Source organism: Bacillus smithii, assembly GCF_001050115.1.
Taxonomy (GTDB): Bacteria; Bacillota; Bacilli; order Bacillales; family DSM-4216; genus Bacillus_O; species Bacillus_O smithii.
Genome location: NZ_CP012024.1, coordinates 3233014 through 3290684, shown reverse-complemented (window position 1 = coordinate 3290684; position 57671 = coordinate 3233014). Strand labels below are relative to the sequence as shown.

The window sequence follows — 57671 nt, the reverse complement described above, 5'->3', positions numbered from 1 at the left end:
CCTTTCAGACAAGTTAGTTTAGTATACAATAACATCATCTTCATGAATAAGATTTTTCTGATGTACTGAATGTTAATCGACTACCAAGGTTGTCGATGTTTCTAAACCAAGATGATGTGACCCGACACCAATTGCACGGCGAGGAGATAATGGATTTGGAAAATGAAGTTCCAAACGAGTCTTCCGTGATTAGGTCATCTTTCGGGCAGACACCCCTATTCTTCACCATTTTCATTCGTGCTGGTATTAGAACTTGTTCACTTCGTTGGTATAGTTGAAACAATTCGGTGGTGAACTTCCATCTCTTATTCGTGAAACGCGCCAACTGACATGGATACGGACTGTTTCGATAGACTTTATGTTTATCCGTTTGTTCATAACGGAGGGCACCAGGCTGTTCTTTTGTTTGCGCCTAGAGGATTAATTAGGGATTTATTCCAGCAGATTCCCCCATCCTTCGTCGATAATCCGTGCAAAAGTCTATCTTTTACGGGAATATGATATTGAGCCATTGTTGCATACCACCTTATATTTGGCGGTTATTGTTTATTCTATCAAAGGGAAGCAACATGGCTCTTTTCTTATTTCTCTTTTTACACAATTATACGACTAAACTGGATCTTGTTCTGATTGTTGGGGTGTAATTGTTAGTGGAAATTTACAAAAGGTATCTTAAACAAGTCAATAGCCATCTACTCACACGTGAAAAGAGTTGGGGGCTGACCGTTACAATACTTTCCGAACATCAAACAATTCACTGACAATAAATCCGGACTGAGGAAAATGCAATCCAAGCTGCCATGCTCCGACTCCTCTTAATCGATACCTAGGGACTAATAAAAGCTTCGCTACGCGTGCTCGGGCATCTTCATACCAGACAATATGCCTTCTCCCATTTTCATCGCGGAACGTAAAATGGGGCTGTTGGTATTCATTTGAATACTGGATGGGCACTTGGTGAGAAGAGGCTAGTTGTATGGCCATGTCAACCGAAACAGCACGGGCGCTTTGGACGCTTCCGTTTGACATAGTCCATTCATATCCGTAACGCGGAAAACCTAGAATGATTTTGTTTGAAGGCATTTGGTTGATGGCATATTCTATGGTTCTTCGCACTTCTTGAATAGGGGCAACAGGTCCTGGAGGAGAATCAGGAGTATGCCAATCGTAAGCCATGATAAACGTGAAATCAACAACTGATCCAATCCCTCCGTAGTCGTATCCTCTCAACCAAGGAATTTGATCGTCCGTTTTTGCTGGAAGGGCGACAGAAAGATAATAACGGCCGCGATCTTTCAAACGTTGATTTAAAATCCGAAGAAATCCTGTAAATAAGTCTCTTTCTGTTTCAGCCACTCTTTCAAAGTCGATGGTCACCCCTGAATAATTTTTTTGTGTTACAAGCGTGACAATTTCATTCACAACCCTGTTTCGGATCTGCGGGTTTGACAATACTTGGCGGATCAATGCTGAGCTGAATCCTTCTGAAGTTAAATTCGTAATGGTGGCAAGCGGGGCTACCCGAAACGAGCGAGATGTTTGAATGGTATAACGATCATTTAAGGTGCTTAAAGCGACTACGGGCAAAATGTGATATTCAAACATGGCAAAATACGTACTGATGGGAGAAAAAGACCTGATCAGCTGTTCATCTTCCGTAGGTGTACCAGGATAAATAAAACTTAAATCTTCAGTTGAATATTTGGGGTGCGATGGTAAATAGAGGCGCATTCCCGGATAAATGACATCGGAAGTTAATCGATTGGCAGCTCGGATCGTTTGAACAGATAAAAATGCTTTTTGAGCGATGGTATAGAGAGAATCTCCCGGTTGAACAATGTAGGTGGAACTTGGAACAACTATATCTTGGCCGGGGACTAAACCTCCCGGATATACCCCGTTTATTTCTTGCAGCCTTTGAAAAGAAACCCCGTAATTTTGAGAAATCGAATAAAGTGAATCTCCGGGCTTCACGACATGGATAAAAAACATGGCCTCTTCTCCTTTCATTGTATAAATATGTTCAGAAAGAAAAAACATGTAATGATTTTGGCAAAAGCAATGATTCTTCTTGTATTGTCAAATGAATGCGAATTCAAGGAGAGCGGTATGACAAACATGATTTTTTAGAGACTTTTTAATCTCATGTCTTCGTGTTTACGTTCATGGAAGGCTAACATGTTGAAGAGTTTTACGTACAATCTTTCTTTAGTTTGCTGAAGCAATTTAGGCGAATCCAAACCAATGACTTTATAGGAGAGATCTTTTGTTTATGGAAATTTAGTCATATTTTTACTGTTTTTATATATTTTTTACATAATAGATATTTGAATTTTACAAATCGTCTTTAATCTATTAATAGATTTTCTTTCGTGAAAAAGATCGAAAGTTTTACTTGATTTTATTTCATGCAACAGTTGGATTTAAAAGGTTCACTACTGATATTCAGCGCCGGGAAGGAAACGAATGATATGCGGCAAGCATGCGGCCTTGCCATAAAGCAAACCGATATCATGCTTGTCCGACAGTGGCTATTATCGGTTTTCAACAAGATTTCACTGCTGTAGAAATATGTCTTTTGCTGCAATTTTTAACAAGGTAGTTGCTTGACCTTTAAAGATATGGAACATGACGTTGACAACAGCTACGAACGCTCCAGCCATTGCGAAAGAAGAGAGGACAAAAAATCGTTTCATTCCCAGTGCGTTCATCCATTCAAAATGAAAGGCTGGCACATAAAGTTCCAGCCTCTTCTAATGTTTTGGCAAGATCGCTTTCGTTTTAGATGCCGCTTTTTCTTTCTACTGTGGTGATGAAATAGGGGGTTATAAAGGGCTGCTTTCATTATAATGTGGAAGCGAGTATGTTGGATTTTCCGTTTTTCTACTATTATATATGTCATGATTTGAATTTCCTGTTGTGATAAGATTTTTGGATGAGAATAGGTATTTTAGCCCCGTCCGATTATCGAAGCAAAAAAGGAAGGTTAGTTATTTTGTCCTAATGGTCATATCGATGAAATGCCTAGTGTCATTGGTGCTGCTTCATAGCACAAACGTTAGCTTATTCAAAAATGATGTTGAAAAAAATCAAAACAAAAAATCTTGGCAGCAGATGTCGAAACGTCTGTTTACAGCCGACATTTAGATCACTAAGTGGATTCGTGGCTATTTTTTTCTAATCCGCATTTTTGTAGGGGAATCGATTAGGTGATTTTTAGAGTTGAATGACAAGAAAAATTCGTCTTGAATAACTATCCTCCCGTTAGTGGCGTTCACGCAGCAAACTAAAGCCAGAGACAAAGGTTCTGTTCTAAGACCGAAACAAATTTTTTTTGTATTTATGAGGGATGGCGAAAGGGATAATCTCGCACAGGTATCAGGTTTTGATCATTTATTCTTGATTTCTTGCTAAAGATGGACGAACAGCACGGTAGACACGGTATCCTAAAATGTTTTGATACAAACGGGAAAGATTCATATGTTCATGAAGCAATTCTTCCACTTGGGGATCCACAGGGTCTGAGATTTGATACTCCGGGTAGTCATCTTTTTCTGGAGAGTTTTTTTGAAGTTCCGATTGAACGGTGTTGGAAAAGATAACGGCAGCTTCGGCAAATCCGGAACGATGCAAGTGTTGGATCCATTCGGTCTCTAAAAATACGTTGGAAATTCCGTAAACTCTTTTCATGTCCTTCAATTCCAACGGCTGGAAAGGTTTTTCTGCTGTCATTTCAATCATCAATAAAACTCCGCCTGGTTTTAACACTCTACAGTATTCTTTTAGAGAATCTGCAATGTTTGTAAAAGCCGTAACGGATTCGGAAAGCACAAAATCAAAGGAGGCATCTGAAAAAGGAAGGCTTTCTACGTTCCCTTGAATCGCATGAACGGGAAGTCGTTCATCGGAAAACCTTTGTTTGGCTTTTTGAATCATTGTCGGATGATTGTCTAAAGCCGTGACCGAACATCGAAAAGATTTCGAAAGAAAGGCGGCCGTTTGGCCCGTCCCGCAGCCAGCGTCCAAAATTTTTGACCTCCGGCTGATGTTCTCCTTCTTCAGAATCTTTCTCGTTAACGCCAGCCCCCCCGGATGAGCACCGCCAATTCCATAAGCGGCAAGAGCGTCTTGATATGTTGGTTTCACTATTTTCACCCCGTTAGCGCAAAATATATCATCATGCTATGAAGAACAGCCGCTTAGAGTGATACGTTTTGCGGATGATCATTTAAAAGGGCCGTAACATTGGTTTGCAGTTTTCAGCCATAACGTCCGCTGTATGGCTGAATTTCGAAAAGGAAAAATTATCTAAAGGTTTTTGTTTGCATAATGACTGTAAACGTTGTATAAATGAGATTAAAAGAAGTAATTACATACAATGCTTCCTATTTGTAAAATTGCAAGTACAGTTTGTAAATTTTGTCTAAAAATATATTTTCAATTACTTAAACAATGTATTATAATGGTCATTAGAGTTTTAATCCGAAGGAGTGAAACAAAGTTGAATATGGAAAAGATAGGAAAAAGAGGGTTGTTTAATATGAAACTCTCGTTTTTCTTTTTAGCTGTGATTTTGTTCTGGATTAAGACGTATATTGCTTACAAAGTAGAATTCAACCTTGGCATTAACAATAAAATACAAGAATTTTTGCTTTTTATAAACCCCATTAGCTCCGCTATCTTGTTTCTTGCCTTTGGATTGTTTTTTAAAGGGAAAGGAAGAAATATTGCGATTATAGTTATCAATTTTCTTCTTTCCTTTTTACTGTATGCAAACATTGTCTATTACCGGTTTTTCAATGACTTTATTACAGTGCCGGTTTTGACGCAGGCAAAAACGAATAGCATCGGAAATTTGGGAGACAGCGCATTTGCGTTGATGAAGCCGTATGATGTTCTTTATTTCTTGGACATTATCATTTTGATTTTACTGGTTGTCTTCAAAGTGGTAAAACCACAAGGGAAAATTGGATGGCGCCCGGTTGTTGGTGTTTTTATGTCCGGTTTTATCATCTTTATGGTCAACTTGGGACTGGCGGAATCAGATCGTCCTGAGCTTCTGCAGCGTACGTTTGACCGCAACTATATTGTGAAATACTTAGGTATGTACAACTACGCTGTGTATGACATGATTCAAAACGTCCGTTCTTCTGCACAAAGAGCACTGGCGGACAGCTCGGATATTGCGGATATTGAGAATTACGTAAAATCCAATTATGCAGAGCCGAACCCGCAATATTTCGGTAAAGCAAAAGGAAAGAATGTCATTTTCGTTTCTCTGGAATCGTTCCAGAACTTTATGATTGACTATAAATTAAATGGACGAGAAGTAACACCGTTTTTAAATTCGTTGGCTCACGACAACAATACATTTTATTTTGATAATTTCTTCCATCAAACTGGACAAGGGAAAACGTCTGATGCAGAATTTATGATGGAAAACTCGCTGTTCCCGTTACCTCAAGGGTCAGTTTTCACGAATAAAGCTTTGAATACGTACCAAGCCACTCCGGCCATTTTAAAAACGCATGGGTACACTTCCGCGGCATTCCATGGCAATACAAAGACGTTCTGGAACCGCGATGAAATGTATAAATCGTTAGGGTACGATTATTTCTTTGACTCTGCCTATTATGATATGAATGATAAAGACGTGCTGAACTATGGTTTGAAAGATAAGCCGTTCTTTAGAGAGTCCATGCCTCTGTTAAAGAGCTTGAAACAACCGTTTTATGCGAAATTCATCACGCTTTCGAACCATTTTCCGTTCCCGTTGGATGAGGGGGATACGGATTTTCCAGCAGGAGATTTTGGAGACTCGATTGTCAACCATTATTTCCAAACAGCTCATTACATGGATGAAGCGTTAAAGCAATTCTTTGACGATCTGAAGAAATCGGGTCTTTACGATAATTCCATCATTGTGTTGTATGGTGACCATTACGGAATTTCCGAAAACCATAACGATGCAATGGCTAAAGTAATGGGTAAAGAAATTACTCCTTTCGAAAATGCCCAATTGCAACGTGTGCCATTGTTCATTCACGTGCCGGGTGTTAAAGGTGGAGTAATGCATGAATATGCCGGTGATGTTGACGTTCGTCCAACGATTCTTCATTTGTTGGGAATTGATACGAAAGATTACATCGAGTTTGGAACGGACTTGCTTTCTAAACAACATCGCCAAATCGTTCCGTTCCGAAACGGCGACTTTGTAACACCTCAATATACGTATGTAAGCGGAAAATGCTACAGCAATGCTACTGGAAAACAAGTGCCAAACAAAAATGCATGTTCGCGTCCAAACAAACAAGTAAAAGCTATGCTGGATTTTTCCGACCGAGTAGTATACGGAGACTTGCTGCGTTTCCACCATCCAAAAGGATTTAAACCCGTAAATCGTGCAGATTATGATTACTCTGTCAAAAAAACAGAACAAAATATAAAAGAAAATAAATAAATAAAGGATTAAAACTTTCATCAGATGAGAAATCACCTTGCTGATGATGTGTTGAATATGTCTCCCTCCCTTGCAACAATTCAAGTTGTTAAGGGAGGGAGATTTTGTTTTTCTGTATCCGTGATCATAATCATCTATAGGAATCGGCTTTTGTTTCATTTATTTTGTGAAGCAGAATGAAACAAAAGCCATTTTTTTGACTCTGTACTGAATGAAGTAAAGGTCCTTTAAGTTTTATGTGATTGAAATATCCAACTCGATTTTTAATATCTTTGACTTGCGAAAAGGAGGAGGGGAAGAGATGATGTAAATTATTTTGTGTAAGCAAATTTTTCTACTAGAAAAAAAGAAAAAGGCAGGGTATTCTCAGATTTGCGACCAAACAAAACTGAAAGGAGATACCCTACCTTATGAGTAATAGTATACTCAACTCAGATTTCGCAAATCAACTGGAAAATATGATAAAAGATTTTGTTCAAGAAAAGCTTGAATTCATCATGAGAGAAGAAATCAAAAATTTCCTCCAAGTGGAACAGGAACACGTTCAAAACTCAAGAAATGGTTATTATCACCGTACTCTTGATACAAAGTACGGGAAAATAGAAGCTCTTACGGTTCCAAGAGATCGCAACGGGGATTTCCAGACTCAACTGTTTGAGCCTTATCAACGTCAAGACGGCTGGCTGGAACAGGCGATTATTAAAATGTATCAAAGTGGGATGAGCACTCGAGAAATTGGGAAGTTTATCGAAAGAATTCTTGGTTCAACCTACTCTCCTACCACGATTAGTCATATTACAGATGCCGCGTTGGAGGATATTCAAAAATGGCAACAACGTCCATTAAACAAACGGTATTCTGTGTTGTATCTTGATGGGTTTTATATAAAAGTTCGTCGTGATACGTATGCCAAAGAAGTCATTTACGTTGTTCTTGGTGTCAATGAAGAAGGTTATCGTGAAATTCTTGGCTTTTACGTTGGAGGTCAAGAAAGCGCGCATGGCTGGCAAGAGATTCTCCAAGACCTTTATACACGCGGTGCTCATGAAGTCTTACTTGGTGTTTTTGATGGACTCCCAGGTCTTGAAGAAGCCTTTAAAGCCGTCTATCCGAAAGCCGATGTTCAACGATGTGTGGTCCACAAAGTAAGAAATACGTTAAACAAGGTAAGGAAAAAAGACCAATTTGAAGTGGCTGAAGACCTAAAGCTGATCTATCGTTCGATGACAAGAGACGCAGCCATTCAAGCCTTTCATGAGTTTAAAGACAAGTGGTCTAAAAAGTATCCTAGAGAAGTCCAATCTTGGGAACAGGATTTAGATGTCCTCCTAACATTCATGAAATATCCGACCAGTATTCGTAGTGTCATCTACACGACCAATGCGATTGAACGAACGATTAAAGATATACGTAAACGACTCAAAACGATGAACAGCTTAACCAGTATTGAAGCAGCAGAAAAAATCACGTTCTTAACGGTACAGGACTTGAATGAAAAATGGTCCACTAGAAAACTTAAAGGGTTTTCTACGGCATACAAGGCACTTCAAGATATGTTTGAAGAAAGATACTGAAAGACCAAATTTTGTTCATGAAGAACAGAGTCTAGGGAGACTAAGTTGTCTTATATGAGACTGAATATTCAGTCTCATATAAGACAACTAAACACCTCCTCCAAGATTAAAAAAACGTATCTGAGAATACTCTCTTACACAAAATTCTTGACGGTACCGGGGAAGAGTGTGGGTTATTTATGATGGAACGATTAGAGGCATATGAATCTAGGGATCATCAGTTGGTAGGCGGAAGAATATCATGTTTGCGGGCGGAGAAAACGGGGTAACAAAAGCGTATTTGGCAATTAAAAAATGTAGTAAAATGGCAAATAAGTGTATTCATCAAACTAAATACTACTTCAATGATTGACATGGAGCCTCTGCGGTCATGATTTTTGGCAAATGACAGCCTCAAGAAGCTTTGCAGGCACTCGAGAGCCTTATGCCCTCCGCTCCATGTAAGCAGCGGTTATGCAGTATTTTGTGCATGCTCTTAATTGCCAAACGATGCACTTTTTTGGTTATCGACACAACAAAAGCGTTCCCATGCATCCCTAAATAATAAGATCTTTTATAAAAACGATGGATGACTAACGGTTTTGACGGCCTTTATAAGATAGATTCTACCAATCTGTAAAAGGAGGGCTTTTGTTTTTAGATATTCGGTGGGAAGGTTTGCGGACGATCCTAAGCGCCAATCGTCGCCACCCACAGTGGTTTATTGCTTCGCACGCTATCGCTAGTTCAACTGATAAAGTGAAAATGAAAAACTCCCGTCTGGAAACGGGAGTTTAAGATTAAGAATTGATATATTGGTGATCAAACAGCATGGTTCCGTTTTTTAAATAATTGGCATGCCAAGAAAATGCCTTTTCTAAAACATGAGGTGTTTGACCACCTACTTTTAGGGCTTCTTCATAGTATGCAAGCAGTTGTTTTTTATACATTGGATGAGCGCAGTTTTCAATGATCAAGCGTGGACGTTCTTGAGGAGCGAGTCCTCTTAAGTCAGCGTATCCTTGTTCGGTTACGATGATGTCCACATCATGTTCGGTATGATCTACATGGGAGACAAAAGGCACGATACTAGAGATTTTGCCGTCTTTGGCGATGGACTTAGTCACAAAAATAGAAAGACGGGCATTTCTTGCAAAATCACCGGAGCCTCCAATACCGTTCATCATTTTTGTTCCTGTCACGTGTGTCGAGTTGACATTGCCATAAATATCAACTTCCAACGCAGTATTAATAGAAATTAATCCGAGGCGGCGGATAACTTCTGGATGGTTGGAAATTTCTTGTGGCCGCAAAATGAGCTTGTCTTTATAGCGGTCCAAATTTGAAAAAACGGCTTTCATTTTTTCTTCGGACAACGTGATGGAGCAGCCTGAAGCAAAGCGTACTTTACCGCTGTCAATTAGATCAAATACGGCGTCTTGAAGAACTTCAGAATATACTTCCAAATCTTCAAATTCGGAAACTAGCAAGCCGTGCAGCACCGCATTGGCTACGGATCCGATCCCTGATTGAATAGGAGCTAAAGTGTTATCCAGCCGGCCGGCTTTAATTTGTTTTCTGAGGAAATCGATTAAATGATTGGCCATAACAGCCGTCTCTTCATCCGGCGGCACGATGGTTGAAGGAGAATCAGAAGCGTCTGTAATCACAATGCCTTTTACTTTTTCCGGATCAAGAGGAATGCCGATTTGACCAATTCTTGAATCCACTTTTGTCAACGGAATAGGTTCGCGTTTTCCTTGTGGAGCCAGATTATAAACATCATGAAGCCCTTCTAATTCTGCAGGTTGGGCCAAATTAATTTCCACAATAACGGCATCTGCTTTTTCAATAAAAATAGAATTATTTCCAACTGATGTAGTTGGAATGAGAATTCCGTCTTCGGTAATCGCTGTAGCTTCAATAATAGCAAAATCAATTTTGCCTAACACATCATTGCGGACATATTCGGCTACGTGAGAAAGGTGTTGATCTACAAACAGCATTTCTCCTTGATTTATTTTTTTACGCATTACTGGATCTGCTTGGAAAGGAAGGCGTTTATGGATAATGCCTGCTTCGGCCATTAGTTTATCGATATCAAATCCGAGAGAAGCTCCTGTGAAAACGTTTACTTTGAATTTTTCGGTTTTAGCACGATCCACTAAAGCTAGTGGAACAGCTTTTGCATCCCCAGCGCGCGTAAAACCGCTCAACCCCAATGTCATCCCATCTTGAATCCATGAAGCAGCCTCGTGAGCTGGAACAATTCGATCAGCTAATCTAGGATCACGTAAGCGTTCTGCAATACGTTTCTCCACCAAAAATCCCCCCTTTGATTGTTTAAAACATTCTACCAATTTAAGGGGGAAATCTCATTATTTTTTGTATGAAAAGCCTTAATTTTGTTGTAAAGCAGAAAAAAATTTCTCAAAAAAGAATTTTAGATACTTTAATGCTAGATGCATTTTTAAAAAAAGGCTTCCCTTTTGACATCGCAAGAGGGTCATATAAAAGAAAATGGAAAAAATTTTCATTGTTCTTTTAAAAGTTAAGGGATCTGCGAAAAATGCTAGCGTACGTTTGGCTGACAGGAATCTTTACGTTATTTTTCATAATCAGCAAAAAAGTGGAATGGGAATCAGGATGAATTTCTTTAATAAAATGAACATTAATAATATAAGAACGGTGAACTCTAATAAACAAGTTATTTGGCAATAGATATTCGAGTTCCGTTAAATTCAGTTTATGAGTTCCTTCCAATGTTTCCGACTGGACTTTCGTTTTGCGATTTTGCGCTTCTAAATAGACAATTTGCTCATAAGGAATAGGATACCATCTCTCATTAAACTTAATGGTTAAGAAATTCGCAGAAATGGGTGAAGGTTTAGCCGGCAGAATGGTTGTAATCGCTCCAGCAGGACGATCTTTTTCAAAAATAGGGATGCTCATGCCGAAATAAGGAACGCCGAACACTTCTTCATCAATATAGAGAGAAACTTTTTGGCCTGTTGACAGTGCTTTGTAGGCAGCGGTCCCTTGTTTTACGGGGTCCCCGGGCTTTATTTTTAAATCAACTGTTTTACTTGGTTTATAATAAATATATTGTTTGTGGTCGGAAATCGCGATTGAAGTGTTTTTAGGCAAGTATTCAGAAAGAATTCCCATTACAGAAGCGACGGTAAATTTGTCCACTAGGTGTCAACTCCTCCAACTTTGTACTTCTGTATGAACGATGTCGAAATATTAGGTTTTTTCGAAAATCGTAAAACCTTTACCATTTATTATACCAACTTGATTCCGTGCTTAAAAGAACGTTTACATTAAAATTGATCTATTTTTGATATATATGATGGTCTTCCACCGGTTGAAGGTTCAAAAAATTGAAGATGCTCGAAATTTGTCGGATAATAAAGAGTGAAGAAATCAACGAAGAAGCGGTTTCCCAGGGGAACAGGAGATATGAAAACAGCGATATGTATTAGACGGCGTATGGAAGAATGGAATCTCTCGTTGCTTTTATGAGTGGCTGACGCGCCGGCGGAGTAAGCAACTAGACGGAAAGGTGATTAAGATGTCAAAAGCAAAAACGAACGCCATAAGGATGCTGGATACTAAAAAGATTCCCTATAAGGTTTATACGTATGAACCACATGGCGGAAAAATAGACGGTGTTTCGGTAGCGGAAAACCTCGGCAAAGATCCTCATTGTGTGTTTAAAACACTGGTGGTTCAAAGCGGAACAAAGCAGCTGTATGTGTTTGTCATTCCGGTAGCGTCTGAACTGGACTTGAAAAAGGCTGCTAAAGTAGCAGGAGAAAAAAAGGTAGAGATGCTCCCTGTCAACGAGCTGCAAAAGTGGACGGGTTATGTTCGCGGTGGCTGTTCGCCCATCGGCATGAAAAAGCATTACCCCGTTTTTATCGATAAGCAGGCGTTAAACTGTCATGAAATTATAGTAAGCGGAGGAAAAATTGGAGTTCAAATAGAATTGTCACCCGCAGACTTGCAAAAAGTCGTCAACGCCAAAATAGAAGATCTAGTTAAAGGGGCCTGACCCCCTTCACACTTTAATGTGTGAAAGGGGTCAGGCCCCATAAAAATGTTCCGATAAAATGGTCGACTTCGGTGCTTTCATGCAGGCCGCTATGTGTCACTTGTACATTCTGGACGATTTTGTCTTGATAATTGTGGCGAGGGACCATTCTTCGGATAGACAAGGCGCTTGAAATGTTGACTACTTGGTCGCCTTTTCCGGCAATAGCGAGTACTTTGACGTCTGGTGGGAAGTGGTTCGATTTTCTCCATAGGTCTTGTAGAGCTTTAGATCCAGGTTTTAAATCGAGAGCGGCTGGTCCGCTATTCACTTTAAAGTAAGAGGATTGGTCAATCCCCAAAAAAGGGCTGCCAATGGTGACCAATTTTTCTACTTTAGGATAGCGAAGCTGGTTGCCGTGATCCAGGAGAAACTTGGTTGAAATAATTCCCCCCATGGAATGGCCGACAATATTCACATTTTCAATCCCGTATCGTTCTTTTAACAAAAGCATCACTTCAGAAAGCCAATGGGAAGTGTCCTGAAAACTGGCTCGGTTGTTTTCAAAAACGACTTGAATGAACATTCTATGGCTGTCATTTGGGATATGCCCGTTCACGAAAAGATGTCCGTTTTTTGCCACTTTGCAAATCAGCACACGATGACCCCAATGATAGTTATATTCAAAGCGGTTCAGCATTCCGTTAAAAGAGTTGTAAGTTCCTTTATAGCCATGAACAAAAATGGTCGGTGGATCGATATAGGTTTGATTTTGCGAATTGACCGGTTCGGACCGATTCAATAATTGAAAACTGATATAAGCTAATAACAGTAAAAGTGACAATAAAAAAGGTATATTTTTACCGCTTTTACTCATTTTTGACCCTCCAATGCGTGTGCATTGTATCATATCTATATAAAATTGAAAATAAGATGTACATTCGAACATTTCATTTTTGGTATAAAACACCGTCAGGCATTGATCTTTTCAAAATTTATTTTGCCCAGCAGCATTCGATTGGGTCATGTGTTTTTGGTGGCAATAATAGACAGAAGATGGTGAATGAGGGAGTTTTTTTGGAAATGGCGCAAAGAATTCTGTTTTTTGGGTGGATTTTTAAAAGGTGTCTGGGGAGGAGAAAGGCTTTATTGTTTTGATGGCAAAATAAATATAGAAGTGATTTATCGATTAAAAAGGAGATTTGCGTTTTTTGCAAACTTTTCATGTAAGAAACGATGGTCAGACAAACAAACAGATGCGTGATCGTAATGGCTATTCAAATCAAAAGGAAGGATGTTGAAAATTCTTTCGGCCATGGAATGCTTTTTTTTGCTGATAACATGCAATCTTGTTCGTTAACGAAAAATCGCTTCTACTTAATGCATTCCATACAGAGGGAACATCAATTGAACATAAGCTGCTAAATGATGAAGACGCATTTCGGCAAAAAATGTGACAGCCCGATGAAATCTGACTAAATAGAAGGTGAAAATTTGAAATTAATGGATCGATGGATGTCAAGAATACGAGTGGAACAGTGAATGCTGGCTAAACGCTAATAAAGTCGAAAGAAAATTTTGTTGAATTTTTTGAAAAACCCTTTATTTCTATTAAAAATCATATTAAAATATCGATGTTAATGAGGATCAGGCCAGAAAAAACGATCATTACCCAGAAATTTTGAATTATTTCTTAAATGGTGAATACTTGATCAAAACGGGAATGTTGCCATATTTTTAAGGATCGGGTCCCCTTTTTTGTTTTGAGGAACTTTTCATGATTCAAAAGAAATCAAAAAGGGAAAAGAGGTTGGGAAAGGTGAATCCATCGCTTGTTTTGCTGAGGGATGAACAGTTGATGGAAGTATATGAACGAGCTAAAACGGAAAATCTCTCTAAAGATTTTATTCAATTGCTGGAAATGGAAATCGAACGAAGAAAAATTAAAAGTAAAACTGATAAACAATATGAAAAATTAAGGCAGATTATTCATTAATGATTTCACAAAAACGTATGTATAGGGACATACGTTTTTTTTATGTGCGCCTGGCATGTACATGAACTATAGGGTGTAAGTCCCGAACCCCGAAGACAGAAGTAGAGGTTAGCCAAGAGCAAGGGTGTCCGTGGTGACGCGGAATCTGAAGGAAGCTGGAGGCAAAACACCGGTCCGAGGAACACGAACCTCATATAAGGCTAGGTATGATTGAGTGAGTTTGCATAACAAAACAAAGCTCTTTCTGTCGAAGGTCATATCGAGTAAATGAGGCGGATAGATGGTGTGAAAGTGCATGTACTTACCCGGGGAGGTCTGGCGGATATGTGAAGTACTCTTCATAACCTACTTAGTGATAAGTAGCTGAACCGTCAGAAGTCAGCAGAGGTCATAGTATTAGTTGGTCTAGAACAACTAAGAAGGACCGAACAATTAAGAGAGAATAGCCCTTGGTATTCAGTGAGTCATGATGAACACAGAAAACGTAGTACCTCACTTGAGGGAGGAAGCGGTGAATCCCGTGGGAGACCTCTTGGAGGGTGGAGTGACCACTGGCATAAAGAGAACAGCTATTCACGGAAGTTATAAAGACTTGCGTCAATTATCTTAATTGAACCGCCGTATACGGAACCGTACGTACGGTGGTGTGAGAGGACGGGAGTTAATCGCTCCCTCCTACTCGATGGACTGAAGTTTCGACAGCCTTTAAACGGGTGCGGAAAACTGATCTTGTCTTTAAAAAATGGTAAGATAGAAATGAATTGCTGAAAGTGTAATGAGGAAATAGATAAGGGTGAAATGCATGATTAAATGTATTGCTACAGACATGGATGGAACACTGTTAAATAGCCGGCAGATGATTAGCGAGGGTAACCGTACAGCCATCAAAAAAGCCCAAGAAAAGGGAATAGAAGTCGTGATTGCCACAGGGCGTTCGTACGATGAAGCCCAAACAGTATTAGCGGAAGCTGGCTTACAGTGCCCAATTATTTGTGTGAATGGAGCGGAAGTGAGAACAAAAGAAGGCGAAATCATTCATACAAATGAATTATCGGCCAAACAATCCCTCGATATTTATGAAATTCTTTATCATTCGGATACTTATTACGAAGTGTTTACTAACAAAGGGATATATACGGATCATTATGAAAAAGGCGTTCAGACGTTAATGAACATCTTTCAAACGGCAAATCCAGATATGCCGGAGGATCAAATTTATGAAATGGCCAAAAACCGATACTCCAAAGGACATATTCAGATTGTAGAAAACTATGAACACGTTATCGAAAGCAATGATCAGCTTGTTTATAAATTCCTTGTTGTTTCAAAAAATCCTAGTGAATTGATGAGGGTCAAAGAGAAATTAGAAGCGCTTCCGGAAATTTCGGTAAGTTCATCTGGAAGCGAGAATTTGGAAGTGACGCATAATAAAGCTCAAAAAGGAATCGCATTGACGTGGTTTACTGAAAGAATGGGCATATCTATGCAAGAAACAATGGCGATCGGCGATAACTTGAACGATCTCTCTATGTTTGAGAGAGTGGGGCGCTCTGTTGCGATGGGAAATGGCCATCCGGATATCAAAAAAATTTGCAGCCATGAGACAGCGGTGAATGACGAAGATGGGGTTGGAAAAGCAATACTGGAAGTTCTTTAAAAGTTCCCAAGACCGAATGATACGAATAAATTCAATAGAGACAATAAGCTATCCAAAAACAGCTTATCGAACTTACCGTCAGTAGGGAATGTAAATTCTTAGCTGGTGGTAAGTTTTCTTTTATCATCAGTGGCATTGGCTAAGATGATGTTATGTTTATTTTCGCGCTTGATTCAAAGGTGAGCTATCATAAAAATCATCATTTTAAGAAAATTTGTTCATCTATTTGACCGAAAATGTGTTAGAATTATTTTTAAAATTCAAATATTAAGAAGGGGCGTTATGATGAGCAAAGCTTTGACAAAAATCAGTGTGGAAGACATCGTAGTAGCCAATCAAATGCTGAAGGATGTAGTGGAAAAAACACCTCTACAAAAAAATGAACGATTATCCGAACGTTATCAATGCAATATTTATATAAAAAGGGAAGATTTGCAAATCGTCCGTTCTTTCAAAATACGCGGTGCCTACCACTTCATCCAGAGCTTGACAGAAGAAGAAAGGAAAAAAGGAGTCGTATGCGCCAGTGCCGGCAATCACGCTCAAGGAGTGGCTTATTCGTGCAAAAATTTGGGAATCTACGGAAAAATTTTTATGCCGACGACGACTCCACGGCAAAAGATTTCCCAAGTTCAATTATTTGGCGGCTCTTATGTAGAAGTGATTTTAACAGGAGATACATTTGATGATTCATATATGAAAGCAAGAGAATGTTGTGCTAAAGAAGATATGATATTTGTGCATCCGTTTGATGATTCTCGCATTATTGCGGGACAAGGAACGGTTGGGGTAGAGATTATGAATGACAGTGCTGAACCGGTGGATTTTGTTTTCGCTGCAATAGGTGGGGGAGGATTAGTTTCCGGCGTCGGCTCTTATATAAAGAGCATCAGCCCGGAAACAAAAATTATTGGCGTTGAACCGGAGGGGGCGCCAAGTATGAAAAAATCATTGGAAAACGGAAAAGTGATGAACTTAGAAAATATTGATCCGTTTATTGACGGTGCCGCGGTCAAGCAAGTAGGAGATTTAACAATGGAAATTTGCAAAGAAGTTGTGGACGACATCGTGGTGGTGCCGGAAGGAAAAGTTTGTACGACGATTTTGAATTTATACAATGAAAATGCGATTGTGGCCGAACCTGCAGGGGCTCTTCCTATCGCCGCTTTGGATTTTTACAAAGATCAAATAAAAGGAAAAAATGTTGTCTGCGTTTTAAGCGGAGGAAACAATGATATCTCGCGAATGCAGGAAATCAAAGAGCGGTCTCTTATTTATGAAGGATTAAAGCATTATTTTATCGTCAATTTCCCGCAGCGCGCTGGTGCATTAAGGGAATTTATGTCTGATGTGCTAGGCGAGCATGATGATATTACAAGATTCGAATACACGAAAAAGAATAGCCGTGATGAAGGACCGGTGCTTGTAGGCATTGAATTGAAAAAACGGGAAGACTATTACCCGCTGATTGAGCGTATGAATCGCAAAGGCTTCCCGTATATGGAAATTAACAATGACCCGCTTTTATTTAATTTTTTAATTTAACTTCCCTCCGAAAGAAGTCTCCTACTTCTAAACGTGAAAGTGCGGAGGCACCAGTGAAAGTGGGAGATGAATTTCGGTTAGGCGTAGCCTAAAGCTGTCTCTTTTTTGTGCTATGATATAATCAGTGTTATATAAATGGAAGGCATTCGGATGTGCTTTGAACAAATATGCACATGGTCAATATCGTGATTCCATTCGACCAAGGAAATATTGTAATTTTCACCAAGTCGAATAAACATATCTTTTGCATAGTCAGATATGGTATCATCAATCACTTGTCTGCGATATTTTACGAGTGAACTATCAAAGTTCATCAATGCCTATAAAAGTGCAAGTTCTAAGACTTATCAAAAAGCATTTTCCACAAGTGAAAAGAAAACTTTGGAAAGAGTATTTTTGGTCAAGAAGCTTTTGCTTACTTACAACAGGTGGTGCGCCCATTGAAGTGATAAAGCAGTATATAGAAAATCAAGGGAGGAAGTGAGGTGATTTGATATGGCAAACAAAGCATATAAATTTCGTCTGTACCCAACACAAGAACAAGAGCAACTTCTTACAAAAACCTTCGGCTGCGTTCGTTTCGTCTACAACAAAATGTTGGCTGAACGAATGGAAACATATGAACCATTCAAGGACGACAAAGAAGCCTTGAAAAAGCAAAAAAAATTCCCGACTCCTGCAAAGTACAAAAAGGAATTTCCATGGCTCAAAGAAGTAGACAGCCTTGCGTTGGCAAACGCTCAACTGAATTTGCAGAAGGCATACCAAAACTTCTTCTCTGGTCGTGCTGAATTTCCAAAGTTCAAAAGCCGAAAGGCGAGACAGTCCTACACAACCAACGTGGTCAACGGAAACATTATGCTTTTGGATGGTTATATCAAATTACCGAAACTGAAACTTGTAAAAATCAAACAACATCGAGAAATTCCGTCACATCATATCATCAAGTCTTGTACGGTTTCTCGAACAAAAACAGGAAAATACTATGTTTCTATTCTCACTGAATACGAACATCAACCTGTACAAAAAGAAGTACAAGCTGTTGTTGGCTTAGATTTTTCCATGAACGGTTTATTTGTCGATAGTGAAGAAGGTAAGACAGCCAATTACCCTCGTTTCTATCGCCAAGCCTTGGGAAAATTAGCGAAAGAACAGCGTGTTCTATCACGCAGAAAGAAAGGTTCTAATCGTTGGCACAAGCAACGACTAAAAGTGGCGAAGCTACATGAAAGAATTGCGAACCAACGAAAAGACTTTCTACATAAGGAATCGTACAAATTAGCGAAACTATATGATTGCGTGGTTATCGAAGACCTCAACATGAAGGGAATGTCCCAAGCACTAAATTTCGGCAAAAGCGTTGCTGATCATGCATGGGGCATGTTCACGAAATTTCTCCAATACAAGTTAGAGGAGCAGGGGAAAAAGCTTCTCAAAATAGATAAGTGGTTTCCATCATCCAAAACTTGTTCATGTTGCGGTCAAGTAAAGGAGTCTCTATCTCTTTCTGAGCGCATATTCCATTGTGATTGTGGTTTTGTAGCAGATAGAGATTGGAATGCTTCTATCAATATCAAGCGTGAAGGATTGCGACTGTTGGCATTAACATCATCATAAATAGAGCATGGAACAGGCTCGATAGCTAAGTAAATTTCGTACCGTTAGGTGCGATTACCTTAGAAGCCTCCACCTCTAAGCGAAGCGTAGGTAGCGGGTAGTTCACTATCTTCATCCAGCTCATGGCGCCTCATTAAGGGATGATGATCAAAGTCAAAGAGAAGACGCTCCAAAGAGTTTACATAGGATCGGTTCTTTCCTGTTTTGATGCAGGCGATGAGTGGATAAGAAAAATAATAAAAGCCAGTACCAACGTGAAAGAAGTGGGCTGGCTTTTTTGTGTAGAATTGGTTTGATAGGTATTGGTTGCGATCGAACTCTTTCTTGCGATCATTGCCTTTTTAAAATAAAACAATCGCTTAGAGATGAAAGGCAAAGTGCTGCTCTTTGACGAGCGTTTATGACAAAGATAGGATCAATCTACTTCGTCACGATCCCATTGATAGCTCCATAAACGTTCTGTTGTTAACCGTTCGCTGATCGGATTGTTTTGAGCTATGCTTTCCTCCAATCCCTTCAGCATCCAAGCGGTTTGGGAGATATGCGCTTTTAAAGCAGCGATCTTGATATCCTGTACTTCACGAATATCGTTTACAATATCGGGTTCACCTAGATTTCTTTCGCAGTCTTTGGAAAAGGCTGTGCAGTATAGCTTCGGCCGTTTTTCCACTGGAATTCGGCGCACCGCTCTTACAACCGCACGTCCGGTAGCTTCATGGTCCGGGTGGACGGAGTAGCCGGGATAAAAAGTAATGATCAACGATGGATTCAGTTCTTCGATTAAATCAGTCACCAGTTTGACCATTTTTTCGTCATCTTCAAATTCCACCGTTTTATCGCGAAGCCCCATCATTCGCAAATCTTGAATGCCGATCACTTCAGCTGCTTTCTCGAGTTCCTTTTTACGGACTTTGGGCAATGTTTCTCGAGTAGCAAACGGCGGATTGCCTAAATTTCTTCCCATTTCGCCCAATGTCAGACACGCATAGGTGATAGGAACGTTGTTTTTCGCATAAATGGCAAGTGTTCCTGAAACCCCCAGTGCTTCATCATCCGGATGTGGATAAATAACCAGCACATGACGCTCTTTTTCGATTTTGTTCATGTTCTAAAATCGCTCCTTTCCTTAGTCGAACGGTGTGTGGCTGATTTCCAAAGCAGCCGCTAATTTTCCGTCATGGCCATGCCCCGAAAGAAGCAGTCGTCCTTGGTCATCCAGTTCAAAATGGGTGAGGCCTTCTACGTAAATCCATCCGAGATCCAACTTCAAACCGATCCGATATGGACCTGTTCCTGCGATTTTGCCATGTTCATAGTTTACTTTGGCATTCCGGATAAAACAACCGGCCGAAAAAAAGCCTTCGTTAAAATGAGAAGCATAAGCGCCGTTCGTCGTTTCCACATGGATATACACATCTTTGCCGGCGAATTGATTGATATATTCTTGGACCTTGTCAGCGAGAATCGGCTCCATTTTCTTCACCTCTATACAAAAATATATAGATTCATTGTACTAGAAAACAGATAGAATTGCGAAAAGAGTTGGGCAATGAAAGACTCTCTGCAAAATGTTCGTAACGGTCGATTGTCCCCTTCTAAATTTCTTTTCTTTCACACTAATTGTTTGAACTTCTTTTCAAACGGTGCTTACTATAGAAGCGTTGCTGACGAGTGAACAGAGTCCGAAATTCGGCGGCTGACCGCAAAGGCTTCCGCTTACACAAGTTCTGATCGTTTCCATATGCCGCTGTGGGAGAAAATACTTTTGGACGTTTTGACGCTGTCGGAAAAATAAAGCGTTTTCTGTCAAAAGGTTTGTTCGTTGTTTAACGATATAGTAAAATCAAGGAAAAAGAACAACTGAAAGATGTTCATGTAACTTTTGAACGGATGCAACGCTACATTACACTATTGGGAAGAATGTTTATTTGTCAAAGAGGCAAAAACCATCGGAATAAATTTTAATCTGTGATTTTCATTTTGTGAATCTTCAATGTAAGCAGCGCAATAGAGGGGAACGAGACAAGTGGAAACAACGGTGTTTTTGTTGGCTGGCGGTCAATCGACCAGAATGGGGATGAATAAAGCACTTTTGGAAGTCGATGGGAAAACCATGCTGGAGCGATTAAAGGATGAGTTTCAACCGTTGACTTCTAAAATGGTGTTGCTGACGGGCAGTCATTCTTATTCTATGGATCTTCCCCAGCTGCCAGACGATGCGTCTTTTCGAGGATGCGGGCCGCTTGCAGGAATTTATACGGGTCTTCTTCATTCGGATACGGAGATGAACTTGTTTGTGGCTTGTGATATGCCGTTCGCTTCCAGACGTATCGGGAAATGGATGATAGACGAATTGGCAAAGACCGATCAAGATGCCATTATCCCTATGACGGATGGGATTCTTCATCCTTTATTCGCTGTTTATAAGACATCAGCGAAAGAAGCGGCCAAAATTCAGCTTAAGCGCAAGCAATATCGTTTGAAAGAATTCCTCCGCTTGTTGGATATGAAGATCGTGGCGGAACACGATGTTCCTGATGCTTTAAAAGCAGAATATGCGAATGCTTTTTGGAATATGAATGATCCCGAATCGTTCAAAGTGGTGAAAACGATAATAAAAGGAATGAAAAGAAACGATGTTTAAGATTACAAAACAGCCAATCAAAATGGAAGAGGTAGTCCAGCAGGTGGTCCGGCCTGAAGCAGGTGCGGTTGTGACGTTTTTAGGTACGGTAAGAGAATTGACAAACGGGAAAAAGACCCTTTATTTGCAATATGAAGCCTATGAATCCATGGCAGAAAAGAAATTGAGACAAATTGGAGAGGAAATTGAAAAAAGATGGCCGGGGGCTAAAACGGCGATCGTGCATCGAATCGGCCGGCTGGACATTTCTGATATTGCGGTAGCGATTGCTGTTTCCACTCCGCATCGGAAGGACGCCTATGAGGCAAACCGCTATGCTATTGAAAGAATAAAAGAAATGGTGCCGATTTGGAAAAAAGAGCATTGGGAAGACGGAGAAGAGTGGATTGGAAATCAGCAAGGCACGATTGCTTATTCCGATGGGAAACCACCGCAGGAATCATAATGTCCCTGGTGAAATGGATGAAGTAAACGTGCAAGCAATGCAGGCATGAAGGAAGAAATGGAGGATGTAGGATGATTCGTATTTTATTTTTTGCTCATCTTCGTGAAGAAACGGGGCAATCCGAAGCAGAAATAGAAGGAGCCGGAAAAACGATCAAACAAATAAAAAAAGAAGTGGTGGAACAGTTTCACGCCAGCCGGCTCGATTCTGCTATGACAGCTGTCAATGAAGAATTCGTTCCGGAAGACTACAGAGTAAAAGAGGGAGATGTCGTTGCCTTTATTCCACCTGTTAGCGGGGGATAACAAGCGCCACAGGATGCTATTTTAACGGAAAGAAGGTGCAGCAATGGAACGGTATTCCCGGCAAATACTGTTTGAACCAATTGGGAGAGAAGGACAGAAGAAGCTTTCCCAAAAGCATGTTTTGATCGTGGGGACCGGAGCTTTAGGTTCTGCAACAGCCGAAATATTGGCTAGAGCGGGAGTAGGCCGGATGACCGTCATTGATCGCGATTACGTGGAAGAAAGCAACTTGCAACGGCAGCATTTATATAGTGAGGAAGATGCTCGCATGCGCTGGCCAAAAGCGGCCGCGGCAGAAAAAAGGCTTGGAGAGATCAATGGTCTCATTGATGTAAATTCCATTGTCGGCGAGGCAGATGCTGCATTGCTGGAAGAGTTGGCGCAGGAAGTCGATCTCATATTGGACGGTACGGATAACTTTGAAACTCGTTTTTTAATCAATGACATTTCCCAAAAATATCGAATTCCTTGGATTTTTGGAGCTTGTGTGGGAAGTTTTGGAATGACTTATACGATTGTTCCCGGAAAAACTCCCTGTCTTCAATGCTTATTAAAGCAAATGCCGATGCAAGGATTGACTTGCGACACGGTGGGAGTGATCGGACCGGCTGTTCAAATGGTGGCTGCTTATCAGTCGGCGGAAGCGTTGAAGATTTTAACCGACCATCAAGAAGATTTGCGTCCGTCTTTTGTAAGCTTTGATCTTTGGAAAAACGATCATTTGGAAATCAAAGCGGGGGCATTAAAGGATGAAAGCTGCTTATCTTGCGGGGCACAGCCTGCTTATCCTTTCTTGTCTCGGGAAGCACGCACAAAAACAACCGTTCTTTGCGGAAGGGACACAGTGCAGGTAAGGCCGGGGAAAAAACGAGACATGGAGCTATCTGCACTCGCTCTTCAATGGAGAAGAGCAGGCTGGAATGTAGAGGGGAATCCTTATTTATTATCCATTGAAAAAGAGGATCTTCGCATCGTTTTATTTCAAGATGGCAGAGCTTTGATTCACGGCACGAAAGATGAAGCCACGGCAAAAAAAATCTATCAAACTCTTTTAGGATAGCTGTTAATGTCCATAAACAAGCGGCGGCCCGTTTCAACATCCGGCCGCTCTTTTACTTTTGTATTTTTTCTTAAACGAATGTTTGAAAAATTTTCTTTGAAAAATTTTTTGAAATCTTTGTTTTTCTGATGATGCGCTTTCTGTTGTGTATACAGCAACTTCGAAAATTTTTTGATGGCGAAGATAACGGAATCCTTCTTTGCTCGTTGGAAGTAGCGCATTTCGACAAAAATTGATAAGGTATAGTTGAATCAAGAATAAACATTTCATGGAAAAGGCAAAGGTGGGAACGAATGAAAAAGAAAATTCTATCCAATGACTGGGCTCCGTTATTGGAGGAAGAATTTGAAAAAGAATATTATCTACGCTTGCGTGAATTTTTAAAAAAAGAATATCAAACAAAAATTGTTTATCCGGACATGTATGATATTTTCAATGCCCTTCATTTTACTCCCTACAAGAACGTAAAAGTAGTGCTTTTAGGGCAAGATCCTTATCATGGACCTAATCAGGCCCACGGTTTAAGTTTTTCAGTCAAACCGAATGTTCCAATCCCTCCTTCTTTAAAAAATATTTTTCAAGAATTGCATGATGATCTAGGCTGCTATATTCCTGATAACGGCTGTTTGATCCCTTGGGCGCGCCAAGGCGTTTTGCTGTTAAATACAGTTTTAACGGTTCGTCAAGGAGAAGCCCATTCTCACCGCGGAAAAGGATGGGAGCAATTTACCGATCGGGTGATTTCGCTCATCAATAATCGAGAAAAACCGGCGGTATTTATTTTGTGGGGGCGTCCGGCTCAAAGCAAATTGCCGCTGATTGATCAGACGAAGCATTTTATCATCCGCTCGCCGCATCCTAGTCCATTGTCCGCAAACCGAGGATTTTTTGGCAGCCGTCCGTTTTCAAAAGCAAATCGCTTTTTGCGGGAAATAGGTGAGACAGAAATTGACTGGCAAATTCCCAATCTTTCATTCTTTTGACAAATAACAACAAAAGTCGAAATGTTTCACGTGAAACATTTCGACAAAATGCTTGAAGGATTTTTTATCATCCAAACGAATCTGTTGTGAATTTCCAGCTTTTCTTGCATGCATGGATATAGAAAGAAGTTTATTTCAGCAGGTTTTTCATTTGCTGAGGGAGAAGAAAACAGCTTTGGAAAATTTCGGCGTTGAAATATTTGGTATCAAGGTTAGGTACTTGTTTGCTGTTAGTATCAATCGGATAGACTTTTGATCCTAGCGTAAAACTCCACATTCCTCCTGGGTAGGTTGGAACAACAGCTTTATAGACACCGGCATAAGGGAATAAATTTTGAATATGATCAAACGTTTGTTTAAGAATCTCCTGATGGAACAAAGGAGATTGACTTTGACATACTATAATGCCGTCTTTTTTTAATACTTTTTCTACGCTTGCATAAAAGTCATGTGTAAATAATGCTTCTGCGGGCCCGACAGGATCGGAGGAGTCAATGATGACCACATCATATTCGTCTTGGCGATTTTTCACGAATTCAATCCCGTCTTCAAAAATAAATTGAACGCGGGGATCGGATAAGTTCCCTGAAACATCCGGTAAATATTGTTTGCAAGATTTCACTACCAGTTCGTCAATTTCCACCATATCGATTTGTTCGATGCCGGGATGTTTGGCTGCCTCTCTTGCTGCGCCGCAGTCGCCGCCTCCGATAATGAGCACTTTTTTAGGATGGGGATGAAGCAGAATAGGAACATGGGTAATCATTTCATTATAAATGTGTCCATCCAAGGAAGTCGTTTGTACAACCCCGTCTAAAACCAGCATTCTTCCGAAATCATACGAATCTACAATCATGACATGTTGATAGGGGGATTGTTCTGAGAAAAGAATCTCTTTTAGTTTATAACTGATTTTCAGCGTATTTCGGTCATTTTCTGTCAGCCATAGGCTCCCGTCTATTTCTTGCAGCCATTCGAGATTAGTGTTCATCATGATCGTCTCCTTTCTTTTTTGATTCCCATACAAATGTAAAAATTAGACCTGTTTTGATAGAATAGATCTATACGACCCATATTGTAGCAAAACAAAGCATACTGTGAAAATACTCGGTTTTCGGGCCTTGTTTTACGGATTATTTGAAAAAGTGGCGACGATTTACAGAAGAATTTTTTCGCTTGAATTACATATTTCAGAACGATCATAATGGAATTATGATGTCCTTTTCATTTTGAAAGCATACCGATAAAGCCAATAGAGGACTTTTAATCCGTGAAACAGAGAAGGGTTTAAAAATGGGCTTAGGGAGGTGGAGATTTTGCAGATCAGCCATTATCAACTTTTAAAGAAAATTGAAGAGGAAACAAAAAAGGCGCGCCAAGAAGAAAATAGCGATGCATTATATCAGCATCTTTATACCATAAAAACTCTGTGTGAAGTTGTGCTCGATTCACAATTGAACCCTGCGGCATTTTTGGAAGAGAACAGCACGCCTGTCAGTCCTGCTGAAGAAAGGGCTTTGCCTTTGCAAGGAAACAAGCTGGAAACGGATGATGGAGCCAACGGAGATTCCATTTTTGATTTTTAACGAATTTTTTGCCGCTGGACCCGGAGATGGAAACACTAAAATGCTTTTTAAGCAGATGGCTGTATAGATAAGTGGCAGCAAAACCTTGAAGGGAGAGGGAACAGGATGAAAATTTTTGTCATAATAGGGGCTATTAATGCACTGCTGGCTGTGGCGTTGGGGGCGTTTGGCGCACATGGACTGGAAGGAAAATTGGAACAAAAGTATATGGATATTTGGAAAACCGGCGTCCAATATCAAATGTTTCATGCACTTGGGCTGTTGATTGTCGCCATTTTAGCGGGAAAATATCCGGCTAGTTCACTTATTTCTTGGTCGGGATGGCTTTTGTTTATTGGAATTGTGCTCTTTTCGGGAAGTTTGTATGTACTCAGTTTGACGAAAATTCATATTTTGGGGGCCATTACTCCTTTAGGCGGGATCTCGTTTTTAATAGGTTGGTTTTTGCTTGTTTTGGCAGCAACCAAGTGGATGTAAAAAGATTGGATTGTCAATACAATCAAATATTAAAAGGAAGAGGCGATCCCATCCGCTTTTGTAGGGGCCTCTTCTTTTTTTGATTGTTTCTGTTTTGTGCTTGTGATATCCGCGAAGCTAGGGATAGAAATCATGCATTTGAATCGTTAAACGAGCAGGATCATCACGCTTAAAACACCCCAATAAAGGGCACGTTATCTTGGCTGGTACGATCCGCCTGGTCCGCCGCCTCCGCCTGCAAACGGATATTCATACTCAATCGGTTCTTCAAATGTAATGTAGTCCACGTATACCATAGGAAGCAAATAGCGTGTGCCTGTTTGCGGGTCGCTTATAATAAGATGATCGCGGCCGGCTGCCTCGATAATTCCTTTGAAGATTTTGGCATTCCATTCTCGATTGTTTTCAAATGTCATATATACGGTGACGAGTTTCCCTTTATTCAGCCGTAAAATATTTTCAATATACGATTGCTCTAGGGGAAGCATTCCCGGAATATATTGAGCGACGCTGGTTGGAGTTTGTTGGCTTGGAGCAGCACCTCCTACTTGCTGCTGTTGCTGGCTCGCTCCAGGGTAAAAGGGTACATGAGGATATGGGCTTGGCTGGACCGCTTGAGCCGGATATCCTTGCGGATAAGTATAATACACTTGTTGGTTACCACTTGGTTGTTGCCTCATTCGAGCTCCTCCTTATTCTAATATTCATACACCTTGGGCAAGAGGTTTAATAGAAAGTAAAAGGAATAGACCTGCCTGGTTCTATTCAGGAAACTGTTCATGAAACAACCACTTTTTAGTTGACGGGTGAAATGGTTCTTTTGCCAACCATTTTCTATTTCTGGCTCTTCTGATATGTCTTCGGAGGTTGGAAGCATGGCGCTGCCAATAGGTCTTATCAGTTGCAAACAGGAAAGCAATGGCATTGGAACATCCATCTTTTATGGATTATAGGCTTACCTTTCCTATAAAACAGACAGAAAAAGCACCATCTTCGCTATAGGCAGTTTTTCTGTATTTCACCTCACTTTTTGAAGAGCGTCTTTATGTTTTTTAATGAAATAGCCCATTTTCATACTTATGCAAGCATCTTCAAAAAATGAACAGCTTTCTTAATGAATTGTACAAATTTTGCGACAAAGTTTTTTAGGGGGAAAGAATACAGGTTTTCATAAACGGAGAGAAAGAAAAAGGTCCTTAAGAGTTTGGCTCTTAAGGACCTATCTCGATTTATTCATTGATATGAAAAAATTGAGGAAGTTTTTCTTTTTCCAACAACGGACCGACGAAGAATGAACCGAATTCGCCGTAGCGGGCGCTTACTTCATCAAAACGCATTTCATAGACCAATTTTTTAAATTGGAGAACATCGTCGGCAAATAAGGTAACTCCCCATTCGTAATCGTCAAAACCGACCGAACCGGAAATAATTTGTTTGACTTTGCCGGCATATTTACGTCCGATTAATCCGTGGCTTCTCATCAATTCACGGCGTTCTTCCATTGGAAGCATATACCAGTTGTCGTTTCCTTGCCGGCGTTTGTCCATTGGATAAAAGCAAATGTATTTCGATTTTGGCAGAATGGGATAAAGCCGAGAACGCACATATGGATTTTCATATGGATCTTCATCGGAATCAGAAGGGAGATAGTTGCTTAGTTCCACGACGGATACATATGAGTAGCTCGGGATCGTAAACTCCGCGATTGTTAGTTTATTAAATTCATTTTCCAGCTCGTTCAATTCTTCCATTGTTGGGCGCAATGTCATAAGCATTATATCGGCTTTTTGCCCCACGATGGAGTAGAGCGCATGGCTGCCTTTTTGTTCAGCTTGTGTTTTTTCTAATTTTTCTAAGAAACGGTTAAGTTCAGCCAGAGCTAATTGACGTTCTTCGCTGGAAAGAGTTTTCCACAGGGCCCAATCGATGGTTCGAAAATCATGAAGGACGTACCAGCCGTCCAGTGTTTGCGCAGCTTCACTCAACGATATCAACTCCTATTCAAAATGCTTCAACTTTCTCTTTTTTTAATATACCATAGTTTGTCCCTATTCATCTGAAAAGAAACCTGTGCAGTTGTGGCTAATTCTTGAAGCTTCATTTAGAAAGAGGGATTACAATGAGAGAAACCGAAAATTTCCTAGAAGTGGACCTTTATTTTAGGCAGGCGAACAATCGCTTTCTATTCTTTCCATCCGTGAAATAGCGGTGATATAATAGGATCACGAAACGATGACTGAAGGAGAATTTTTTGATGAGTAATGCTTTGGCTCTATTACAACAGAAAGCGTGGAGGATTATCGACCAATCAAGTTTAGGGCCGATGTTTGACGCTTTGCAATCGTTCGCGGCTGATGATACGCTTTGCACTTCCGTTGGAGCAGGTGCTTCCCCTGCGACTGCAAGAGCGTGGGTTCACCATCAGACGGTGGTTCTTGGCACCCAAGATACGAAACTTCCTTTTCTTCAAGATGGTTTAAGAGTCTTAGAAAATGCGGGCTACCGCTATATTGTCCGAAACTCGGGCGGACTGGCTGTATTGCTTGATGAAGGAGTTTTAAATCTTTCTTTAATATTTCCGGATACGGAAAAAGGCATCGATATTGATAGAGGGTATGATGCCGTGTGGAAGCTGGTTCAATTAATGTTTCACGATTATCCTGAAGAAATCGAAGCGAGAGAAATCATAGGTTCTTACTGTCCCGGAAGCTATGATTTGAGCATTCGCGGAAAAAAGTTTGCCGGGATATCGCAAAGACGAATAAAAAATGGCGTTGCCGTCCAAATTTATATAGGCGTCACCGGAAGCGGGGCAGAACGAGCGGAGTTGATTCGAAAATTTTACCAAGCTGGGAAAAAAGACGTTGTAACCAAGTGGGAGTACCCCGAAATTCGGCCGGAAGTGATGGCCTCCCTCGCTGAGTTAATCGACCCAGCTTTATCGATGACGAAAGTGATGACCCGATTTTTCACGGCATTAAAAACGGTCAGTGAAACCCTTTATATGAGCCAATTGGAAGGGGAAGAAATAGAGCTTTATCAGTACTACCTGAAGCGGGTAACTGAACGCAACGAAAAGCTCTTGGCTGCCTCCTGCTAATGCAAAAAAGATCCGTCCTCAACGCCAAAGCATCGGCGGAGGACAGATCTTTCTATAATCATTCAGCCACTTTTTCTAAATTTCCGTTTCGATCCATTTTAAAAGTAGTCGGAGCCGGTTCCTCGTCTTCAAACAAGACTAGTTTGCGGGCGCGGTTCATAATCTTTATTAAAGTTTCGTAGTCTTCTTGCATAATCATAGAATTTTTTTCTAGTTCTTTCACTTTCTTTTCCAATTCTTCTTTTTCTTGCTTTAAGGTCGCAATTTCCTGCTTCAATCTGGCATTCTCGCTTTTTAAAATATCTGCGTGGTAGTTGGAATGGGTCATGTTTTGCAAGAATGCAATGACTTTTTCCAGCGTGATTTCACCGCTTGGTGCGATAACAGCAGGCAATGCCGCTTCTTGTTCTCCGGTTTTTAGATTATCGTTTGCCACGGGCAGGGACATCGCTTCCACTTCCTCTATGGAAGGCACAGGCGGCTGATAAAGAAGTTTCTTTTTGCCTCCTTGGTCTTTGCCTAACAGCCTTTGCCGCTGTTTTCGCTGCTTTTTCGCAAGCTGAAGAGCTTTTTCATATTGATGGCGGACGACAGCGTTCCAGCGAAAGCCGCAAGCAGCAGACGTCCGGTTTAACTTGTCCCCAACTTCCTCAAAAGCGTTTAATTGAGTGCTTCCTTCTCTTACATGACGCAGTACAGTTTCTGCTAAAAGCAGATCATTTTCTTCAGTCCAGGCATCCTGGCGTGTTTTCATGGTTCTCAACTCCCTTTTGTAAAAATGTTTTTTTCTTATTTACATCTTGGTCAATAACGAATAGTTTTATACATTTGCAAGAAAATATTTTGAGTAATAGTTTGATATGGAATTTTGGACGGCGAAAAAAGGAGAGTAAATGACCGTTTCGGCGACAATCATCACTCTGCGGATTTTGGGAATGAAGGATTAATGGCAAAATTTTTCTTTGTTTTATTGGTGATCAAAAAGAAATCACTCTGCTAAGAAGAAGGCATTCATGAGACCGGGAAGATCAACCTTATCAACCTTCCAAAAGAACGAGGCTATTTCGAGTTCATTAAAAAATTCTGAGCAAGCAAAGCCGTTTTAAGAGAGAATGTATTCGTTCAACTTGGAGAAAGAGAACAAACTAATTTATCATGATTTTTTTACAAAAAATTAAGGATTGCACTTTTTAGCATGAAAGAGTAAGATATATGTAAACGGTTACAGTTTTCGTAGAGGTGAAACCAATTGGTGACGATTAGAGACGTTGCGAGAGAGGCGGGGGTCTCTGTAGCAACGGTTTCCCGTGTTTTAAACAAGAGCGGATATGTACAGGAGGATACGAAAAAATTAGTTCTGGAAGTCATTCAAAAGCTTAACTACAAGCCGAATGAAGTGGCTAGATCTTTATACAAGCGGGAATCCAAACTAATCGGTCTTTTGCTTCCAGATATCACGAATCCTTTTTTTCCCGAATTAGCCCGTGGTGTGGAAGATGCTGTTCAACATGAGGGATATCGTTTGATCGTTGGCAACAGCGATGAAGATATGGAAAAGGAGTTTCGTTATATTGAAACGTTTCTTCAAAATCATGTAATGGGCATCATTGCATCCACGATCCATTCAGATCGTTTTTTGAATTTAAAAATTCCTGTCGTGCTGCTCGATCGAACGACAGATCAATTTCCTTCTGTTTACTCCAATCATCAGCAAGGAGGGAGATTGGCAGCTAGAACATTATTGGAACGCGGGAGCAGAGAGATTACGGTGTTAAGAGGACCGCAGCATATACGTCCTGCACAAGAACGTTTTCTAGCCGCTCTTGACGTTTTAAGCCAATCCAGTGCTTGCTTCTACGTCATGGATACGTCCTTTACTTTTAATGGAGCAAAAGCCAGTGCAAAGGAAGTTTTTCAAAAGTATCCTAAAACAGACGGAATATTGGCATGTAATGATGTGGTGGCAACCGCTGTCCTTCATGAGGCGTTGAGAATCGGCAAAAGAATACCGGAAGATCTGCAAATAATCGGATACGATGATGTCCCCATTAGTGAACTAGTTTTTCCGCCCTTAACCACCATTCATCAACCAGCCTATAAAATGGGCGAAGAAGCAGCCAAGCTTTTGTTGGCTATTTTAAGAAAAGAAAAATGTATGGATACTCAGATAAAACTGCCCGTAAAATTAATAGAAAGAGAAACGACAAGAAAGGTGGAGTCTTAATGATTAAAATAGTGGTAGTCGGAAGTTCGTCCATGGATTTAGTGGTCACTTCACCAAGAAGACCAGAAGCAGGAGAAACCATTATTGGTACTTCTTTTAAAACCGTGCCGGGCGGTAAAGGAGCAAACCAGGCCGTGGCAGCGGCAAGACTTGGCGCCGAAGTGACATTGATTGGTTGTGTCGGTGATGATCATTATGGAAGTTTGATCGTCGATAATTTACAAAAAAATGGTGTTTCAACCGATTTTGTGAAACCGGTTACAGGCGTGGAGTCAGGCACAGCCCACATTACTTTGGCGGATGGAAACAACAGCATTATTGTCGTAAAAGGGGCGAATGATTTCATTACTCCAGACTATGTAGAGATAGCCTTAGAGTCCATCAAGAAAGCGGATGTAGTGTTGATTCAACAAGAAATTCCGGAAGAAACAGTAGAATATGTGGCAGACGTTTGTGCTTCGAATGAAGTGAAGCTTGTCTTAAATCCGGCGCCTGCCAGAAAAATTAATCCAGAAGTGATATCAAAAGCAACGTTTTTAACGCCAAACGAACATGAATATCAAGTTTTATTTGACGGGAAAGAACGATCTGAGATGCTTGCCGCTTTACCGAATAAATTAATCATTACGGAAGGAGAGCATGGGGTGCGTTATCATAACGGAACAGAGGAAGTCGTCATTCCGTCTTACAAAGTCGATGTGGTCGATACGACAGGAGCCGGGGACACGTTTAATGCCGCATTTGCAGTCGCTTTGGCAGAAAGAAAATCGATAACAGAAAGCTTGCGATTTGCGAATTGCGCTGCTTCCCTATCGGTTACCAAGTTTGGGGCACAAGGTGGAATGCCGACGCGGGAAGAAGTGGAAAGGGTGGTTGCAAAATGAAACGACATGGAATCGTGAACAGTTCTATTGCAAAAGTCCTTGCGGATCTCGGCCATACCGATTGGATCGTCATCGGTGATTTAGGCCTTCCGGTGCCAAAAGATATTCCCAAAATTGATTTAGCCATAAAAATCGGAACTCCTACCTTTCAAGAGGTTGTGAAGGTCATACATGATGATATGGTCGTCGAAAAAGCCATTGCAGCTGAAGAAATCAAAACGAATAATCCCGCTCAGTTTCAATTTTTAGAATCTGAATTTAGCGGAATGGTGGATTTTATCTCCCATGAACAATTGAAACAGTTCATGAAACAAGCAAAAGCGGTCATCCGAACAGGAGAAGCAACTCCTTATTCCAACTGTATATTGCAAGCAGGCGTCATTTTTTCAACAGGAAAGGAGTGAAAAAAGTGCGGATTGAAATGAAAAATATTCATAAATCATTTGGTGCTAATAAAGTACTTGATGGTGTTTATTTTACGCTAGAACCCGGCGAAGTACATGCACTGATGGGGGAAAACGGAGCCGGAAAATCAACATTAATGAACATCTTGACAGGTCTTCATAAAAAAGATAACGGCAAGATTGTCATCGATGGAAAAGAAACGGATTTTCAAAGTCCAAAAGAGGCAGAAGATGCCGGAATCATGTTTATTCACCAAGAATTAAATATTTGGCCGGAAATGACCGTGCTAGAAAACTTGTTTATTGGGAAAGAAGCAACGAATAAACTCGGAATTTTAAATACGAAAAAAATGAAAGCGCTAGCAAAAGATGTTTTTAAACGCCTTGGGATGACTCTTCCCTTGGAACAAGAAGCGGGTCTTTGTTCTGTTGGAGAACAACAGATGATCGAAATTGCCAAAGCCTTGATGACCGATGCCAAAGTGATCATAATGGATGAACCTACCTCTGCTTTAACAGACAGGGAAATTCAAAGACTTTTTCAGTTGATGGAATCTTTGAAAAAAGACGGCGTATCGATTGTGTACATTTCTCACCGTATGGAGGAAATTTTTACGATTTGCGACCGCATTACCATTATGCGCGACGGGAAAACCGTCCATACTTCCCCGATAAAAGAAACGAACTTTGATGAAGTAGTGAAAAAAATGGTGGGGCGTGAACTAAAAGATCGTTTTCCGGAGAGACGACCTAAACCGGGGAAGATCGTGTTTGAAGTCAAAAATTTAACAAGAAAAGGCTACTTCGAAAACATTCATTTTTCGCTTCGTTCAGGGGAAATTTTGGGTATTTCCGGTTTGATGGGTGCGGGACGCACAGAGATCATGCGCAGCCTATTCGGCATCGATCCGCTGGATGAAGGGGAAATATTCATAGACGGCCAAAAAGTAACGATTAAAAATCCATATGATGCTGTGCGAAAACATATGGCTTTTGCAACGGAAAACCGAAAAGAGGAAGGATTAATTTTAGACTTTTCGATTAGAGAAAACATTTCCCTTCCTAACTTATTTAGCTTGGCACCTAAAGGAATCGTTCAAAGTGAAGAAGAGGAAAAGTTCGTCGACATGATGAGCAAGCGTTTAAAAATTAAAACATCTTCAATAGAAGAAGCTGCAGGAAATTTATCAGGCGGTAATCAACAAAAAGTGGTCATTGCGAAATGGATTGGCATTGGCCCGAAAGTTTTAATTTTGGACGAACCGACAAGAGGAATTGATGTTGGCGCCAAACGTGAAATTTACCAGCTCATGAATGAATTAACCGATCGTGGAATGGGGATTATTATGATTTCCTCGGAACTTCCTGAAATATTAGGGATGAGCGACCGCATTCTTGTCATTCATGAAGGGAAAATCGCAGGTGAACTTCAAGGAAAAGAAGCTGACCAAGAAACGATTATGACGTTAGCGACTGGAGGAAAATTACATGAACACACAAACAACTAAACGCCCATTGTCGCAAGTGTTCTCAAAATTGGGTCCGTTGATTGCATTTGTTCTATTGTTCGTAGTTGTAGCCATTTTAAATCCATCTTTTCTAGCACCATTAAATATACTCAATCTACTGCGACAAGTATCTATTAATGCATTAATTGCTTTTGGAATGACGTTTGTTATTTTGACCGGTGGCATTGACTTATCGGTTGGATCGATGTTAGCGATTTCAAGTGCTTTAATGGCGGGAATGATTGTATCAGGCATGGATCCTATTCTGGCCATCATCGTTAGTGTTTTACTCGGTACGCTCATGGGGATGTTTAATGGATTGCTTATTACGAAAGGAAAAATGGCACCCTTTATTGCCACTTTAGCAACGATGACGATTTATCGAGGACTTACGCTCGTTTACACAGACGGCAACCCTATCACAGGATTAGGGAACCATTACACCTTTCAATTATTTGGGCAAGGATACTTTCTGGGAATCCCTGTTCCTGCGATTACGATGATCATTACCTTCGCCATTTTATGGTTTGTTCTTCATAAGACGTCATTCGGTCGCAAAACATATGCCATTGGCGGTAATGAAAAAGCGGCCATTATTTCTGGTATTCAAGTCAATCGTGTAAAATGGATGATTTATGGATTAGCAGGTACGATGTCTGCTTTGGCCGGTTCGATTTTAACGTCTCGATTAAATTCAGCAGAGCCGACAGCGGGAACGGCTTATGAAATGGATGCGATCGCCGCTGTTGTTTTAGGTGGAACCAGTTTATCCGGGGGAAGAGGTAGAATTTTCGGAACTTTAATTGGAGCACTCATAATTGGAACATTAAACAACGGGTTAAACTTATTGGGGGTTTCCTCCTTTTACCAACAAGTTGTAAAAGGTGTCGTCATATTAATAGCGGTTTTAATTGATCGGAGAAAAGCATAAGGAAACAATCTTTTGAAAACCTATCAAGTTTTGAAAATAACATCGTAATTGAAGGAGAAAATCAAAATGAAAAAATTAGCAGGCATAATGATGATGTGTATCGTTCTCTTGTTAAGCGCATGTTCACTTGAGCCTCCTAATTGGGCCAAACCAGCCAAAAAAGACCATTTAAAAGACATGAAAATTGGCGTCAGTATTTCCACTTTAAATAACCCATTCTTTGTCACGTTAAAAAATGGCATTTTAAAAGAAGCCAAGAAAAAAGGAATGGATGTCATAGTCGTAGATGCCCAAAATGATTCCACCAAACAAGTCAATAATATCGAAGATTTAATTCAACAAGGCGTTGACGTTTTGCTCATTAACCCAACGGACTCAGCAGCCATTTCGACTGCTGTGAAATCGGCTAATAAAATGGGGATACCCGTTATTACGATCGACCGTTCAGCTGACGAGGGAAATGTCGCAACATTTGTAGCTTCTGATAATATAAAAGGCGGCAAAATGGCAGCAAACTATATCATCGATCAAGTTGGGGAAAAGGCAAAAGTGGTTGAACTTGAAGGTCAGCCAGGTGCTTCTGCTACACGTGAACGCGGTGCAGGATTCCATAGTATTGCAGATAAAAAACTGGATATTGTCGCGCGGCAAGCTGCCGATTTCGACCGATCCAAAGGCTTAAATGTAATGGAAAATATTTTACAAGCTCAAAAAAATATTCAAGCGGTATTTGCGCATAATGATGAAATGGCATTAGGCGCTATCGAGGCGATCAAAAGTTCAGGCCGCGATATTGTAGTCATTGGATTCGATGGAAATGACGATGCGATCAAAGCCATCAAAAAAGGGAAATTATCTGCTACCGTGGCTCAACAGCCGGAACTGATTGGTCAAAAGTCCGTACAGGCAGCCATTGATGTTTTACAAGGAAAGAAAGTAGAAAAGAAAATTGCTGTACCGTTAAAGCTCGTTACAAAAGAGAACGTATCAAAAATGAAATAAATATTTGCTTTTCAGGTCCCCATATAAATGGGGATTTTTTTATTGTTGACGATGCCGACAGCCGGGAAACAGGATCATAAAACGAATTCGTAAAGCAGATACGATTTTTTATGGATGAAAAAGAGAAAGCACGTTCAATTCAGACAAAGGAGCCCGGCATGTTTTTCGAGAGGGAATCAAAGTCCTTTTCATATGTCTATCATCCCGTCTCCCATTCGCAGAACATGATAAGAAATCACGATTTTTCCAACGAGACAGGCTGCCCGTTGAACTTGCAAACTGCTAAATTAAGGGGTAAAATACCGATAGCTTTAAGAGACAAAACAGAAGGGATTGTATGGAATGGCAAACGAATTTCGTGTTTGCGATGACTGTCAGGCTGTCAATTTGAAAACGTTGCTGCCTAAGCTAAAAGCCTTGGATCCCGATGCAGAGATTAAAATCGGCTGCCAATCCTACTGCGGTCCAGGCCGCAAAAAAACGTTCACCTTTGTGAATAACCGCCCGGTTGCAGCATTAACGGAAGATGAATTGATAGAAAAAGTAAAGAAAAGACTAAAATAGATGAAACGTGTCACCTCATTCCAAACGGAAAAGGTGATTTTTCATTATCTGGGATGGAAGACGGGGGATTCGCAAAAGTCTGTTTGCTGATACAATAGAAATAGGTTTGATGAGGAAAGAGAATTCCTTGCGTTTCGTTCAAATGACGTGGGTGTTGGCATAAGAAAAGCTTTTGATGCAAACATCCTGATGTCCCGCGATAGGATATTTTGTATATAAAAGGATCTTTGCAAAGTCTTTTCGTTTTTTTGGGATTATAAAGGATGTTTTTCCATTTTTGGTTGCAGGACAACTAGTGCTGCTCCCGTTTATCTAATGAACGGATCATACGTCATTGTTCAATCCGTTTTTATTTCACCATATTTTAATTTGAAAGGAGGAAGTACAGGAGTGTTTTGCCATTGCACAACACTCATTCCTCCCCCTGCTTTTACGGAGCTTTATCCTGGCTATTATGGAACAGTGGGGGTCTTCTGTGCGCAGTGAGATGGACTATTCCAAAAAAAAGTTAGATGAAGAAAAAGTGTTTAAAGACCCGGTTCATCGGTATATTCACGTAAGAGACCAAATGATTTGGGATTTGATCGGAACGAAAGAATTTCAAAGACTGCGGAGAGTCCGCCAGCTTGGTACAACGTTTTTGACATTTCACGGCGGAGAACACAGCCGTTTCAGCCATTCACTTGGTGTTTATGAAATCGTCCGCAGAATTGTCGATGATGTGTTTGATGGCCGACCTGAGTGGAATAAAGAAGAACGTCTACTTTCGCTTTGCGCCGCCTTGCTCCATGATGTCGGACATGGACCTTTTTCTCATTCGTTTGAAAAAGTCTTTGATTTGGATCATGAACAATTTACGAGAGAAATCATTCTCGGCGATACGGAAATCCATCAAGTCCTCTCAAGAGGGGGAAGCGATTTTCCTGAAAAAGTGGCGGAAGTGATAGCCAAAACGTACCATAATAAGTTGGTTATCAGTTTGATTTCCAGTCAGATTGATGCGGATCGCATGGATTATTTGCAAAGAGATGCGTATTTTACCGGCGTCAGCTACGGTCATTTTGACATGGAGCGGATACTGCGGGTTATGCGGCCTCGGGAAGATCAAGTGGTGTTTAAATACAGCGGCATGCATGCGGTAGAAGATTACATAATGAGCCGGTATCAAATGTATTGGCAAATTTATTTTCATCCTGTGACTCGAAGTGCGGAAGTGGTGTTGACGAAAATTCTTCACCGCGCAAAAGAACTGTATCGAAATGGTTATTCTTTTAAACAGGATCCCGTTCACTTCTATTCTTTGTTTCAAGGCGATATTACCCTTGAAGATTATTTGAAGCTGGATGAATCCATTATCCTTTATTATTTCCAAATATGGCAGGAAGAGGAAGATCCGATTTTAAAGGATCTCGCCAATCGCTTTGTCAACAGGAATCTTTTCAAATATATCGAGTTTGATCCGGCTAAAGAATATAAGAAATACAGTGAATTAGAGTCGTTGTTTCGAAAGGCCGGAATCAATCCGGATTATTACTTGGTGTTGGATTCGTCATCAGATCTTCCTTACGATTTTTATCGCCCAGGTGAAGAAGAGGAACGTTTGCCCATTCATTTGCTGATGAGGAACGGGGAATTAAGAGAACTGTCAAGAGAATCGGATATTGTGGACGCGATATCCGGAAAGAGGAGGACGGATCATAAACTCTATTATCCTGCCGACTTCCTCAAAGATGACCGTTCAAAACCGTCGATCAAACGAAAAATTCGCGAGATACTGGACATTTAAATGGTAAGTAAGGAATTTTGGAGTAGGAGATGACCACGTTGTTAAAAGAACATGTCAAATTGATGAGTGCCTTTTCCGCCTGTGGGGAAATTATCGGTCGAAAAAAATTGCAAAAAATGATTTACATTGCCAAGAAAATATCCTTTCCTTTTCAAGAAAAGTTTCAGTTCCATTTTTATGGACCCTATTCAGAAGAGCTGACGTTGAGAGTGGAAGAATTATGCAATATGGGATTTGTTCATGAAGAAAAGGAAAAGAAAGGCGGCTATTACCAATATCGCTACACCGTTACAAAAGAAGGAATGGATTTTTTAAAGCTTTATGAAGAGGAGATACCTAAATTAAAAGAATGCGTGCTCCATATGAATGAGCAAAGCGCCCGATTTCTGGAGCTGGTATCTACCGTTTTGTATTTCGATCATTTGTCCGAGGAAGAAGTAAAGGAGAAAATTTTCACCTTAAAAAAGAAGCAAAACTATACGGAAGAAGAAATTGAAAAAGCGTACCAGTATATTGAAGAATTAAAAGGAATCGCCAAGCCCCAGTGAGGCTTGGCGTTCCGGGATCAGTTTTCATCGCTCAGGCGTTTGCCGGCGACGGCATAATGGTTTTTGGACATTTCTTCAATAAAAACAGTCACTTTTTCTTTCGGAGCTCCTGTCGTTTCTGAAACTGCTTCCGTGACTTTTTCCACCAGCGCTTTTTTCTGTTCATCTGTACGACCTTCCAGCATTTTTACGGTTACATAAGGCATATGTATCACTCCTTTATACTTTCTTATCTCAGATTTTATGCTTTTCTTTTGGAAACAGCAAGGAAAGAACAATCTGTGATAAAATTTTCAAAGTTTTAGTATAAGATGTTGATAAAGGAAAGTTTTTCAAAAGGCAGGAAAACAAAAGATGCACGTTGAATAGGGGAAGCATCCGTCATTTTTCCTAATAGTTTGGCTGTCTAAAAATAACATCAAATAAAGGAGTCGATAGTTTGGATCGTTTTTTTGCTTATTCGTTTCAGGAACTTCCGTTTGTCATTATCTCTTTAGTGGTGGCTTTTACGGTGCATGAATTTGCACATGCTGCTGTTGCTTATAAATTTGGTGATTCTACGGCCAAAGATGAAGGAAGATTAACATTAAACCCGGTATCGCACTTGGACCTGATCGGAACGTTGTTTCTTTTGATTGCTGGTTTCGGATGGGCGCGTCCCGTACCTGTCAACCGCAGCCGCTTTCATAACCCAAGGCTGGCCGGTGTTCTCGTATCGATTGCCGGACCTTTGAGCAATTTTTTGATTGCGTTTCTCTCTTATGTGATCATGTTTTTTTTCATCCGTTCCGGAAGTGGTTCCGCATTGCCGCAGTTTTTCGTGGATTTATTAAATATGATGTTGTGGCTGAATCTTGTTCTTTTTGTCTTTAATTTGCTGCCGTTTCCGCCACTGGATGGATATCGCATTATTGAAGATCTTGCAACACCGTCTTTTCGGGTCAAAATGAGCCAGTATGAGCAATATGGGGCGCTGATCTTTTTAATTTTAGTCATTACTCCGCTTGACCGTTATACGATTCATCCCCTCTTCAATATGGTAGTGCCGGCGATTTTGCAAGGGTTTAGTTCGTTGTTTTCTCCGTTTTTTTAAAATGTGCGAATAACAAGTACATAGTCGTTGCTAATTGTAGATGCCATTGCAAGGCTATGGCTTGATTGCCGCTATTATGTTCATTGACTGAAAAAGGGCGGTTATGGAATGAGAAAAATTTATGAATATCTGTCCATCGATGAGAAAAAAGAAGCAGTCGAAAAATTGAGAGAAGATCTCAGAAAACTAAAAAAAGAAATCGATCAAAATCAAGATTCTTTTTCTAGTTTCATCCTTGAAATATTGTATAGTACACGAGATAAATGGAATTTAGAAATGGAAGAATTAGAAGCTGGGATAAAAAGTAAAGAATGATCTTGAAAGATGAAGATTCGATGGAGAAGGCATGGTTGACAAATCACAGCTTGGATGGCGCAGCCGCTTGATTCAACTGTAAATTCAAAATGAAAAAAATCTCTGTTTGGATATGGAAAGCGTTTGCGATATATTGAGAATAAAATCTTGTTCAAGGAGAGGTTGGATACATGGAGAAAAAGAAAAATATCGGGTTTCATATTATCAAAAATGATCCACTGGATGGCCATAGAGGATTCGGAAAAGGAGCGGTAAGCCTAGACAATGTTTCACCGGTCATCATTGACGTGGAGGCGGGTGAAGCGTTTGTCGATTTAGGCGCCATGCATGCGCGCAGTGAAGTAGAGAAGAGAATCAAATTTACTCCTCATAAGGAAGAAGTGCCGGATGGGAAACCGTACTGGATCGTTTGGGTGACCGTCCAGCAAGGAGAAGAAGGACCTTATTATTACGGGGCGACCGCTTGCGAAATGACCGTCAATCAAGAAACAAGAAGAGGCTACAAATCTTTGCCCGAACATGTGAACCGATTGGATAAATCGTTAAAGGGACATTTTATATTGGATCATATGGATGCCAAATCCAAAAAAGTGTTAAAAGACTTTTTGGAAAGCCATGATAAAGGCATGTGGGAGCGATCCAGCGAACAATTGAAAAATGGCTTGCAATAATTTTTTTGTGTGGAACGACGATTATTTTATAAATCTAAGATAGTTGTTAGAAAAAACAAGGATGTTCGAACCGTTTGCCACTAAGAATAATGAAGACACGAAAAAACCCGGTAGACAGATTCCGGGCTTTTTCTGTTGGCAGGCCGTTTGGTTACAAGCCAAACAACCTTTGAAACCAATTTTTTTCTTCTTTCTTTTTGGTTGGATTTGAATGATCTTTTTTCTTCAAGTGTTCCGTACAATATTCGGTCGGCTCGGTTCCGGCAACAAAATAAGTCTTTACGGAAACGGGGCAGTCTTTGGTTGCCAGTTTTCCGTTCAGCGGATTGATGGCGACCGCTTTCACTCCTTTTGGTGGTTTGAATGATTTCTTAGGCTGCCCTTTTAACGATTTTTCCATAAAAGCGGCCCAAATTTTTTTCGCGAGTTTCTTGTCCTCTGTTAATGTTATTTCTTTTCCGTTATCGTATCCCGTCCATATCCCTGTTGTCAGCTGAGGGGAGAAGCCGATCATCCAATGATCGGCGGAAGTCGAGCCTGATTTGCCGGCATAAGGTCTTGTCAGATCTTTCAGCATTGATGCTCCTGTGACCGTTGCGTAGCCGTTTAATTTTTTATCGAACATGCCCGTCATCATATGGGTCATCACAAAAGCGAGACGTTTATCCAATATTTGCTTTTGCAAAGGGTGATTATCATAAATCACATTTCCGTGGGAGTCTTCTACTCTTTTGATAAAAACGGGCTCGATTTGTTTCCCTCCGTTGGCAAACATCGAGTAGGCGTTCACCATTTCGATTAATTTGACCCCGGAAGTCCCAAGTGCCAAAGAAGGGACATTTTCCAATGGGGTTGTAATTCCGAATTTTTTGGCCGTTTCGATCAATGTTTTCGGCTTAAGAAAAATATTGGTTTTGACGGCGTAAATATTGTCCGATACAGCTAAAGCTTGTGCCATCGTAATTTCACGGTTGGCATACTGGTCGTTAAAATTGTGCGGTGTGTAGGTGTTTTGACCATGGTTGAAATGAAAAACAGTATATTCGCTTCTTAACGTTGTGGCAGGTGTAAAGCCGTGCTCCAAAGCAGCATAGTAGAGAAAGGGCTTCATAGTGGAACCCGGCTGCCGGATGGCTTGCACAGCACGATTGAAAGGGCTTTGTTCATAATTGCGCCCTCCGACAAGCGCGGTGACGTAGCCGGTTTTCGGTTCCATTGCCACGAGCCCTACCTGTATTTGAGAGTTTGGAGAGATTTGATTTTGGATTACTTTTTCTGCCAGTTTTTGCTGTTTCAAATTTAAGGTTGTATAGACTCGAAGCCCGCCGAATTCAATCGTTCGATCGTCCAAGCCCAAATCCGTTTTCAGCTTTTGTTTGACGACATCTTGAAAATAAGGGGCTATATTGTTTTTCGGATCCGATTGTTTTCCGACAATCGTTAGTTTCTCTTTTTCTGCCTGTTGGCGTTGTTTGGCAGTAATATAGCCGTCTTTCTCCATTTTGCGCAATATTAATAATTGACGTTCTTTCGCTTTTTGAAAAGAAATAAGCGGCGAGTAGATGCTGGGGCCTTTAGGAATGCCGGCCAGCATACTGGCTTCCGCGAGAGAAAGGTCTTTCGCATCTTTATTGAAATAAAATTTGCTGGCTGCTTCAATCCCATATGCGCCGTGGCCATAATAGATGGTGTTCACATATCCTTCTAAAATCTGTTTTTTTGTGTAATTCATTTCCAAGCGGATCGTATAAAATGCTTCCAACAATTTTCGGTTCCACGTTTTGTCGTGATGAAGAAATAAATTGCGGGCATACTGCTGGGAAATGGTGCTGGCTCCCTGAACTTTGGACATCGCTTTTACATCAGCCAAAGCGGCTCCGGCAATTCTTTTTAAATCAAACCCATGATGTTCGTAAAACTTTTGGTCTTCTATCGAAACGGTGGCATCGAGGAGGTAAGGAGAAATGTCCTCTATTTTCACCCAATATCGTTTTTCTCCGCGGTTGGATTCTCCTATTAACGTTCCGTCGTCCGCATACAAAAGAGTAGATTGAGGAACTGAAAGCGGCGGAGGACCTAAAAGTTTTGCATAGGAGAATATGGCGAGAACTCCGGCCGAAAATAATATCAATAAAAGCAGGGAAATAAAGAAGAAAGCTCGAAAGTATTTCACGGTTTTACTGGATCTTGAATTTGTGATAATTTCCATATTTTCACCCCGCTTGTATATAAAAGCAGTTTTCTCTCATTTTTTAGTATGAAAAAAAAGTCAGCTTTTTAAACATCGGCAGGTGAAAGGAGCGGCATAGGCAGAAAAAAACTCTTGAAATTTTGGCAGTTTCCAATATACTGATTGACATGTTTGGTTTTTTCTTTTAGGATTTATTGTTTTTCCACTCTTTTAATCAGAAAACTCCCATCTTGTAAATTTGATAAGAATGGGGAATTCTAATAAGCTAAACGATGGATAAAATCTATCGTTTCATGAGAAAAATGGCTGAAAATGTTTAGAACAAATTTAAAATGAAAGGAAGCAGGTTAATGGCTGGACTTTGGTTTACTGAAAAGCAGACGGAAAATTTTGGAATTACGATGAAGGTCAAACGGACTTTACATACAGAGAAAACGGACTTCCAATACTTGGAAATGGTTGAAACGGAAGAGTGGGGAAACATGCTTCTTCTCGACGGAATGGTGATGACCACTCAACGAGACGAATTTGTGTACCATGAAATGGTGGCGCATGTTCCGTTGTTTACTCATCCAAACCCGGAAAACGTTCTGGTCGTGGGTGGAGGAGACGGCGGTGTAATCCGTGAAGTGCTCAAGCATCCGAATGTGAAAAAAGCGACTTTAGTCGATATCGATGGCAAGGTCATTGAGTATTCCAAGAAATACTTGCCGGAGATTGCATCCGGGTTGGAAGATGAACGAGTGGAAGTAAAAGTCGACGACGGTTTTATGCATATCGCACAAAGTGAAAATGAATACGATGTCATCATGGTTGATTCAACGGAACCGGTCGGACCGGCAGTCAATTTATTTACAAAAGGCTTTTACGCCGGAATTTCCAAAGCGCTGAAAGAGGACGGCATTTTTGTCGCACAAACCGATAACCCTTGGTTCAAAGCCGATTTAATCCGCAAAGTTCAGAAGGACGTAAAGGAAATCTTCCCGATTACGAGATTGTATCTTGCCAATATCCCGACGTATCCAAGCGGTTTATGGTCATTTACCATCGGTTCGAAAAAATATGACCCGCTTGCGGTGCCTGATGAACAATTTCTTGATATTGAAACAAAATACTATACGAAAGAAATTCATAAAGCAGCATTTGTTTTGCCGAAATTTGTGCAAGATTTGACAAAATAAGAGGTGCCACAGGGAGGTCTTGAAACATGCGCTTTGACGAAGCTTACTCGGGAAATGTGTTTATTGGCAGCCATCCAAATTACGAGGAAAGTTCAGTCGTCATATACGGTATGCCGATGGATTGGACGGTCAGTTACCGGCCAGGTTCCCGGTTCGGGCCGGCCCGGATTCGGGAAGTGTCGATTGGACTTGAGGAATACAGCCCTTATTTGGACAGAGAACTAAAGGAAATCCGCTATTTTGATGCCGGCGATATCCCCCTTCCTTTCGGGAATGCAGAAAGAAGCTTAAAAATAATCGAAGAGTATATTGACCAATTGCTGGCAGACGGGAAATCTCCTCTGGGAATGGGGGGAGAGCATCTCGTGTCGTGGCCGGTCATTAAATCCGTCTATAAGCGCTATCCAAATTTGGCGGTGATTCATATGGATGCCCATACGGATTTGCGGACGGATTATGAAGGAGAGCCTTTATCCCATGCGACTCCGATTCGAAAAGTAGCTGAATTGATCGGTCCTGAGAATGTATTTTCGTTTGGCATACGCTCCGGAATGAAAGAAGAATTTCAATGGGCGAAAGAAAATGGTATGTACATTGCCAAATTTGAAGTTCTTGAACCTTTAAAAGAGATTTTGCCACGATTAAAAGGCCGGCCGGTTTATGTGACGATTGATATCGATGTGCTGGATCCGGCTCACGCTCCGGGAACCGGAACGGTAGATTGCGGCGGGATTACTTCAAAAGAATTGCTCGCATCCATTTTGGAAATCAGCCGTTCCGAAGTTCAAGTGGTGGGAGCCGACCTTGTCGAGGTGGCGCCTGTGTACGACCACTCTGAGCAAACGGCTAATACAGCCAGCAAATTGATTCGCGAAATGCTGTTGGGCTGGTTTTAATCATATCATTTTGGCTTATAAAAAAGGATCTGCTCAAGACGGCTGGGGGAAGGAAAACTTCCCGGCTAAGCTGTTTTAGGGCAGATCTTTTTTTTATAAAATTTGATTTCGTTAAGCAAGCTTTTAATTAGAAAAGGTGTGGAAAAATTTTTTAAAGACTCCCTACATTGCCTTTTGAAGAAATCCCTCTTATAATGATAAAGTTATAGTGAACGAAAAACGGAACGGTTTTTTTAGTTTGATTGAACAGGAATGAAAACATTGGGCATGGCACCGCAAAAGTGAAAACGAGTCATTGCACTTTCCAGAATATTGTCCCAAGAGGATTAAAAGTGCCGCTCGACATGACTGTTGACATTGATTTAAAGATGCAAATAAATGGAATGAGTCTTTTTGAAAGGGATGTGGAGGGTTTGGCGGATTCGATCGACCAAAAAAGAACAGTCAAAATTCATCTGTCTACAGTGATTACGAACGATGAGGAAAAGGAAGAATTTGAACTGGTTTTATTTGGGGAATACTTTGAAAAAGGCGGATCCGTTTACTTAAAATATACGGAAGTCCAAGAAGAAGGGACCGTTAGAACGATTGTAAAGATGTCAGGTGAAGAAGCCGTCATTTTAAGAAATGGAGCGGTAAAATCCAGGCTTGTTTTCGATAAAAATCACCCGATGAGCGGTTCTTACGACAGCCCTTATGGTACACTGTTATTAAATACGATCACCCGGAACATGGATCGATATACATACAGCGAGAAGCCGTTGAACGGCCGTTTGGCTTTGACATACGATTTATTTATGCAAGGAAAGTTCCTCGGAATATATTCCTTGTCCATCACGTTTGAGGAGGTAAAGAATGTATGAATATCGTAGGAAAGATTCAGGAACAGTTGAAATCGGAAATTAAAGCGGCTGTGTTAAAAGCGGGGCTGGCAGCGGAGGAAGAGTTGCCGGCTATTGTGTTAGAAACTCCAAAAGATAAAGCGCACGGCGACTATTCGACCAATATTGCGATGCAGTTGGCTCGAATCGCGAAAAAGCCGCCTCGCCAAATTGCGGATGAAATTAAGAATCAATTCGATCGTTCCCAGGCATCGGTAAATGAAATCGAAATTGCCGGACCGGGTTTTATTAATTTTTTTATGGATCATCATTATTTAACAAAGTTAATTCCGGCCATTTTAGAGGCGAAAGACCGCTACGGCGAGTCCAACGCGGGAGCTAGACAAAAAATTCAAGTGGAATTTGTATCGGCTAACCCAACAGGCGATTTACATCTTGGACATGCCCGCGGGGCGGCAGTCGGCGATTCATTGTGCAACGTAATGGAAAAAGCCGGTTATGAAGTGACGCGCGAGTATTATATTAATGATGCCGGAAACCAAATCCATAATCTTGCCCTTTCCGTGGAGGCTCGTTATTTTCAGGCGCTCGGAAAAGATAAAGATTTGCCGGAAGACGGCTATTATGGAGAAGATATCGTCCAGATCGGGAAACGTTTAGCAGAAGAGTTCGGGGATCGATATCTTCATGTAGACGAGCAAGAACGCTATCAATTTTTCAGAGAATACGGCTTGAAATATGAAATGGAAAAACTGAAAAAAGATTTAGAAAACTTCCGTGTATCTTTCGATGTTTGGTATTCGGAAACATCTCTTTATAAAAATGGAAAAATCGATGAAGCGTTGGAAGTATTGCGCAAAAGCGGCTACACATATGAAAAAGACGGTGCTCTTTGGTTTCGCTCTACCGCTTTTGGCGATGACAAAGATCGTGTACTCATTAAAAGCGACGGTTCTTACACATATTTAACACCGGATATCGCGTATCACCGCGATAAATTCGAACGCGGGTTTGATAAAGTGATCAATATTTGGGGAGCGGACCACCACGGCTATATTCCGAGAATGAAGGCAGCAATCTCGGCGCTTGGCTTTAATGCAGAGAATCTGGAAGTAGAAATTATACAGCTTGTTCATTTATACAAAAACGGCGAAAAGATGAAAATGAGCAAACGTACCGGAAAAGCGGTCACAATGCGTGAACTGATTGAAGAAGTGGGTCTGGATGCGGTTCGTTACTTTTTCGCGATGAGAAGCGGGGACACTCATATGGATTTTGATTTGGATCTTGCCGTTTCTCAGTCTAATGAAAACCCGGTTTATTATGCACAATACGCTCATGCGCGCATTTGCAGCATTTTGCGGCAAGCGGAAGAACAGCAAATTTCTATTGATGATCAAGTAGATTTATCGTTGCTTGGAACGGAAAAAGAAATTGATTTATTGAAAAAACTAGGATATTTTCCACTAGTTATCGCTGACGCAGCAGAAAAGCGGACGCCACACCGGGTAGCCAATTACATTCAAGAGTTGGCTTCTGCTTTCCACAGCTTTTACAATGCCAATAAAGTTTTGGATCAAGATCATCTTCCTTTATCCAAGGCTCGACTTTCTTTAGTGAAAGCCGTTCAAATAACGCTTAAAAATGCATTAAGCTTGATCGGTGTTTCTGCACCGGAAAAAATGTGAGAAAAAAGCGATTCAAGAACATTTTTTGCTATTTCATTCGGCTTGCCCATTCCTCGAGGCGTTTTTTCGGAAGAAACAGCGATTTCGTCCAAAAAACGGGCCAAAACTGGAGGAATGGAGAGCCTTTCATGCAATAGGGGGTATACCCCCTTTTTTCATGGAAAGAAGAAGCTGAACGCCTCATTTTATAGCAAAGGAAGCAGCGTTTTAGCCAATGTGGCTTTTGCATAGGTTGCCGGATCCATTTTTTTGGCTTCTTTATACGTCATGATTTTCGATTGACGTATGTCTTCTTGAATCTCTTTCATGATCACGTTTTGGATAAAAGAAGGGTTGTAAATAAAGCAATTGCACTCAAAATTCAGGCTGACGCTTCTTTGGTCAAAGTTCGTCGTTCCGATAATGGCTTTCTCATGATCAATGATGATCGCTTTTGCGTGGTAGAAACCGGCTTGAAATTCGTAAACGTTTGCTCCTGCTTTCAATATTTGTTGAAGAAAAGGATAGGCGGCTTCCCGAACAAGCGGATGGTCTTTTTTACAAGGGATGATAACGGAGACACGGACGCCTCGTTTGAGAGCTTTTAATAAAGCATCTAAAAGGCGTTTCGTTGGAATAAAGTAAGGGCTGCCGATCAATATAGACTTTTTTGCTTTCAACAGCTCATTTTCTAATTGTTCATCAAGGCCGACTCCGTCCGAAAAGGTAAATTGATGCATGATTCCGCCATTTCCTGCATTTGGAACAGACGAGTCTGCAGGTTCCGTATCTTTTTCACCCGCCGCTTGCCAATCCATCCTAAATTCTTTTAGGAGATCTGAAACGCCAGGGCCTGTCAAGCGAAGATGGTAGTCGCGCCAGGGGGATAAACGCAGCTTTCTCCCGATGTATTCGCCGCCGATATTAAAGCCGCCGATATAAGCAATTTTTTTATCAATGATGGTGATTTTGCGGTGGTTCCGCTGCTGAAAAGTAAAAAAGAAAAAAGGGGGTTTCGGGCGGTTAGAAAAAGCAAACTGAACGCCATTGGCTTTTAACTGTTTGATCCTTTTTCTTTTTAAACCGAAGCTTCCGACCCAATCGCATAGAAGACGGACTTGTATTCCTTCTTTCGCTTTTTGCTCTAAAAGCTTTAAAAAATGTTCGCTAAGGGCGTCGTTTTTTACGATATAAAAGAGGATATCAATAGAACTGGTCGAATCGTTTATATCTTTAAACAAACGTTTGAAAAAATCCTGTCCATCCGTAATGAATTCAAGATCTCCTGTCTGTATAGGATAATTTCGCAGCGCGACGCGTTTTCTAAACCATTTTTTTCCGAAGTAAAAATCGATGGTCAACCAAATAATGAGAACGATAACCAATCCAACAGCCCACATCCATATCATAAAGCCATCCCCTTTCCATATGTCGTCATCTTTTTTTAGTCTGTCCCATTCCTAGCCATTTTACGTGCGAGAATGAAAGGATCTTGTTGCTTCAAGAAGCATTTAGCCTGTTATTGAAGATAAAATTCCAGGAATGAAAGCCTCGATCCGCTGTCTGTTTTTGGTTGATTGAAAAAGTTTGTTCGAGAAAAAGGTTGACTGAACATTCATTCATTATATAATAGAAATAAGTAAATTCAGAAAATTATATATTTTTACTCTAATATAATTGAAAAGAAGAGCTGTTCAAAGATAGGGGAAGGGAGTGCTGAAGAAGATATGAATGGATTATTATGGGTAAATTTGATTGCGGCCATTCTTGTCACTGCTTACGCTGTGTATTTGTTTGCCTATGTGGTCAAAACGCGAATAGAATACATCAAACTGGGAAAAAAAACAGAGTTTGACCACCGTGTTAAAGAGCGTTTGAACAAGATTTGGGTTTATGTTTTCGGCCAGCAAAAATTATTGAAAGACAAGAAAAGCGGAATATACCATGTGATTTTTTTCTACGGATTTATTCTTGTGCAGTTTGGGGCGGTCGATTTTATTTGGAAAGGAATTGCCCCGGGGTCCCATTTGCCGCTTGGTCCGGTGTATCCAGGTTTTACTTTTTTTCAGGAAATCGTCAGTTTGCTGATTTTATTTGCGGTAGGTTGGGCGTTTTATCGCCGATATATTGAAAAGCTTGTTCGTTTAAAACGAAATTTTAAAGCGGGACTCGTACTTCTCTTTATTGGATCGCTCATGATATCCGTATTGGCGGGTAACGGCATGGACATCATTTGGCACGAACCATCCATTAGCTGGACTTGGAACGAGCCGGTAGCTTCCGCCATAGCGGTGGCTCTAACGGGGATCGGCAAGACAGCTGCTGTCACCGTATTCTATATTTTCTGGTGGATTCACTTGCTCGTTCTGCTGACATTCCTTGTTTATGTGCCTCAATCTAAACATGCTCACTTGATCGCCGGTCCCGCAAATGTGTATTTAAATCGGCTGGACCATAAAGGAAAACTACACCCTATCAATTTTGAAGATGAATCTCAACAATCGTTCGGGGTCGGCAAAATTGAAGATTTCACACAACTTCAGCTTGTTGATCTTTATGCTTGCGTGGAATGCGGAAGATGCACAAATATGTGTCCGGCGACAGGGACAGGAAAAATGTTGTCACCGATGGATTTGATCGTCAAACTTCGGGATCATTTAACGAATTACGGAGCCTCGGTCACCTCCAAACAGCCTTGGGTGCCGGCGTTCGCTTTTCAAAATACGAAAGGAAATCAGCTTGCTTTGGCCGCGAAAAACGAAGGGTCCATAGAAGCCGCAGCCGCTGTAGACTATAACCCATCTTTAATAGGCGATGTCATCACCGAAGAAGAAATTTGGGCATGCACCACTTGCCGCAATTGTGAAGACCAATGCCCGGTGATGAATGAGCATGTCGACAAGATTATTGATTTGCGCCGCTATCTTGTTTTAACAGAAGGGAAAGTGGCGCCTGATGCCCAAAGAGTCATGCAGAACATAGAAAGGCAAGGGAATCCGTGGGGGTTAAACAGAAAAGATAGAGAAAATTGGCGGGATGCTCAAGAAGACGTTCATGTTCCGACTGTAAAAGAAATGAAGAAAGCGGGAGAGGAATTCGAGTATTTATTCTGGGTTGGATCGATGGGTTCATTTGACAACCGCAGCCAAAAAATTGCTTTGTCTTTTGCAAAATTGCTAAATGAAGCGGGCGTTAAGTTTGCCATTCTCGGAAATAAAGAAAAAAATTCCGGCGATACACCACGCCGCCTTGGAAATGAATTTTTATTCCAAGAGCTGGCTCAACAAAATATCGCGGAATTTGAAAAGATTGGAGTGCGGAAAATCGTCACTATTGACCCGCACGCTTACAATGTATTCAAAAATGAGTATCCGGATTTTGGATTCAAAGCGGAAGTCTATCATCACACTGAACTTCTGGCCAAGCTGGTAAGGGAAGGGAAACTCCGGCCGAAATATGAAGTGAATGAAACGATCACATTCCATGATTCTTGTTATTTGGGCCGTTACAATGATGTTTTTGACCCGCCGCGGGATATTTTGAAGTCCATTAAAGGGGTAAAATTGGTGGAAATGGAGCGCAATCGTGAAACAGGAATGTGTTGCGGGGCAGGCGGAGGATTGATGTGGACAGAAGAAGACACAGGTCAACGTATCAACGTGGCTCGCACTGAACAAGCGTTAGCTGTCCGGCCGACAGTGATTAGTTCAGGATGTCCCTATTGTTTGACGATGTTGTCTGATGGTACAAAGGCTAAAGAAGTGGAAGAGACAGTGGCTACACTGGATATTGCTGAAATTCTGGAAAGAGCAGTGTTTGGTCCGAAAGAAGCAGAAATGCCAATTTCATCTTGATCAAAAGACGATATAATGCATTAAATTTTGAATTTTCAAAAATGTATTTACCTTTCATCCGAATTTCATTTAAAATAAAGAAAAGATGATAAGGGGCACTTGTCCATTTCTCCTTATTCCATACATTGAGCGAATGTTCATTTGTGTGTAAGCGTTTCCTTTATAAGGGAAAGGAGATGGAAAAAATGGTGAAAACAGTGATTGTTGAGGGAGCAAGGACGCCGATCGGAAAACTTGGAGGGAGTTTACGTTCTTTAACGGCTCCCGAACTTGGAGCGGTCGCGATGAAAGAAGCGATGCTTCGAGCAAATGTTCAACCGGCGGAAGTCGATGAGGTGATCATCGGGACCGTTCTTCAAGGAGGACAGGGGCAGCTTCCGTCCAGACAGGCCGCGAGAAAAGCGGGAATTCCTTGGAACGTCAAAACGGAAACGATCAATAAAGTCTGCGCATCAGGAATAAGAAGCATCACATTGGCGGACCAAATCATTCGTGCGGGAGACGGAGAAGTAGTGGTAGCAGGCGGAATGGAGTCGATGTCCAATGCTCCTTACGTTTTGCAAAACGTCCGTTCCGGCTTGAGAATGGGCGATGACAAATTGGTGGATTTAATGATCTATGATGGTTTAACGTGCGCCTTTTCAGGAGTCCATATGGGTACGTTCGGAAACAAGACCGGAAAAGAACTGGGCATTTCCCGCGAAGAACAAGATGAATGGGCTTATCGCAGCCATCAGTTGGCCATTAAGGCAATGGAGGAAGGAAAGTTTGCCGAGGAAATTGTTCCTGTCGAAGTCCCGCAGCCAAAAGGCGAACCGGTGTTGGTGTCCGATGATGAAGCGCCGCGTAAAGATACGTCCATTGAGAAGCTGGCCAAATTAAAGCCGGCTTTTGATCGAGACGGAACGATCACGGCGGGAAATGCTCCGGGTGTAAATGATGGAGCGGCGGCTCTGGTTCTGATGAGCGAAGAGCGCGCCGAAAAAGAAGGCAAAAACATCCTTGCTCGGATTATTGCTCATGAGGCTGTGGCGGTAGAGGCGGAAAATTTTCCGAAAACTCCCGGATTGGTCATTAATGAGCTTTTGAAAAAAACCGGAAAATCAATTGATGACATCGATTTATTTGAGATTAATGAAGCTTTTGCCGTAGTGGCGCTGGCAAGCAGTCAAATAGCCGGGATCGATCTCGATAGAATCAATGTCAATGGCGGGGCGGTTGCTCTCGGCCACCCGATCGGGGCAAGCGGAGCACGGATAGTTCTCACGTTGGCATACGAGTTAAGAAGAAGAGGCGGCGGAATAGGAGTGGCGGCCATTTGCAGCGGCGGGGGTCAAGGTGATGCCGTTATGATTGACGTTCCCAAACAATAAAGCGTGGTTTTACCTGTTTGGTTGATGGACCTTTCGTCAGGACAGATGCGGCTCAGATATCGTTTTCACTTTAAAAGCGAGGGATTCAAATTCTATAGAAAAGATTACACGAATTCAATGGGGATACCGTTTTGACAACCGGAGAAGGAAGCCTCCGGCAGCTGCTCCTTTTTGCGCCTTTTTAGCTGGCGTGAAGGGGACGGAGGCTGTCTTCCTAATGAAAAAGAAGATTTGGAAGTGTCTGGTTCCCGAATGAATGGTTGAGGTGAAATGAATGGATATCAAAACGGTCATGGTTGTCGGCGCCGGCCAAATGGGGTCCGGAATCGCACAAGTTTGTGCGCAATCCGGCTATCAAGTTATCGTAAACGACATTAAGGAAGAATTTTTAGACAAGGGTTTCGCAGTCATTGCCCGAAATTTAGCCCGGCAAGCGGAAAAGGGAAAGATAACAAATGAGGAGAGAGATCAAACGCTTTCCCGATTAAGGAAATCGATTGATATTCAAGATGCCGGTGATGTGGATTTAGTCATTGAAGCAGCAGTAGAAAATATGGAAGTCAAAAAAAGCATTTTTGCTGAATTAGACAAATATGCGCCGGAGCACGCCATTTTGGCCTCCAATACTTCATCCTTGCCGATCACGGAAATCGCTGCGGCCACGAATAGGCCGGAAAAAGTAATCGGCATGCATTTTATGAATCCGGTGCCGGTAATGAGGCTTGTGGAGATTATTCGCGGATTGCAAACAGCGGAGGAAGTGTATCAATCCATTGAGTCCATGACCAAATCTCTTCAAAAAGTGCCGATTGAAGTAAATGACTTCCCTGGATTTATTTCGAACCGAGTGCTGATGCCGATGATCAATGAAGCCATTTATGCATTATATGAAGGGGTCGCAACAAAAGAAGCCATCGATGAAGTGATGAAATTGGGGATGAATCATCCAATGGGACCGCTTAAGTTGGCCGATTTTATCGGACTTGATACTTGCTTGTATATTATGGAAACCCTTCATGAAGGGTTCGGCGATGATAAATATCGTCCATGTCCGCTTTTAAGAAAATATGTAAAAGCTGGGTGGCTAGGCAAAAAAACGGGAAAAGGATTTTATGAATATTCTTAACATTGTTTGAATAAGGACAAAGGGGTTTAAAACAGGGACAGCGAGAAGAGCTGTTTAGGCTGTCATCACTACTTTCTTGGGGGGACAGCGATGAAGCTTCACTTCACGGAAGAACAGGAAATGTTTCGAAAAGCGGTTCATGATTTTGCCAAGGAAGAAATAGAGCCGTATTTGGACCGAATGGAGCAAGGGGAGTTTCCGAGGCGTATTGTAGACAAAATGGCAAAAAAGGGGCTAATGGGCATTCCTATTCCGGAAGAATACGGAGGCCGCGGACTGGATTTTATTTCTTATATTTTGGCAATTCAGGAGCTGTCCAAAGTCAGCGCAACCATTGGAGTTATTTTATCCGTTCATACGTCCGTTGGCACGAATCCCATTTTGCATTTTGGAACTCCTCAACAAAAACATAAGTATATTCCGAAGTTGGCAAAGGGAGAGTATTTGGGAGCTTTTTGCCTGACCGAGCCAGGTTCCGGTTCAGATGCGGCTAGTTTAAGAACGAGAGCGGTCAAACGAGGGGATCACTATATTATAAACGGTTCAAAGATATTTATAACGAACGGAGGGGAGGCGAATACATATATTGTGTTTGCCTCCACTAATCCTGAAGCAGGAAGAAAAGGGATTTCCGCTTTTATCGTTGAAAGGAAGACTCCCGGTTTTCATATAGGAAAAAACGAACGGAAAATGGGGCTTCACGGCTCTCGAACCGTTCAATTGACGTTCGAAGACATGAAAGTGTCAGCGGAAAACTTACTCGGAAAGGAAGGCGAGGGGTTTAAGGTGGCAATCACCAATCTCAATACCGGACGCATCGGCATTGCGGCCCAAGCGTTGGGAATTGCGGAAGCTGCCTTGGAAAAAGCGGTCTCCTATGTCAAAGAGCAGCGGTCAACAGGTGAATCGTCCATCTCCGAGCAAGGCGTGGACTTTCGATTGGCGGATATGGCAACGAATGTGGAAGCGGCAAAATTGTTAGTATACCGGGCGGCGTTTTTGCATTCCCGGGGGCTTCCATGCGAGAAGGAAGCATCCATGGCAAAACTATTCGCATCCAATATCGCCATGGAAGTCACAACAGAGGCGATCCAAGTCTTCGGGAGAGACGGCTATTCGAAAGACCATCCCGTTGAGCGCTATTTCCGAGATGCCAAAATCACCCAAATCTATGAAGGAACAAATGAAATACAAAGAATCGTCATTAGTAAACGGTTGTGAGAAGAGGTGCTGAAAATGAATTTTCAATTATCGGAAGAGCATGAAATGATTCGAAAAACAGTACGTGATTTCGCCCAAAAGGAAGTAGAGCCGACTGCAAGTGAACGGGACGAAGAAGAACGTTTTGATCGGACTTTATTTGAAAAAATGGCAGAATTAGGCCTTACTGGAATCCCGTGGCCGGAAGAATACGGCGGGATCGGCAGTGATTATCTTGCGTACTGTATTGCGATAGAAGAGCTGTCAAGAGTAGACGCTTCTATTGGCGTTACCCTTTCGGCTCATACATCTCTTGCCGGTTGGCCGATTTATAAATTCGGCAGTGAAGAGCAAAAACAAAAATATTTAAGACCAATGGCGGAAGGAAGAAAGATCGGAGCATACGGTTTGACGGAACCGGGATCTGGATCGGATGCCAGTGCAATGAAAACCACTGCGCGGCGGGATGGAGATGACTACATCTTAAATGGGTCGAAAATTTTTATCACGAACGGCGGTGAAGCGGATATATATGTCGTCTTTGCCATGATGGAACCGGAAAAGAAGCACCGTGGCATTAGCGCGTTTATTGTGGAAAGCGGATTTGAGGGATTTTCCATTGGCAAAAAAGAAAAAAAGCTGGGAATCCGCTCTTCGCCTACGACGGAAATTATTTTTGAAGATTGCCGGGTTCCAAAAGAAAATCTTCTTGGAAATGAGGGAGATGGCTTTAAGATTGCCATGATGACGTTGGATGGAGGGAGAAATGGGATTGCCGCTCAGGCGGTTGGTATTGCTCAAGGCGCTTTGGATGCCGCAATAGCCTACGCGAAAGAGCGTCATCAATTTGGCAAGCCGATCATCGCCAACCAAGGAATTTCTTTTAAATTAGCGGATATGGCAACCGGTGTAGAAGCAGCCAGATTATTAACCTATCAAGCTGCTTGGCTTGAATCGCAAGGTCTTCCATACGGAAAAGCTTCCGCCATGTCGAAGCTTTTTGCCGGAGATACAGCGATGAAAGTCACAATCGAAGCCGTTCAAGTTTTTGGTGGCTACGGGTTTACAAAAGATTATCCGGTGGAACGCTTTATGCGTGATGCTAAAATCACCCAAATCTATGAAGGAACACAAGAAATTCAAAAACTGGTTATCTCTAGAATGTTAACAAAGGAATAAAAATCGAAAAAAATATCAACGGCAAGAGCTTGCCTATAAAATAACCATGATCCCAATTGGACGAGAAGTCGGAAGTCTGACTCCTCTGCGTTTTTTTGCACAGTATCAAAAGGTCTCCGTCAAAGAGGGCGCCAGAATACGCAAAGGAGCGCAGACTTTTTTTACCGCAAATGGTCAAAAGCAGCCAAGACTAGAACAAACTATGCCTGATGAAAAGGCGGTCGATCGTATGAAAGGAAGAAAAGTTCATGCTTCTGTAAAAGATGAACAACTGATTCAAAAAAGGCGAAATGAGATGATTAGAGGGACGGTCCTTTTTTTAAAAAAGAGTTTCATCGCACAACTACTAAAGAAATGGCAAGTGAATTTAACTTCCCTCCGAAAGAAGTCTCCTACTTCTAAACGTGAAAGTGCGGAGGCACCAGTGAAAGTGGGAGATGAATTTCGGTTAGGCGTAGCCTAAAGTTGTCTCTTTTTTGTACTACGATATAATCAGTATTTATATAAATGAAAGACTGTTATATCAACGGAATTAGATAATAATAATCATTCGGTATTCCTTTTGTATTATCATCTTGTTCTGGTCGTAAAATATCGCAGACAAGTGATTGATGACCCCATATCTGACTATGCAAAAGATATGTTTATTCGACTTGGTGAACATTACAATATTTCCTTGGGCGAATGGAATCACGATCTTGACCATGTACATATTTTGTTCAAAGCACATCCGAATAGTGAACTATCAAAGTTCATCAATGCCTATAA

At 41.2% G+C, this 57671-nt stretch carries 50 protein-coding genes and 4 pseudogenes (1 of these 54 running past the window's edge); 39 read left to right on the top strand and 15 right to left on the bottom strand.

The window, feature by feature from the left end:
- Nucleotides 1-726: 726 nt before the first annotated feature.
- Together BSM4216_RS15430 and BSM4216_RS15420 are read right to left on the bottom strand one after the other, a co-directional pair.
- A complete protein-coding gene (locus tag BSM4216_RS15430; RefSeq protein WP_048624562.1) occupies nt 727-1992 on the bottom strand; it encodes a glycoside hydrolase family 18 protein in 1266 nt (421 codons plus the stop codon).
- A gap of 1401 nt (nt 1993-3393) precedes the next feature.
- On the bottom strand, nt 3394-4146 hold the full coding sequence (locus BSM4216_RS15420) for a class I SAM-dependent methyltransferase (RefSeq protein WP_048624288.1): 753 nt from the start codon (nt 4144-4146) through the stop codon (nt 3394-3396).
- Nucleotides 4147-4507: 361 nt separating this feature from the next.
- Between BSM4216_RS15420 and ltaS the strand changes: the two genes are divergently transcribed.
- Both ltaS and BSM4216_RS15410 read left to right on the top strand, forming a co-directional pair.
- Nucleotides 4508-6460: a lipoteichoic acid synthase gene (ltaS, locus tag BSM4216_RS15415; RefSeq protein ID WP_048624561.1), complete on the top strand. Its 1953-nt coding sequence runs from the start codon at nt 4508-4510 to the stop codon at nt 6458-6460.
- Nucleotides 6461-6870: 410 nt separating this feature from the next.
- Complete coding sequence (locus tag BSM4216_RS15410; RefSeq protein ID WP_048623008.1) at nt 6871-8034, top strand: IS256 family transposase; 1164 nt, start codon at nt 6871-6873, stop codon at nt 8032-8034.
- A gap of 779 nt (nt 8035-8813) precedes the next feature.
- Here BSM4216_RS15410 and BSM4216_RS15405 read toward each other — a convergent pair.
- Both BSM4216_RS15405 and BSM4216_RS15400 read right to left on the bottom strand, forming a co-directional pair.
- Nucleotides 8814-10334: a succinyl-CoA:acetate CoA-transferase ScpC gene (locus BSM4216_RS15405; protein WP_048624287.1), complete on the bottom strand. Its 1521-nt coding sequence runs from the start codon at nt 10332-10334 to the stop codon at nt 8814-8816.
- A 223-nt stretch (nt 10335-10557) separates the two neighbouring features.
- Nucleotides 10558-11208, bottom strand: coding sequence for a LytTR family DNA-binding domain-containing protein (locus tag BSM4216_RS15400; protein WP_003354921.1), 651 nt, complete (start codon nt 11206-11208; stop codon nt 10558-10560).
- A 379-nt stretch (nt 11209-11587) separates the two neighbouring features.
- Between BSM4216_RS15400 and ybaK the strand changes: the two genes are divergently transcribed.
- Entirely contained in the window at nt 11588-12070 is a 483-nt protein-coding gene (gene ybaK / locus BSM4216_RS15395; protein ID WP_003354922.1) for a Cys-tRNA(Pro) deacylase, read from the top strand.
- A gap of 13 nt (nt 12071-12083) precedes the next feature.
- Here ybaK and BSM4216_RS15390 read toward each other — a convergent pair whose 3' ends face one another.
- Nucleotides 12084-12926, bottom strand: a complete 843-nt coding sequence (locus tag BSM4216_RS15390; RefSeq protein ID WP_048624286.1) for an alpha/beta fold hydrolase — start codon at nt 12924-12926, stop codon at nt 12084-12086.
- Between the two features lie 900 nt (nt 12927-13826).
- Here BSM4216_RS15390 and sda point away from each other — a divergent pair.
- The 3 genes from sda to ilvA all read left to right on the top strand — a co-directional run bounded on the left by sda (nt 13827) and on the right by ilvA (nt 17247).
- The gene (sda, locus tag BSM4216_RS15380) at nt 13827-14045 is read left to right on the top strand and encodes a sporulation histidine kinase inhibitor Sda (RefSeq protein WP_048624284.1); all 219 of its coding nucleotides are present in this window, start codon (nt 13827-13829) and stop codon (nt 14043-14045) included.
- An 802-nt stretch (nt 14046-14847) separates the two neighbouring features.
- Nucleotides 14848-15702 (top strand): Cof-type HAD-IIB family hydrolase, encoded by an 855-nt coding sequence (locus BSM4216_RS15375; RefSeq protein WP_048624283.1) that lies wholly within the window; start codon nt 14848-14850, stop codon nt 15700-15702.
- Nucleotides 15703-15984: 282 nt separating this feature from the next.
- On the top strand, nt 15985-17247 hold the full coding sequence (ilvA, locus tag BSM4216_RS15370) for a threonine ammonia-lyase IlvA (RefSeq protein WP_156179274.1): 1263 nt from the start codon (nt 15985-15987) through the stop codon (nt 17245-17247).
- Between the two features lie 84 nt (nt 17248-17331).
- Here the strand turns inward: ilvA and BSM4216_RS16825 are convergent.
- Nucleotides 17332-17561 (bottom strand): annotated as a pseudogene (locus BSM4216_RS16825) (transposase); the annotation flags it as partial.
- Between BSM4216_RS16825 and tnpA (BSM4216_RS16820) the strand changes: the two are divergent.
- Nucleotides 17542-17731, top strand: a pseudogene (gene tnpA, locus BSM4216_RS16820) (IS200/IS605 family transposase); the annotation flags it as partial. The pseudogenes BSM4216_RS16825 and tnpA (BSM4216_RS16820) sit on opposite strands and share 20 nt — an antisense overlap.
- A gap of 11 nt (nt 17732-17742) precedes the next feature.
- Nucleotides 17743-18864 carry an RNA-guided endonuclease TnpB family protein gene (locus BSM4216_RS15365; RefSeq protein WP_048622484.1) on the top strand — a complete coding sequence of 374 codons (1122 nt, stop codon included), beginning with the start codon at nt 17743-17745 and terminating at the stop codon, nt 18862-18864.
- A gap of 415 nt (nt 18865-19279) precedes the next feature.
- Here the strand turns inward: BSM4216_RS15365 and bshB2 are convergent, their stop codons facing one another.
- Complete coding sequence (gene bshB2, locus BSM4216_RS15360) at nt 19280-19960, bottom strand: bacillithiol biosynthesis deacetylase BshB2 (RefSeq protein WP_048624560.1); 681 nt, start codon at nt 19958-19960, stop codon at nt 19280-19282.
- Between the two features lie 30 nt (nt 19961-19990).
- Entirely contained in the window at nt 19991-20338 is a 348-nt protein-coding gene (locus BSM4216_RS15355) for a YojF family protein (protein ID WP_003354347.1), read from the bottom strand.
- A 552-nt stretch (nt 20339-20890) separates the two neighbouring features.
- Here BSM4216_RS15355 and mobA point away from each other — a divergent pair.
- The 5 genes from mobA to BSM4216_RS15330 all read left to right on the top strand — a co-directional run bounded on the left by mobA (nt 20891) and on the right by BSM4216_RS15330 (nt 24301).
- The gene (gene mobA, locus BSM4216_RS15350; RefSeq protein WP_048624281.1) at nt 20891-21508 is read left to right on the top strand and encodes a molybdenum cofactor guanylyltransferase; all 618 of its coding nucleotides are present in this window, start codon (nt 20891-20893) and stop codon (nt 21506-21508) included.
- Nucleotides 21501-21953, top strand: a complete 453-nt coding sequence (locus BSM4216_RS15345; RefSeq protein WP_048624280.1) for a molybdenum cofactor biosynthesis protein MoaE — start codon at nt 21501-21503, stop codon at nt 21951-21953. The genes mobA and BSM4216_RS15345 overlap by 8 nt, the downstream gene beginning before the upstream one ends.
- A 71-nt stretch (nt 21954-22024) precedes the next feature.
- On the top strand, nt 22025-22258 hold the full coding sequence (gene moaD / locus BSM4216_RS15340) for a molybdopterin converting factor subunit 1 (RefSeq protein WP_003354344.1): 234 nt from the start codon (nt 22025-22027) through the stop codon (nt 22256-22258).
- Nucleotides 22259-22301: 43 nt separating this feature from the next.
- Entirely contained in the window at nt 22302-23318 is a 1017-nt protein-coding gene (locus BSM4216_RS15335) for a ThiF family adenylyltransferase (protein ID WP_003354343.1), read from the top strand.
- 293 nt (nt 23319-23611) lie between these two features.
- Nucleotides 23612-24301, top strand: coding sequence for a uracil-DNA glycosylase (locus BSM4216_RS15330; RefSeq protein ID WP_048624279.1), 690 nt, complete (start codon nt 23612-23614; stop codon nt 24299-24301).
- 130 nt (nt 24302-24431) lie between these two features.
- Here the strand turns inward: BSM4216_RS15330 and speE (BSM4216_RS15325) are convergent, their stop codons facing one another.
- A complete protein-coding gene (gene speE, locus BSM4216_RS15325) occupies nt 24432-25292 on the bottom strand; it encodes a polyamine aminopropyltransferase (RefSeq protein ID WP_048624278.1) in 861 nt (286 codons plus the stop codon).
- Nucleotides 25293-25617: 325 nt separating this feature from the next.
- Between speE (BSM4216_RS15325) and BSM4216_RS15320 the strand changes: the two genes are divergently transcribed.
- Entirely contained in the window at nt 25618-25887 is a 270-nt protein-coding gene (locus BSM4216_RS15320; RefSeq protein WP_048624277.1) for a YwdI family protein, read from the top strand.
- Nucleotides 25888-25992: 105 nt separating this feature from the next.
- The gene (locus tag BSM4216_RS15315) at nt 25993-26364 is read left to right on the top strand and encodes a DUF423 domain-containing protein (RefSeq protein WP_048624276.1); all 372 of its coding nucleotides are present in this window, start codon (nt 25993-25995) and stop codon (nt 26362-26364) included.
- Between the two features lie 194 nt (nt 26365-26558).
- On the opposite strand, the gene gerQ is transcribed toward BSM4216_RS15315, so the two are convergent.
- The gene (gene gerQ, locus BSM4216_RS15310) at nt 26559-27044 is read right to left on the bottom strand and encodes a spore coat protein GerQ (RefSeq protein WP_048624275.1); all 486 of its coding nucleotides are present in this window, start codon (nt 27042-27044) and stop codon (nt 26559-26561) included.
- Nucleotides 27045-27593: 549 nt separating this feature from the next.
- Nucleotides 27594-28349 carry a hydrogen peroxide-dependent heme synthase gene (gene hemQ, locus BSM4216_RS15305; RefSeq protein ID WP_003354335.1) on the bottom strand — a complete coding sequence of 252 codons (756 nt, stop codon included), beginning with the start codon at nt 28347-28349 and terminating at the stop codon, nt 27594-27596.
- Between the two features lie 269 nt (nt 28350-28618).
- Here hemQ and lipL point away from each other — a divergent pair, with 269 nt between their 5' ends.
- Nucleotides 28619-29464 carry an octanoyl-[GcvH]:protein N-octanoyltransferase gene (gene lipL, locus BSM4216_RS15300; protein ID WP_048624274.1) on the top strand — a complete coding sequence of 282 codons (846 nt, stop codon included), beginning with the start codon at nt 28619-28621 and terminating at the stop codon, nt 29462-29464.
- Nucleotides 29465-29522: 58 nt separating this feature from the next.
- Here lipL and BSM4216_RS15295 read toward each other — a convergent pair whose 3' ends face one another.
- On the bottom strand, nt 29523-30218 hold the full coding sequence (locus BSM4216_RS15295) for an RsfA family transcriptional regulator (protein ID WP_048624273.1): 696 nt from the start codon (nt 30216-30218) through the stop codon (nt 29523-29525).
- A 495-nt stretch (nt 30219-30713) separates the two neighbouring features.
- Here BSM4216_RS15295 and BSM4216_RS15290 point away from each other — a divergent pair, with 495 nt between their 5' ends.
- From BSM4216_RS15290 to BSM4216_RS15245, 9 genes are all read left to right on the top strand, one after another.
- Nucleotides 30714-31688 carry a LacI family DNA-binding transcriptional regulator gene (locus BSM4216_RS15290; RefSeq protein WP_048624272.1) on the top strand — a complete coding sequence of 325 codons (975 nt, stop codon included), beginning with the start codon at nt 30714-30716 and terminating at the stop codon, nt 31686-31688.
- Nucleotides 31688-32572 carry a ribokinase gene (rbsK, locus tag BSM4216_RS15285; RefSeq protein WP_048624271.1) on the top strand — a complete coding sequence of 295 codons (885 nt, stop codon included), beginning with the start codon at nt 31688-31690 and terminating at the stop codon, nt 32570-32572. Before BSM4216_RS15290 ends, rbsK begins: the two co-directional genes overlap by 1 nt.
- Nucleotides 32569-32976 carry a D-ribose pyranase gene (gene rbsD, locus BSM4216_RS15280; RefSeq protein WP_048624270.1) on the top strand — a complete coding sequence of 136 codons (408 nt, stop codon included), beginning with the start codon at nt 32569-32571 and terminating at the stop codon, nt 32974-32976. Before rbsK ends, rbsD begins: the two co-directional genes overlap by 4 nt.
- A 5-nt stretch (nt 32977-32981) precedes the next feature.
- The gene (locus BSM4216_RS15275; RefSeq protein WP_048624269.1) at nt 32982-34484 is read left to right on the top strand and encodes a sugar ABC transporter ATP-binding protein; all 1503 of its coding nucleotides are present in this window, start codon (nt 32982-32984) and stop codon (nt 34482-34484) included.
- Nucleotides 34465-35415 carry an ABC transporter permease gene (locus BSM4216_RS15270; protein WP_048624268.1) on the top strand — a complete coding sequence of 317 codons (951 nt, stop codon included), beginning with the start codon at nt 34465-34467 and terminating at the stop codon, nt 35413-35415. The genes BSM4216_RS15275 and BSM4216_RS15270 overlap by 20 nt, the downstream gene beginning before the upstream one ends.
- Before the next feature lie 66 nt (nt 35416-35481).
- Nucleotides 35482-36417 (top strand): ribose ABC transporter substrate-binding protein RbsB, encoded by a 936-nt coding sequence (gene rbsB, locus BSM4216_RS15265; RefSeq protein ID WP_048624267.1) that lies wholly within the window; start codon nt 35482-35484, stop codon nt 36415-36417.
- Between the two features lie 342 nt (nt 36418-36759).
- Complete coding sequence (locus BSM4216_RS15260; protein ID WP_003353397.1) at nt 36760-36981, top strand: YuzB family protein; 222 nt, start codon at nt 36760-36762, stop codon at nt 36979-36981.
- A gap of 487 nt (nt 36982-37468) precedes the next feature.
- Nucleotides 37469-38767, top strand: a complete 1299-nt coding sequence (locus tag BSM4216_RS15250; RefSeq protein WP_040341056.1) for an HD domain-containing protein — start codon at nt 37469-37471, stop codon at nt 38765-38767.
- A 38-nt stretch (nt 38768-38805) separates the two neighbouring features.
- Nucleotides 38806-39315 (top strand): YwgA family protein, encoded by a 510-nt coding sequence (locus tag BSM4216_RS15245; RefSeq protein WP_081473027.1) that lies wholly within the window; start codon nt 38806-38808, stop codon nt 39313-39315.
- Between the two features lie 17 nt (nt 39316-39332).
- Here BSM4216_RS15245 and BSM4216_RS15240 read toward each other — a convergent pair whose 3' ends face one another.
- Entirely contained in the window at nt 39333-39521 is a 189-nt protein-coding gene (locus BSM4216_RS15240; protein ID WP_003353394.1) for a 2-hydroxymuconate tautomerase, read from the bottom strand.
- A 233-nt stretch (nt 39522-39754) separates the two neighbouring features.
- Here BSM4216_RS15240 and BSM4216_RS15235 point away from each other — a divergent pair, with 233 nt between their 5' ends.
- The 3 genes from BSM4216_RS15235 (at nt 39755) to BSM4216_RS15225 (ending at nt 41394) form a co-directional block, all read left to right on the top strand.
- A complete protein-coding gene (locus BSM4216_RS15235) occupies nt 39755-40408 on the top strand; it encodes a site-2 protease family protein (RefSeq protein ID WP_048624265.1) in 654 nt (217 codons plus the stop codon).
- Nucleotides 40409-40516: 108 nt separating this feature from the next.
- Nucleotides 40517-40723: a hypothetical protein gene (locus tag BSM4216_RS15230; protein ID WP_048624264.1), complete on the top strand. Its 207-nt coding sequence runs from the start codon at nt 40517-40519 to the stop codon at nt 40721-40723.
- A 170-nt stretch (nt 40724-40893) separates the two neighbouring features.
- Complete coding sequence (locus BSM4216_RS15225; protein WP_003353390.1) at nt 40894-41394, top strand: YwhD family protein; 501 nt, start codon at nt 40894-40896, stop codon at nt 41392-41394.
- Between the two features lie 151 nt (nt 41395-41545).
- On the opposite strand, the gene BSM4216_RS15220 is transcribed toward BSM4216_RS15225, so the two are convergent.
- Complete coding sequence (locus BSM4216_RS15220; RefSeq protein ID WP_048624263.1) at nt 41546-43603, bottom strand: transglycosylase domain-containing protein; 2058 nt, start codon at nt 43601-43603, stop codon at nt 41546-41548.
- Between the two features lie 332 nt (nt 43604-43935).
- On the opposite strand from BSM4216_RS15220, the gene speE (BSM4216_RS15215) reads away from it, so the two are divergent.
- From speE (BSM4216_RS15215) to argS, 4 genes are all read left to right on the top strand, one after another.
- Complete coding sequence (speE, locus tag BSM4216_RS15215) at nt 43936-44766, top strand: spermidine synthase (RefSeq protein ID WP_003353388.1); 831 nt, start codon at nt 43936-43938, stop codon at nt 44764-44766.
- Between the two features lie 26 nt (nt 44767-44792).
- Nucleotides 44793-45662 (top strand): agmatinase, encoded by an 870-nt coding sequence (speB, locus tag BSM4216_RS15210; protein WP_003353387.1) that lies wholly within the window; start codon nt 44793-44795, stop codon nt 45660-45662.
- Nucleotides 45663-45994: 332 nt separating this feature from the next.
- A complete protein-coding gene (locus tag BSM4216_RS15205; RefSeq protein ID WP_048624262.1) occupies nt 45995-46525 on the top strand; it encodes a YwiB family protein in 531 nt (176 codons plus the stop codon).
- Entirely contained in the window at nt 46522-48192 is a 1671-nt protein-coding gene (gene argS, locus BSM4216_RS15200; RefSeq protein WP_048624261.1) for an arginine--tRNA ligase, read from the top strand. The genes BSM4216_RS15205 and argS overlap by 4 nt, the downstream gene beginning before the upstream one ends.
- A gap of 185 nt (nt 48193-48377) precedes the next feature.
- Here the strand turns inward: argS and cls are convergent, their stop codons facing one another.
- Nucleotides 48378-49580, bottom strand: a complete 1203-nt coding sequence (gene cls / locus BSM4216_RS15190) for a cardiolipin synthase (protein WP_048624259.1) — start codon at nt 49578-49580, stop codon at nt 48378-48380.
- Between the two features lie 318 nt (nt 49581-49898).
- Here cls and BSM4216_RS15185 point away from each other — a divergent pair, with 318 nt between their 5' ends.
- The 7 genes and pseudogenes from BSM4216_RS15185 to tnpA (BSM4216_RS15155) all read left to right on the top strand — a co-directional run.
- The gene (locus BSM4216_RS15185) at nt 49899-52025 is read left to right on the top strand and encodes a (Fe-S)-binding protein (protein WP_048624258.1); all 2127 of its coding nucleotides are present in this window, start codon (nt 49899-49901) and stop codon (nt 52023-52025) included.
- 185 nt (nt 52026-52210) lie between these two features.
- The gene (locus BSM4216_RS15180) at nt 52211-53398 is read left to right on the top strand and encodes an acetyl-CoA C-acetyltransferase (RefSeq protein WP_048624257.1); all 1188 of its coding nucleotides are present in this window, start codon (nt 52211-52213) and stop codon (nt 53396-53398) included.
- A gap of 274 nt (nt 53399-53672) precedes the next feature.
- Nucleotides 53673-54524, top strand: coding sequence for a 3-hydroxybutyryl-CoA dehydrogenase (locus BSM4216_RS15175; protein WP_048624256.1), 852 nt, complete (start codon nt 53673-53675; stop codon nt 54522-54524).
- Between the two features lie 90 nt (nt 54525-54614).
- The gene (locus BSM4216_RS15170; protein WP_048624255.1) at nt 54615-55745 is read left to right on the top strand and encodes an acyl-CoA dehydrogenase; all 1131 of its coding nucleotides are present in this window, start codon (nt 54615-54617) and stop codon (nt 55743-55745) included.
- 15 nt (nt 55746-55760) lie between these two features.
- Complete coding sequence (locus tag BSM4216_RS15165; protein ID WP_048624254.1) at nt 55761-56903, top strand: acyl-CoA dehydrogenase; 1143 nt, start codon at nt 55761-55763, stop codon at nt 56901-56903.
- Nucleotides 56904-57132: 229 nt separating this feature from the next.
- A pseudogene (locus BSM4216_RS16560) lies at nt 57133-57278 on the top strand (TetR/AcrR family transcriptional regulator); the annotation flags it as partial.
- Between the two features lie 145 nt (nt 57279-57423).
- Nucleotides 57424-57671 (top strand): annotated as a pseudogene (gene tnpA, locus BSM4216_RS15155) (IS200/IS605 family transposase) (it continues 158 nt past the right edge of the window).

What these genes read in the sequence shown, in the direction of transcription:
- BSM4216_RS15430 (WP_048624562.1), bottom strand. Translation starts at nt 1,992, where the DNA reads ATGTTTTTTATCCATGTCGTGAAGCCCGGAGATTCACTTTATTCGATT.
- ltaS (WP_048624561.1), top strand. Translation starts at nt 4,508, where the DNA reads ATGGAAAAGATAGGAAAAAGAGGGTTGTTTAATATGAAACTCTCGTTT.
- BSM4216_RS15410 (WP_048623008.1), top strand. Translation starts at nt 6,871, where the DNA reads ATGAGTAATAGTATACTCAACTCAGATTTCGCAAATCAACTGGAAAAT.
- ybaK (WP_003354922.1), top strand. Translation starts at nt 11,588, where the DNA reads ATGTCAAAAGCAAAAACGAACGCCATAAGGATGCTGGATACTAAAAAG.
- BSM4216_RS15390 (WP_048624286.1), bottom strand. Translation starts at nt 12,926, where the DNA reads ATGAGTAAAAGCGGTAAAAATATACCTTTTTTATTGTCACTTTTACTG.
- sda (WP_048624284.1), top strand. Translation starts at nt 13,827, where the DNA reads ATGATTCAAAAGAAATCAAAAAGGGAAAAGAGGTTGGGAAAGGTGAAT.
- BSM4216_RS15375 (WP_048624283.1), top strand. Translation starts at nt 14,848, where the DNA reads ATGATTAAATGTATTGCTACAGACATGGATGGAACACTGTTAAATAGC.
- ilvA (WP_156179274.1), top strand. Translation starts at nt 15,985, where the DNA reads ATGATGAGCAAAGCTTTGACAAAAATCAGTGTGGAAGACATCGTAGTA.
- BSM4216_RS15365 (WP_048622484.1), top strand. Translation starts at nt 17,743, where the DNA reads ATGGCAAACAAAGCATATAAATTTCGTCTGTACCCAACACAAGAACAA.
- BSM4216_RS15355 (WP_003354347.1), bottom strand. Translation starts at nt 20,338, where the DNA reads ATGGAGCCGATTCTCGCTGACAAGGTCCAAGAATATATCAATCAATTC.
- BSM4216_RS15345 (WP_048624280.1), top strand. Translation starts at nt 21,501, where the DNA reads ATGTTTAAGATTACAAAACAGCCAATCAAAATGGAAGAGGTAGTCCAG.
- moaD (WP_003354344.1), top strand. Translation starts at nt 22,025, where the DNA reads ATGATTCGTATTTTATTTTTTGCTCATCTTCGTGAAGAAACGGGGCAA.
- BSM4216_RS15335 (WP_003354343.1), top strand. Translation starts at nt 22,302, where the DNA reads ATGGAACGGTATTCCCGGCAAATACTGTTTGAACCAATTGGGAGAGAA.
- BSM4216_RS15330 (WP_048624279.1), top strand. Translation starts at nt 23,612, where the DNA reads ATGAAAAAGAAAATTCTATCCAATGACTGGGCTCCGTTATTGGAGGAA.
- speE (WP_048624278.1), bottom strand. Translation starts at nt 25,292, where the DNA reads ATGAACACTAATCTCGAATGGCTGCAAGAAATAGACGGGAGCCTATGG.
- BSM4216_RS15315 (WP_048624276.1), top strand. Translation starts at nt 25,993, where the DNA reads ATGAAAATTTTTGTCATAATAGGGGCTATTAATGCACTGCTGGCTGTG.
- gerQ (WP_048624275.1), bottom strand. Translation starts at nt 27,044, where the DNA reads ATGAGGCAACAACCAAGTGGTAACCAACAAGTGTATTATACTTATCCG.
- lipL (WP_048624274.1), top strand. Translation starts at nt 28,619, where the DNA reads ATGAGTAATGCTTTGGCTCTATTACAACAGAAAGCGTGGAGGATTATC.
- BSM4216_RS15295 (WP_048624273.1), bottom strand. Translation starts at nt 30,218, where the DNA reads ATGAAAACACGCCAGGATGCCTGGACTGAAGAAAATGATCTGCTTTTA.
- rbsK (WP_048624271.1), top strand. Translation starts at nt 31,688, where the DNA reads ATGATTAAAATAGTGGTAGTCGGAAGTTCGTCCATGGATTTAGTGGTC.
- rbsD (WP_048624270.1), top strand. Translation starts at nt 32,569, where the DNA reads ATGAAACGACATGGAATCGTGAACAGTTCTATTGCAAAAGTCCTTGCG.
- BSM4216_RS15270 (WP_048624268.1), top strand. Translation starts at nt 34,465, where the DNA reads ATGAACACACAAACAACTAAACGCCCATTGTCGCAAGTGTTCTCAAAA.
- rbsB (WP_048624267.1), top strand. Translation starts at nt 35,482, where the DNA reads ATGAAAAAATTAGCAGGCATAATGATGATGTGTATCGTTCTCTTGTTA.
- BSM4216_RS15260 (WP_003353397.1), top strand. Translation starts at nt 36,760, where the DNA reads ATGGCAAACGAATTTCGTGTTTGCGATGACTGTCAGGCTGTCAATTTG.
- BSM4216_RS15250 (WP_040341056.1), top strand. Translation starts at nt 37,469, where the DNA reads ATGGACTATTCCAAAAAAAAGTTAGATGAAGAAAAAGTGTTTAAAGAC.
- BSM4216_RS15240 (WP_003353394.1), bottom strand. Translation starts at nt 39,521, where the DNA reads ATGCCTTATGTAACCGTAAAAATGCTGGAAGGTCGTACAGATGAACAG.
- BSM4216_RS15230 (WP_048624264.1), top strand. Translation starts at nt 40,517, where the DNA reads ATGAGAAAAATTTATGAATATCTGTCCATCGATGAGAAAAAAGAAGCA.
- BSM4216_RS15225 (WP_003353390.1), top strand. Translation starts at nt 40,894, where the DNA reads ATGGAGAAAAAGAAAAATATCGGGTTTCATATTATCAAAAATGATCCA.
- BSM4216_RS15220 (WP_048624263.1), bottom strand. Translation starts at nt 43,603, where the DNA reads ATGGAAATTATCACAAATTCAAGATCCAGTAAAACCGTGAAATACTTT.
- speE (WP_003353388.1), top strand. Translation starts at nt 43,936, where the DNA reads ATGGCTGGACTTTGGTTTACTGAAAAGCAGACGGAAAATTTTGGAATT.
- speB (WP_003353387.1), top strand. Translation starts at nt 44,793, where the DNA reads ATGCGCTTTGACGAAGCTTACTCGGGAAATGTGTTTATTGGCAGCCAT.
- argS (WP_048624261.1), top strand. Translation starts at nt 46,522, where the DNA reads ATGAATATCGTAGGAAAGATTCAGGAACAGTTGAAATCGGAAATTAAA.
- cls (WP_048624259.1), bottom strand. Translation starts at nt 49,580, where the DNA reads ATGATATGGATGTGGGCTGTTGGATTGGTTATCGTTCTCATTATTTGG.
- BSM4216_RS15185 (WP_048624258.1), top strand. Translation starts at nt 49,899, where the DNA reads ATGAATGGATTATTATGGGTAAATTTGATTGCGGCCATTCTTGTCACT.
- BSM4216_RS15180 (WP_048624257.1), top strand. Translation starts at nt 52,211, where the DNA reads ATGGTGAAAACAGTGATTGTTGAGGGAGCAAGGACGCCGATCGGAAAA.
- BSM4216_RS15175 (WP_048624256.1), top strand. Translation starts at nt 53,673, where the DNA reads ATGGATATCAAAACGGTCATGGTTGTCGGCGCCGGCCAAATGGGGTCC.
- BSM4216_RS15170 (WP_048624255.1), top strand. Translation starts at nt 54,615, where the DNA reads ATGAAGCTTCACTTCACGGAAGAACAGGAAATGTTTCGAAAAGCGGTT.
- BSM4216_RS15165 (WP_048624254.1), top strand. Translation starts at nt 55,761, where the DNA reads ATGAATTTTCAATTATCGGAAGAGCATGAAATGATTCGAAAAACAGTA.